This window comes from Candidatus Synechococcus spongiarum, from assembly GCF_900047545.1.
In the GTDB taxonomy this organism is placed as follows: Bacteria; Cyanobacteriota; Cyanobacteriia; order PCC-6307; family Cyanobiaceae; genus Synechococcus_B; species Synechococcus_B spongiarum_C.
Window position 1 is genome coordinate 1 of sequence record NZ_FITM01000092.1, and the last position, 49,556, is coordinate 49,556.

General features: G+C 61.9%; 54 protein-coding genes, 3 tRNA genes and 2 riboswitches. Of the genes, 24 read left to right on the plus strand and 33 right to left on the minus strand.

Features of this window, described 5'->3' with window-relative positions; genetic code table 11:
- Positions 1–193: 193 nt before the first annotated feature.
- Genes FLM9_RS03690 through FLM9_RS03705 form a run of 4 tightly spaced genes read left to right on the plus strand, consistent with a single transcriptional unit; the run spans position 194 to position 3,890 of the window.
- Positions 194–1,387 (plus strand): quinone-dependent dihydroorotate dehydrogenase, encoded by a 1,194-nt coding sequence (locus FLM9_RS03690; protein WP_074457357.1) that lies wholly within the window; start codon positions 194–196, stop codon positions 1,385–1,387.
- Between the two features lie 36 nt (positions 1,388–1,423).
- Positions 1,424–2,476 carry a type IV pilus biogenesis protein PilM gene (locus FLM9_RS03695; protein WP_074457319.1) on the plus strand — a complete coding sequence of 351 codons (1,053 nt, stop codon included), beginning with the start codon at positions 1,424–1,426 and terminating at the stop codon, positions 2,474–2,476.
- A gap of 3 nt (positions 2,477–2,479) precedes the next feature.
- Positions 2,480–3,205, plus strand: coding sequence for a PilN domain-containing protein (locus FLM9_RS03700; protein WP_074457320.1), 726 nt, complete (start codon positions 2,480–2,482; stop codon positions 3,203–3,205).
- The gene (locus FLM9_RS03705) at positions 3,189–3,890 is read left to right on the plus strand and encodes a hypothetical protein (protein ID WP_074457321.1); all 702 of its coding nucleotides are present in this window, start codon (positions 3,189–3,191) and stop codon (positions 3,888–3,890) included. The genes FLM9_RS03700 and FLM9_RS03705 overlap by 17 nt, the downstream gene beginning before the upstream one ends.
- Positions 3,891–3,966: 76 nt before the next feature.
- Here FLM9_RS03705 and FLM9_RS03710 read toward each other — a convergent pair whose 3' ends face one another.
- From FLM9_RS03710 to FLM9_RS03720, 3 genes are read right to left on the minus strand one after another with little or no spacing between them, the layout of a single operon-like run.
- Entirely contained in the window at positions 3,967–4,482 is a 516-nt protein-coding gene (locus tag FLM9_RS03710; RefSeq protein ID WP_074457322.1) for a phosphoribosyltransferase, read from the minus strand.
- Positions 4,466–5,158, minus strand: coding sequence for a uracil-DNA glycosylase (locus tag FLM9_RS03715; protein WP_074457323.1), 693 nt, complete (start codon positions 5,156–5,158; stop codon positions 4,466–4,468). Before FLM9_RS03715 ends, FLM9_RS03710 begins: the two co-directional genes overlap by 17 nt.
- Before the next feature lie 9 nt (positions 5,159–5,167).
- The gene (locus tag FLM9_RS03720) at positions 5,168–5,575 is read right to left on the minus strand and encodes a VOC family protein (protein WP_074457324.1); all 408 of its coding nucleotides are present in this window, start codon (positions 5,573–5,575) and stop codon (positions 5,168–5,170) included.
- Positions 5,576–5,720: 145 nt separating this feature from the next.
- Here FLM9_RS03720 and FLM9_RS08625 point away from each other — a divergent pair, with 145 nt between their 5' ends.
- From FLM9_RS08625 to FLM9_RS03730, 3 genes are all read left to right on the plus strand, one after another.
- Complete coding sequence (locus tag FLM9_RS08625) at positions 5,721–6,305, plus strand: aminotransferase class I/II-fold pyridoxal phosphate-dependent enzyme (protein WP_306806785.1); 585 nt, start codon at positions 5,721–5,723, stop codon at positions 6,303–6,305.
- Between the two features lie 39 nt (positions 6,306–6,344).
- Complete coding sequence (locus tag FLM9_RS08630) at positions 6,345–6,680, plus strand: hypothetical protein (RefSeq protein ID WP_306806784.1); 336 nt, start codon at positions 6,345–6,347, stop codon at positions 6,678–6,680.
- A 69-nt stretch (positions 6,681–6,749) separates the two neighbouring features.
- Entirely contained in the window at positions 6,750–7,613 is an 864-nt protein-coding gene (locus FLM9_RS03730; RefSeq protein WP_180365285.1) for a sigma-70 family RNA polymerase sigma factor, read from the plus strand.
- On the opposite strand, the gene FLM9_RS03735 is transcribed toward FLM9_RS03730, so the two are convergent.
- Positions 7,572–8,330 carry a DUF92 domain-containing protein gene (locus FLM9_RS03735; protein ID WP_074457326.1) on the minus strand — a complete coding sequence of 253 codons (759 nt, stop codon included), beginning with the start codon at positions 8,328–8,330 and terminating at the stop codon, positions 7,572–7,574. The genes FLM9_RS03730 and FLM9_RS03735 overlap by 42 nt on opposite strands.
- 139 nt (positions 8,331–8,469) lie before the next feature.
- On the opposite strand from FLM9_RS03735, the gene FLM9_RS03740 reads away from it, so the two are divergent.
- Positions 8,470–12,012 carry a DNA polymerase III subunit alpha gene (locus FLM9_RS03740; protein ID WP_074457358.1) on the plus strand — a complete coding sequence of 1,181 codons (3,543 nt, stop codon included), beginning with the start codon at positions 8,470–8,472 and terminating at the stop codon, positions 12,010–12,012.
- Positions 12,013–12,131: 119 nt separating this feature from the next.
- Positions 12,132–12,266 carry a hypothetical protein gene (locus FLM9_RS08535; RefSeq protein ID WP_257242996.1) on the plus strand — a complete coding sequence of 45 codons (135 nt, stop codon included), beginning with the start codon at positions 12,132–12,134 and terminating at the stop codon, positions 12,264–12,266.
- 34 nt (positions 12,267–12,300) lie between these two features.
- Here FLM9_RS08535 and FLM9_RS03745 read toward each other — a convergent pair whose 3' ends face one another.
- The 7 genes from FLM9_RS03745 to FLM9_RS03775 form a co-directional block, all read right to left on the minus strand.
- A complete protein-coding gene (locus FLM9_RS03745; RefSeq protein WP_081340175.1) occupies positions 12,301–12,741 on the minus strand; it encodes a PAM68 family protein in 441 nt (146 codons plus the stop codon).
- 4 nt (positions 12,742–12,745) lie between these two features.
- A complete protein-coding gene (gene rpsO, locus FLM9_RS03750; RefSeq protein WP_074457327.1) occupies positions 12,746–13,015 on the minus strand; it encodes a 30S ribosomal protein S15 in 270 nt (89 codons plus the stop codon).
- 47 nt (positions 13,016–13,062) lie between these two features.
- Positions 13,063–13,731 (minus strand): Holliday junction branch migration protein RuvA, encoded by a 669-nt coding sequence (ruvA, locus tag FLM9_RS03755; RefSeq protein ID WP_074457328.1) that lies wholly within the window; start codon positions 13,729–13,731, stop codon positions 13,063–13,065.
- A 24-nt stretch (positions 13,732–13,755) separates the two neighbouring features.
- Positions 13,756–14,763, minus strand: a complete 1,008-nt coding sequence (locus tag FLM9_RS03760; protein WP_143324587.1) for a hypothetical protein — start codon at positions 14,761–14,763, stop codon at positions 13,756–13,758.
- A 133-nt stretch (positions 14,764–14,896) separates the two neighbouring features.
- Positions 14,897–14,968: transfer RNA gene (locus FLM9_RS03765), tRNA-Val, on the minus strand.
- Between the two features lie 86 nt (positions 14,969–15,054).
- Positions 15,055–15,801, minus strand: coding sequence for a photosystem II electron transport protein, Sll1252 family (locus FLM9_RS03770; RefSeq protein ID WP_074457330.1), 747 nt, complete (start codon positions 15,799–15,801; stop codon positions 15,055–15,057).
- Entirely contained in the window at positions 15,798–16,292 is a 495-nt protein-coding gene (locus FLM9_RS03775; protein ID WP_074457331.1) for a hypothetical protein, read from the minus strand. Before FLM9_RS03775 ends, FLM9_RS03770 begins: the two co-directional genes overlap by 4 nt.
- A 57-nt stretch (positions 16,293–16,349) precedes the next feature.
- On the opposite strand from FLM9_RS03775, the gene serA reads away from it, so the two are divergent.
- The 3 genes from serA (at position 16,350) to FLM9_RS03790 (ending at position 18,857) form a co-directional block, all read left to right on the plus strand.
- Positions 16,350–17,936, plus strand: coding sequence for a phosphoglycerate dehydrogenase (serA, locus tag FLM9_RS03780; protein WP_074457332.1), 1,587 nt, complete (start codon positions 16,350–16,352; stop codon positions 17,934–17,936).
- 160 nt (positions 17,937–18,096) lie between these two features.
- Positions 18,097–18,396, plus strand: a complete 300-nt coding sequence (locus FLM9_RS03785; protein ID WP_025781311.1) for a ferredoxin — start codon at positions 18,097–18,099, stop codon at positions 18,394–18,396.
- Positions 18,397–18,464: 68 nt separating this feature from the next.
- Entirely contained in the window at positions 18,465–18,857 is a 393-nt protein-coding gene (locus tag FLM9_RS03790; RefSeq protein ID WP_074457359.1) for a DUF8632 family protein, read from the plus strand.
- Here the strand turns inward: FLM9_RS03790 and psbV are convergent.
- Together psbV and FLM9_RS03800 are read right to left on the minus strand one after the other, a co-directional pair.
- Positions 18,848–19,342 carry a photosystem II cytochrome c-550 gene (gene psbV, locus FLM9_RS03795; RefSeq protein ID WP_102135470.1) on the minus strand — a complete coding sequence of 165 codons (495 nt, stop codon included), beginning with the start codon at positions 19,340–19,342 and terminating at the stop codon, positions 18,848–18,850. The two genes, FLM9_RS03790 and psbV, sit on opposite strands and share 10 nt — an antisense overlap.
- A gap of 163 nt (positions 19,343–19,505) precedes the next feature.
- A complete protein-coding gene (locus FLM9_RS03800; RefSeq protein ID WP_074457334.1) occupies positions 19,506–20,453 on the minus strand; it encodes a ribonuclease Z in 948 nt (315 codons plus the stop codon).
- Between the two features lie 53 nt (positions 20,454–20,506).
- Between FLM9_RS03800 and FLM9_RS03805 the strand changes: the two genes are divergently transcribed.
- From FLM9_RS03805 to thiC, 4 genes are all read left to right on the plus strand, one after another.
- Positions 20,507–20,728, plus strand: coding sequence for a DNA-directed RNA polymerase subunit omega (locus FLM9_RS03805; RefSeq protein WP_074457335.1), 222 nt, complete (start codon positions 20,507–20,509; stop codon positions 20,726–20,728).
- Complete coding sequence (locus FLM9_RS03810) at positions 20,685–21,113, plus strand: DUF1818 family protein (protein ID WP_074457336.1); 429 nt, start codon at positions 20,685–20,687, stop codon at positions 21,111–21,113. Before FLM9_RS03805 ends, FLM9_RS03810 begins: the two co-directional genes overlap by 44 nt.
- Before the next feature lie 98 nt (positions 21,114–21,211).
- Entirely contained in the window at positions 21,212–21,907 is a 696-nt protein-coding gene (locus FLM9_RS03815) for a HEAT repeat domain-containing protein (protein ID WP_074457360.1), read from the plus strand.
- A gap of 5 nt (positions 21,908–21,912) precedes the next feature.
- A riboswitch (TPP riboswitch) is annotated at positions 21,913–22,011 on the plus strand.
- Positions 22,012–22,045: 34 nt separating this feature from the next.
- Entirely contained in the window at positions 22,046–23,413 is a 1,368-nt protein-coding gene (thiC, locus tag FLM9_RS03820; protein ID WP_074457337.1) for a phosphomethylpyrimidine synthase ThiC, read from the plus strand.
- A 219-nt stretch (positions 23,414–23,632) separates the two neighbouring features.
- Positions 23,633–23,688: riboswitch (Glutamine riboswitch) on the minus strand.
- Positions 23,689–24,069: 381 nt separating this feature from the next.
- On the opposite strand, the gene recF is transcribed toward thiC, so the two are convergent.
- On the minus strand, positions 24,070–25,236 hold the full coding sequence (gene recF / locus FLM9_RS03830) for a DNA replication/repair protein RecF (protein ID WP_074457339.1): 1,167 nt from the start codon (positions 25,234–25,236) through the stop codon (positions 24,070–24,072).
- Positions 25,237–25,258: 22 nt separating this feature from the next.
- Between recF and FLM9_RS03835 the strand changes: the two genes are divergently transcribed.
- Positions 25,259–25,332: transfer RNA gene (locus tag FLM9_RS03835), tRNA-Arg, on the plus strand.
- 39 nt (positions 25,333–25,371) lie between these two features.
- Here the strand turns inward: FLM9_RS03835 and FLM9_RS03840 are convergent.
- From FLM9_RS03840 to FLM9_RS03875, 8 genes are all read right to left on the minus strand, one after another.
- Entirely contained in the window at positions 25,372–25,845 is a 474-nt protein-coding gene (locus FLM9_RS03840; protein ID WP_074457361.1) for a hypothetical protein, read from the minus strand.
- A 12-nt stretch (positions 25,846–25,857) separates the two neighbouring features.
- Entirely contained in the window at positions 25,858–28,842 is a 2,985-nt protein-coding gene (gene ppc / locus FLM9_RS03845; RefSeq protein WP_074457340.1) for a phosphoenolpyruvate carboxylase, read from the minus strand.
- Positions 28,839–30,026, minus strand: coding sequence for a glutamate--cysteine ligase (gene gshA, locus FLM9_RS03850; RefSeq protein WP_074457341.1), 1,188 nt, complete (start codon positions 30,024–30,026; stop codon positions 28,839–28,841). The genes ppc and gshA overlap by 4 nt, the downstream gene beginning before the upstream one ends.
- Entirely contained in the window at positions 30,023–31,552 is a 1,530-nt protein-coding gene (locus FLM9_RS03855; RefSeq protein ID WP_074457342.1) for an anthranilate synthase component I family protein, read from the minus strand. Before FLM9_RS03855 ends, gshA begins: the two co-directional genes overlap by 4 nt.
- 35 nt (positions 31,553–31,587) lie before the next feature.
- Positions 31,588–32,010, minus strand: a complete 423-nt coding sequence (locus FLM9_RS03860; RefSeq protein WP_074457343.1) for a photosystem I reaction center subunit II PsaD — start codon at positions 32,008–32,010, stop codon at positions 31,588–31,590.
- 113 nt (positions 32,011–32,123) lie between these two features.
- Positions 32,124–33,491 (minus strand): sensor histidine kinase, encoded by a 1,368-nt coding sequence (locus FLM9_RS03865; RefSeq protein WP_074457344.1) that lies wholly within the window; start codon positions 33,489–33,491, stop codon positions 32,124–32,126.
- Complete coding sequence (locus FLM9_RS03870) at positions 33,491–35,113, minus strand: FtsW/RodA/SpoVE family cell cycle protein (protein ID WP_074457345.1); 1,623 nt, start codon at positions 35,111–35,113, stop codon at positions 33,491–33,493. Before FLM9_RS03870 ends, FLM9_RS03865 begins: the two co-directional genes overlap by 1 nt.
- A gap of 4 nt (positions 35,114–35,117) precedes the next feature.
- Positions 35,118–36,161: an Mrp/NBP35 family ATP-binding protein gene (locus tag FLM9_RS03875; RefSeq protein ID WP_074457346.1), complete on the minus strand. Its 1,044-nt coding sequence runs from the start codon at positions 36,159–36,161 to the stop codon at positions 35,118–35,120.
- Between the two features lie 55 nt (positions 36,162–36,216).
- On the opposite strand from FLM9_RS03875, the gene hemF reads away from it, so the two are divergent.
- Positions 36,217–37,290, plus strand: a complete 1,074-nt coding sequence (gene hemF / locus FLM9_RS03880; RefSeq protein WP_074457362.1) for an oxygen-dependent coproporphyrinogen oxidase — start codon at positions 36,217–36,219, stop codon at positions 37,288–37,290.
- On the opposite strand, the gene FLM9_RS03885 is transcribed toward hemF, so the two are convergent.
- Genes FLM9_RS03885 through FLM9_RS03895 form a run of 3 tightly spaced genes read right to left on the minus strand, consistent with a single transcriptional unit; the run spans position 37,252 to position 39,347 of the window.
- Entirely contained in the window at positions 37,252–38,205 is a 954-nt protein-coding gene (locus FLM9_RS03885) for an N-acetylmuramoyl-L-alanine amidase (protein ID WP_143324589.1), read from the minus strand. The two genes, hemF and FLM9_RS03885, sit on opposite strands and share 39 nt — an antisense overlap.
- A 27-nt stretch (positions 38,206–38,232) precedes the next feature.
- Positions 38,233–38,799 (minus strand): cofactor assembly of complex C subunit B, encoded by a 567-nt coding sequence (locus FLM9_RS03890; RefSeq protein ID WP_074457363.1) that lies wholly within the window; start codon positions 38,797–38,799, stop codon positions 38,233–38,235.
- A 47-nt stretch (positions 38,800–38,846) separates the two neighbouring features.
- Positions 38,847–39,347 (minus strand): helix-turn-helix transcriptional regulator, encoded by a 501-nt coding sequence (locus FLM9_RS03895; protein ID WP_074457348.1) that lies wholly within the window; start codon positions 39,345–39,347, stop codon positions 38,847–38,849.
- Positions 39,348–39,459: 112 nt separating this feature from the next.
- Here FLM9_RS03895 and FLM9_RS03900 point away from each other — a divergent pair, with 112 nt between their 5' ends.
- A complete protein-coding gene (locus tag FLM9_RS03900; protein WP_074457364.1) occupies positions 39,460–40,107 on the plus strand; it encodes a ribonuclease D in 648 nt (215 codons plus the stop codon).
- A gap of 7 nt (positions 40,108–40,114) precedes the next feature.
- Entirely contained in the window at positions 40,115–41,131 is a 1,017-nt protein-coding gene (locus FLM9_RS03905; protein WP_081340177.1) for a sirohydrochlorin chelatase, read from the plus strand.
- A 3-nt stretch (positions 41,132–41,134) separates the two neighbouring features.
- Here FLM9_RS03905 and FLM9_RS03910 read toward each other — a convergent pair whose 3' ends face one another.
- The 4 genes from FLM9_RS03910 to FLM9_RS03925 form a co-directional block, all read right to left on the minus strand.
- Positions 41,135–41,497 carry a type II toxin-antitoxin system PemK/MazF family toxin gene (locus FLM9_RS03910; RefSeq protein WP_218969733.1) on the minus strand — a complete coding sequence of 121 codons (363 nt, stop codon included), beginning with the start codon at positions 41,495–41,497 and terminating at the stop codon, positions 41,135–41,137.
- Positions 41,487–41,870, minus strand: coding sequence for a hypothetical protein (locus FLM9_RS03915; protein WP_143324590.1), 384 nt, complete (start codon positions 41,868–41,870; stop codon positions 41,487–41,489). Before FLM9_RS03915 ends, FLM9_RS03910 begins: the two co-directional genes overlap by 11 nt.
- A gap of 145 nt (positions 41,871–42,015) precedes the next feature.
- Positions 42,016–42,282, minus strand: a complete 267-nt coding sequence (locus tag FLM9_RS03920) for a DUF8658 family protein (protein WP_074457351.1) — start codon at positions 42,280–42,282, stop codon at positions 42,016–42,018.
- Positions 42,249–43,556, minus strand: a complete 1,308-nt coding sequence (locus FLM9_RS03925) for a lipid-A-disaccharide synthase-related protein (RefSeq protein WP_180365286.1) — start codon at positions 43,554–43,556, stop codon at positions 42,249–42,251. The genes FLM9_RS03920 and FLM9_RS03925 overlap by 34 nt, the downstream gene beginning before the upstream one ends.
- A gap of 22 nt (positions 43,557–43,578) precedes the next feature.
- Here FLM9_RS03925 and FLM9_RS03930 point away from each other — a divergent pair.
- Positions 43,579–43,649: transfer RNA gene (locus FLM9_RS03930), tRNA-Cys, on the plus strand.
- Positions 43,650–43,706: 57 nt separating this feature from the next.
- Here the strand turns inward: FLM9_RS03930 and FLM9_RS03935 are convergent.
- On the minus strand, positions 43,707–44,411 hold the full coding sequence (locus FLM9_RS03935; RefSeq protein ID WP_074457352.1) for a metallophosphoesterase: 705 nt from the start codon (positions 44,409–44,411) through the stop codon (positions 43,707–43,709).
- 130 nt (positions 44,412–44,541) lie between these two features.
- Between FLM9_RS03935 and FLM9_RS08120 the strand changes: the two genes are divergently transcribed.
- Positions 44,542–44,697, plus strand: coding sequence for a hypothetical protein (locus tag FLM9_RS08120; protein ID WP_180365287.1), 156 nt, complete (start codon positions 44,542–44,544; stop codon positions 44,695–44,697).
- 104 nt (positions 44,698–44,801) lie between these two features.
- On the opposite strand, the gene groL is transcribed toward FLM9_RS08120, so the two are convergent.
- Together groL and groES are read right to left on the minus strand one after the other, a co-directional pair.
- Positions 44,802–46,439 carry a chaperonin GroEL gene (groL, locus tag FLM9_RS03940; RefSeq protein WP_074457353.1) on the minus strand — a complete coding sequence of 546 codons (1,638 nt, stop codon included), beginning with the start codon at positions 46,437–46,439 and terminating at the stop codon, positions 44,802–44,804.
- A 48-nt stretch (positions 46,440–46,487) separates the two neighbouring features.
- Positions 46,488–46,799 (minus strand): co-chaperone GroES, encoded by a 312-nt coding sequence (groES, locus tag FLM9_RS03945; RefSeq protein ID WP_074457354.1) that lies wholly within the window; start codon positions 46,797–46,799, stop codon positions 46,488–46,490.
- Positions 46,800–47,077: 278 nt separating this feature from the next.
- Between groES and atpD the strand changes: the two genes are divergently transcribed.
- On the plus strand, positions 47,078–48,541 hold the full coding sequence (atpD, locus tag FLM9_RS03950) for a F0F1 ATP synthase subunit beta (RefSeq protein WP_074457355.1): 1,464 nt from the start codon (positions 47,078–47,080) through the stop codon (positions 48,539–48,541).
- A 75-nt stretch (positions 48,542–48,616) separates the two neighbouring features.
- On the plus strand, positions 48,617–49,030 hold the full coding sequence (atpC, locus tag FLM9_RS03955; protein ID WP_074457356.1) for an ATP synthase F1 subunit epsilon: 414 nt from the start codon (positions 48,617–48,619) through the stop codon (positions 49,028–49,030).
- A 157-nt stretch (positions 49,031–49,187) separates the two neighbouring features.
- On the opposite strand, the gene FLM9_RS08540 is transcribed toward atpC, so the two are convergent.
- Positions 49,188–49,313 (minus strand): hypothetical protein, encoded by a 126-nt coding sequence (locus tag FLM9_RS08540; protein WP_257242997.1) that lies wholly within the window; start codon positions 49,311–49,313, stop codon positions 49,188–49,190.
- Positions 49,314–49,556: the final 243 nt, after the last annotated feature.

Genomic DNA, 49,556 nt, shown 5'->3' on the forward strand with positions numbered 1-49,556 from the left:
CCCAGCCCCGTACCCAACCTCACAACCCTCTCCTGACCTTATCCAGAATTGGGGTTGGAAGTGGTACCCACACCATGGCATCGGTCTTGCCGGTGAGGGTGAGGCAGATACTGAGCTGCACAACCCGGGTTGGGGCCGCTGCACGGGGAGAGGTGTTCTCGCCCTTGGACCTCTACGATCCGTGAAACCGGTCCTGGTCACTCCCGTGATTGGCGGTCATCATCCCCATCCCTACCAACGGTTCATCGGACCCCTGTTGGCCAGGGACGATGGGCCGGATCCCGAACTCATGAGTCAACTGAGCCTGCAGGTCCTGGCCTGGGCGGCGCGGGGACGGCGGTGGCCCCCATGGCGGGGGCTGCTGGCCAGCACCACAGCCGTGCTGCAGCGGCGGGATCCGCGGCTGCAACAGCACTGTCTGGGGCTCACCTTCCCCAATCTCCTGGGACTGGCGGCAGGGTTTGACAAGAACGGGGTGGCGGCCGCCATCTGGCACTGTTTCGGTTTTGGATTTGCCGAGCTGGGCACCATGACGGCCTTGCCCCAACGGGGCAATCCGCGCCCGCGCCTCTTTCGTCTGGCGGCGGAACAGGCCGCCCTCAACCGCATGGGGTTCAATAACCAGGGTTCACTGCGGGCCGCCACTGGGTTGAGGGAGCAGCAGTTGCCGCCGCCGGGCCAGAGGCCGGCCTTGCTGGGGCTCAACATCGGCAAATCCCGGGCCACACCCATGGCGGCGGCAGTGGAGGACTACGCCGTCAGCTACGGCCGCCTGGCGCCCCTTGCCGACTACGTGGTGATCAACGTGTCTTCCCCCAACACCCCTGGCCTGCGAGAGTTGCAAAGTGTGGAGGCCTTGCGCCAGTTGATCGGCCGCCTCCAGGCCACGCCGCTGCCTACACCGCGCCCACCCCTGTTGGTGAAACTTGCCCCCGACTTGACCGACGACCAGTTGCTGGAGTTGGCGGAGTTGGCCCTGGACCTGCATCGGCAGGGTTGGTTGGCGGGGATAATAGCCAACAACACCAGCCTGGATCGCCATGGCCTGGGGGCGCGGCGGCTGATGACGGGCCGCACCCTGGCGGAGGAGGCCGGTGGCCTCAGCGGAGCGCCGATTCGCGCCCGTTCCCTGGCGGTGCTGCGCCAGCTTTGGCGCCGTGTTGGCGGCCGTGTGCCCCTGGTGGGGGTGGGGGGCATCGACTCTCCCCAGGCCGCCTGGGAGCGGCTGGCCGCGGGCGCCAGCCTGCTGCAGCTCTACACCGGCTGGATCTACCAGGGTCCCCAGTTGGTGCCGGTGGTGCTGGAGGGGTTGCTCAAACAACTGGATGCCCACGGCCTCAACTCCGTGGCGGACGGGGTGGGCACGGAACTGCCCTGGTTGTCGTAACGAGGGAACCCTTGTGGTAACCCCGATCGGGCAGCCATGGTTTTGGATCACCTTGCCGACAGGTTTCAGCGGACCCGCCGTTGGTTGACGGCCACCACCGTGGCCATGGAGGCCAATGACCAGGGGGTGATTGCGCTACGCATGGTCCCTTCCGGGACGGGACAGGCTCCCCAGATCACGGACTGCGCCGTCGCTGCCCTGCCGGAGGGGTTCATCACGGCAGGGGTTCCCCAGGAGCCCCAAGCCCTGGGCCATTTCATCCGTGACCTATTGGATGAAGGCGACATTCCAGTGCGGGATGTGGCTTTGGATCTACCGCCCCCCTGTTGCCAGGCCCGGCTCCTGCGGCTGCCGGAGACCATCCCGGCTACGGCGCTGCCCCAACTGGTGCGCAAGCTGGGCACGGAGGAGGGATTACCCACAGCCTTGCGCCAAGCGCAAATTGCCACCCTGCCCTTTTCCCCACAGGCTGCCACTGGGGAACAATCCGTGCTGCTGATTGGCTGTGAGCGCGCCACGGTGGCGGCCTGGATCCAGACCATGGCGGCGGCTGGGCTGAGCCTGCGGCGACTGGGCTGGGCCCAGACCACGCTGCTGCGGGCCTTGCAAGGGCTCCAATCCCTGTTTGGCAAACTGGAACTGGTGGGGCTGCTAGATCTTCAGCCCGGGACCAGTTGGCTCACCCTGGTGCTGGATGGGGTGCCCTACACCATGACCTCCCTGCCCGGCCTGCCGGATGGCGGGTTTCATGGGCGCCTCCAACAACACCTGGAAGGAGAGGAGCCTGACCCGGAGGAGACCTTGCTCCCCCTCAACCTGCAAGCCTCCCACACCTTGGTGTGGGCCTTGATCGATGCGGTAGAGACGGCGCAACAGCGCCATGGCCAGGCCCACATGGCGCAGCTTTACCTGGTGGGGCCCGGCAGCGCCTATCCCCGCATTGCCCAGCAGATTGCGGAGCAGTCGGGTTGGCCCACAGCCCTACTGGATCCCATGGCGCTGCTAAACGTCCACCACCCTCTCCCCCCGGAGGTGGTGGTGGGCTCCGCCATGGCCCGGCTGGTGACCACCGCCATGGAGGACCTCTAAGCCATGGCCAAGGCATCAACAACCCGCTGGCCTGCGGTGGACCTACTGGCGGAACAGCGTCGGGCATTGGGGCTCAAGCCGCCCCGACGGCTGGCTGCCACGCTGGTGTTGTGGCGGGGCGCAGCAGCCGGGCTGGCCCTGCTGGCGGTGGTGGCGGCGCTGGGGATGGCCGCCACCCGGGAGCGGCTGGCCTGGACCCGGCGGGTGGAGGCCCTGGCACCGGAGGCAGGCAAGCATGAGCAGTTGCATGAGCAGTTGCAGCAGAGCCACCATCACCTGACCCGGTTGCGGCAGAGCAACGGGGCGCTGGTGCAGGCCCTGAGCGCTCAACGTCCCCACTCCCTGCTGTTGATGGAGCTGGCGGCCCAAACCCCGCCTGGTGTCCAGTTGCTGGAACTCAGCGGCGCACCGGACGGCATCACCCTCAAGGGGCAAGCGGAGAACTGGCCTCTGGTGAACCTATTACAACTGCACTTACAGGCATCCCCCCTGTTCCAGCCGGGGGACGGGGTACAGGTGAAGGGGCTCAGTCCAACGGCGACCCCAGGGACACCCAACTGGGTGACTTTCCAACTCACGGCCCGCTTCCAGCCGCAACCCTTGCACGAGCCGGGATCCCGTCTTCAGCAGCGGGGGACCCGTGGCCTGGCGCAGCGGCTCCAGCTTTTGGAGGCCCATGGGCTGTTATCCCCTGTGCAATCTCACCCCACCAATGACCAACTTCAGTGACCCCTCGCCCGCAAAGCGGCAGTTGACCCAGGAACAGGTTTTGCTGGCCTTCCCCCTGGCAGTGGCAGCGCTGGCGGCCATGACGCTGCTCCTGGTGTGGGTGTGGCCCCAATGGCAGCAGCGCCAAGCTCTCATCCAGCGTCGGGATGCTGTTCTGCAACAACAGCAGCAGTTGGGCCAGCAGCGCCACGCCCTTGCCGAGGCACGGCAGCAGGTGCAGCAGGCGGTGAACCATCAGGCCCAGATCCTGGCGCTCATCGCCCCGACCCGGCAACTGGACACCCTGCTCACCACCGTGGCCGAAGCCGCCCAGGCCCGGCAGGTGCAGCTTGTGCGCTACGAACCCCGCCAGAGCGTTGGGGGCACCCCATCCACCCCTGCTGCTGCCACCGGGGAGGACACACCAGCTAACAGCGACGCAGAGCAGGAGCCCACGGCATCCCCAGGAGATCCTCTGCTGGCCCCAGGCCTACAGAAACAGGAGATTTTGCTCACCTTCGAAGGGGACTACGGCAACATCCTGGCGGTCCTGCAAAGCCTGGAGTCGTTGCAGCCCCTGGTGGTGGCCCACGACTTAAAACTGGAAGGACGCCCCCCTTCAGCGGACCAGCCCCCATCAACCCAGGCCGCGACCACCCGCATGAACCTGAGGCTGACGGTTTATGCCCAGGCGCAAGACACGTGACACTTGACCAAGGAGGGGGAACCGCCCCAGCCGCGAGCGTCACCATTGCCGCTCACCCAGGCGAACCTGTCACCTGCTACATCAAGGCCGCGGGGGTGAGTTGCTCGTAGCGCTCGAAAGGTTGGAGGATCCAGGGGCTGGCCGGTAACTCCATGGCCCAGAGATGGGGGCGCACAGCGCTGTGGCCTTTCAGCCAAAGCACGGCGGTGGAGAGGGAGTCCGGGTTGATGGACTGGCGCAGCCACGTGGTTGCGGCCCTCAGGGTGGCACCCGAATCAGTCAGGTCGTCCACCAGCAGCAGGTGAGACCCAAGACGGGGACAGGTGTGGGCCAGGCTCTGCCCCACCCGCACACTGCCCTGCTCCCGACCGTTGGCGCCCCCATAGCTGCTGATGGCCATCACCACCAGGGGTCGGTTAAAGATTCGCGAGAGGGTGTCCCCCACCCGCAGACCCCCTCGGGACAGGGCCACCACCTGGTCGAAGGGGCAGCCGTGGTGGTGAACCAGCAGGGCCAGATGCTCAATCAATGCATGGTACTGGTCCCAACTCACCACCAGTTGCCCGGCGGTGGGATCAACGAGGGGTTTCACGGTTCCGAGCACTTGACGCCAGCTTATCCAGGCGGGCGCGGACGGCTTTGAAATCTTCCCAGGTGAGCCATTTGGGTTGCCCCTTTTGCCGCGATGCATTGCGCAGCAGAAACGACGGATGGAAGACGGGCATATAAGCTCTACCGTCCCGTTCAATCCACTGTCCCCGCATCCTGGTGATGCCGGTTTTGATGCCCAGCACCCCCGTCATGGCGGTAGATCCCGCCAGCAGCACCACGGCCGGATTCACCAGTTGAATCTGCCGTTGAAGCCATGGGCGACAGTGGGCCGTTTCTTCAGGCGTGGGTTTGCGGTTGCCGGGGGGGCGGCACTTGACCACGTTGCAGATGTAGATGTCCTGCTCCTGATCAAGGCCCACGCTGGCCAGGATTTGATCCAGCAACCGACCCGCCCGCCCCACGAAGGGGAGGCCGGTTTCGTCTTCATGCTGGCCGGGGCCCTCCCCGATGAGCATGAGCTGCGCCAGGGGATTGCCCCGACTGATGACCACGTGGGTGCGGGTGGCAGCCAGAGCGCAACGCTGGCAGCCCACACACTCCCTGGTCAAGGCCTCCAGGCTGTCTTCCTGCTCCGGTGCCGGGGTGGTGGCTACCGCGGCAGGGGGTGCATCCTCCTCCCCCGAGAACAGATCAAGCTGGCTGCGCTGGGTGCCCATGGACCCAGTTTAGGCTGGGCGGTCCGTGGGCGCTTCCCACAACAGCACGGGGTTGCCCTCGAGATCCAGCAGCCATTGCTCCCGACCGAAGGACGCCTCACGGATGGGCTCCAGCACCTGGCCCCCCAGGGCCGTGGCCCGTTGGCGTATGGACTCCAAATCGGCGCAACGCAGACAGAGGGCCAGGCCACCGTTCTGCCGGGGTTGGGGGCGCCGGCGTGAAGGGCGATACAACACCATGTCCATCCCTGTGGGGAGACGGACGGTGACGGCGCCTCCCGGAACAAACGGGACGACAGCGGCGGATTCGCCACCCATAAGGTCCGCGTAAAAGCCGGCCAGGCGCCGGGGATTCCGGCTGCCCAGCACCAGGCAGCAGTGTGGCGCTACGCCGTCGGGACGGGCTGGCTCAACCATGGGGGAGTTCCGTAGCGGTGGGGAATCTGGATTACACTCGCAAAGGGTGTCACGAGATGCGGTCGCGAAAACACATGAAGCTTGCTGAGAGGGGCCCAGCGACCCCAGCCTTCCCTCACTCTGGCCATCAGCGCCAGGCCCGTGACTGACAGCAGTAGGGGAAGACGCTTGTAGCCTCAGCACCGGTGAGCCGGATTTTGCGACGCCGCCCTTCCTCTGCAGGGCCGCTGAAGGGGCCACGAAGGCTGGCCACACCCGCTACGGCCCAGCAGCGGGGGAACCTGCCCTGAGGGAGGCCATCGCCAACAAGCTTCAACAGGACAACAAGCTGACCTGCGGCCCTGATAAAATCATGGTCAGCAATGGGGCCAAGCAGACGCTGTACACCCTGTTCCAGGTGCTGCTGGATACCGGTGACAAGGTGATTCTTCCGGCGCCCTACTGGCTCAGCTATCCCCCATGGTTCACCTGGCCGGGTGGCCGCAGCGTGATTGTTCCCACCCGTCAGGACGAGAACCACCAACTCGACGTGAGTTTTGGCGCTGTGGCCCTGGACCTAGCGGAGCGCACCTTTGTGGTCAAAGGCTTTTCCAAGAATTGGGCCATGACGGGCTGGCGGCTGGGTTATCTGGCGGGTCCTGAGTCATCTTGGGCAAAGCCGTGGCGCTCCAGAGCCAAAGCACCAGCAACGTGTGCAGCTTTGTGCAATATGGGGGCCTGGCGGTGCTGAACGGCTCACGGGAGTGCATCCACACCATGGTGGCGGCCTTTGCCCAGCGGCGGCGCCTGGATGCTCCAGGCCCTGGAATCCATGGAGCACGTCCATGGCCTGGCGCCACAGGGCGCCTTCTACGCCTTGCTCAACATTGCCGACACCAACCTGGGTTCCGTGGTGTTTTGCGAGCGGCTTCTGGCGGCGGCCGGCATGGCCATCGTGCCCGGCGCCACTTTTGGAGACGACCACACCCGTCCGCCTCTCTTTCGCAACGGACATCACCACCTTGCAACACGGGCTGGAACGGTTGCAGACGTTTCTGGCTGGGCTCTAGGGAGAACATCCAAGGTTGGGAATCCACCTTTTGGAGGACGAATTTTCAGTACTTAGGAGGATGCTGTTGATCTTGAATTCGTAGAGCGTAAATGGGCTTGCACAATTTTAATGCCATTCCACGAGATGTCTGACATTGTCACGGAAACGCGTCAACTGTTTACCGCATTAATTCAAAGCCGTCGCCAGGATTATGATACATCTGATCTAACTGCTCTACGCAACCGCATTGTTGAAATGAATAGCCCCCTGGTCCGTCAGGTGGCTAGTCGCATGGTGCATCGTTGCAGTCTGGACTTTGATGAGTTGGTCCAGATTGGCCATCTGGGGTTAATCAAAGCCGTGGAGCGCTTTGATCCCGGCACTGGCTATGCCTTCAGTTCCTTTGCCATTCCACTGATCCGTGGCGAGATTCTTCATCACCTCAGGGATCACGTGAGTCTCGTTCGCGTCTCCCGCCGCTTGCTGGAACTCCATGCCCGGGGCGTCAAACTCCAGAGTGCCATGGCCAATGCCTCGGGCCGGTATCCCACGGAGTCGGAGCTTTGTGCAGCGCTGGAGACCACCCCCAGGCGATGGCAGCAGGCCTGTCAGGCGAAGCGCAGTCTGCGGATCTACAGCCTGGATCAACAGGTGGGCACACTGGAGGACGAGCGGGAAGCCCTGCGGCTGGTGGAGACGCTGTCTGCACCGTCCCAGGAGGAAGACGCCGCTGAACTCTATGCCCATCTGCACGACTTCGTTGCCCGCCTGGGGGCTGATGCACAACGGCTCCTCAGATGGCGTGTTTTTGACGGGCTCAGCCATCGGGAACTGGCCCATCGGGAAGGGGTCAGCATACGGGTGATCAGCCGACGGCTCCACACCACCCTGCAGCAGCTTCACCATCAACTCAAGCCCATGGTGGTTGAACCTGCCTACCCGCCACCACCGCAGCAGCACTGCTCTTCAACGCCAGCCCATCCCCAGCGCCGCGCCCATGGCCAGTAGGGCCGCCACCACGGTGAGGGCAGCGTTGACCAGCTCATTGGTGAGCCAGCCCACGCGCCCCTGCCATGTGGCCCCAATCCAGCTTTCCGCCATGGTGGCCATGGTGGCCGTAGCAGCCAGGAGCACAAACTGCGCCAGGGGACCGGGGCCAATGGACGGCTTCAGCAGGGCCATGGCCAGGGCCGTATACAGGCTAATGGCCACCACGCCGGCAACCGTACCGGTGACGCTGACGGCCCCCTCCGTCCCTGCCGGCACCGGCCGGAGGTTGGTGATCAGCAGGGTGCGTCCCCCCCAGCGCTTGCCAATTTCACTGCTGCATGTATCCCCCAGCTTGGCGGCAAAACTGGCCACAAAGCCCAGAATCAGCAGGGGGCTTGCCCCCGGCGCCAGGGCCGTGAGCACGGCCAGGCCCAAGCCTGTTGCCGCGGATCCCCAAAGATTGCCGGGCCCACGACGCCCCCCACGGGCCTCGGCAAGCTGGAGAGCCTGCTTGCGCTTGAGGCCGAGGCGGGTCACCGCTGAACCCAATGCCAGATAAAGAACAACGCTGAGCCAGCCGGGCCAGCCCATGGTTCCCCAGAGCATGGTGCCCAACACTCCCCCATGGATCCAGCCCCGGGCGGTGAGAACCGGCAGACGGTGAACCAGAAGGATGAGCACCCCGTTCACCAGCAGCCCCACCCACCAGGGATTGAGAGATGCAACCCAGACCATGGGGTCAATGTACAGGAACCCGTGGGGTGAACTGACGCCCCGTCAGCCCATGGCATTGGGGACAGTTTTACGGCTGGCAGCCCATGGCGCCCGCCCCTGTGATTGGCCCTACGATTCCTGGACCTATGCAGCGCCTGGTGTGAGTTTCGTTGCACTGCACAACCACAGTGACTACAGCCTCCTGGATGGAGCCTCCCAACTGCCCCAGTTGGTGGCCCGTGCCAAGGCGTTGCAGATGCCCGCCCTGGCCCTCACCGACCATGGGGTGATGTATGGCGCCATTGAGTTGCTCAAACTTTGCCGCCAAGAGGGCATCAAACCGATTATCGGCAACGAGATGTATATTATGAACGGCTCTATTACAGCACCACAGCAGAAACGAGAGCGACGTTACCATCTGGTAGTTTTGGCAAAGAATGATCAAGGCTATCGTAATTTAGTAAAATTAACCAGTATCAGTCATTTACAAGGAATGCGTGGTAGAGGAATTTTTAGCCGACCTTGCATTGATAAAGATCTGTTGAGAAAGCATAAGGAAGGACTGATCATTGCTACGGCATGTCTTGGTGGTGAAATTCCGCAGGCGATCTTGCGGGGGCGACTGGACGTGGCCCGCCAAGTGGCCACCTGGTACCGGGATTGCTTTGGCAAGGATTTCTACTTGGAAATCCAGGACCATGGTTCCCACGAAGATCGAACCGTAAACACACAGATTGTCAAAATTGCCCAGGAGCTTGGCGTTGAAATCATTGCCACAAACGATGCCCATTATCTCAGTAATCAACACGTGGAAGCCCATGACACCTTACTCTGCATTCTCACCGGCAAGATGGTGACAGATGAGAAACGGCTCCGTTATACAGGAACAGAATATCTCAAATCGCCGCAGGAGATGGCGTGCCTGTTTCAGGATCACCTGGAACCGGAGGTGATTGAACGGGCTCTGGCCAACACCCTGGCTGTGGCCGACAAGGTGGAAGATTACGATATTCTTGGCAAATGCCGGATGCCTGATTTTCCGGGTTTACCGGAACAGACCACCCCCATTGACCATCTGCGCCAAGTGAGCCGTGATGGGCTTCAAAAGCGGCTTCAGCAGCCCAACTGGGATGCCGTTGTCTCCCAGCACAGCACCTACGCGGAGCGGCTGGGGCGTGAGCTGGACATCATTGAACGCATGGGATTTCCCACCTACTTCCTGGTGGTGTGGGACTACGTTCGCTTCGCACGCCTTCGGGGAATTTCCGTGGGTCCTGGCCGAGGCTCGGCAGCTGGATCCCTCGTGGCTTTTGCCCTGGGAATCACCAACATTGATCCAGTGCATCACGGCCTTCTCTTTGAACGCTTTCTGAATCCTGAACGTAAATCCATGCCTGATATTGATACGGATTTCTGTATTGAACGCCGCAGCGAGGTGATTGACTACGTCACCAGGCTGTACGGAAATGATCGTGTGGCGCAAATCATCACGTTCAACCGCATGACGTCCAAAGCCGTCCTCAAGGATGTGGCCCGGGTTCTGGACATACCCTACGGGGAAGCAGACCGACTCGCGAAGTTGATCCCTGTGGTTCGCGGAAAACCCGCAAAGCTTAAAGCCATGATCGGCGCTGAGAGTCCGGCGCCGGAGTTTCGGGAGAAATATAAGAGAGATGAAAAAATTCGCCGTTGGATTGATCTGGCTCTCCGCATTGAGGGCACCAACAAAACCTATGGCGTCCATGCCGCTGGCGTGGTGATTGGTGCGGATCCCCTTGATGAACTTGTGCCCCTGCAGCGCAGCAACGAAGGTCAGGTGATTACCCAATACCCCATGGATGACGTGGAATCCATGGGACTTCTCAAGATGGATTTTCTGGGCCTGAAAACCCTCACCATGATCGACAAAGCTTTGGAATTAATTCAACAAACCCAAGGCGACAAATTGGATCTCTATAATCTTCCCCAGAAAGACAAGACCACCTATGATTTGTTGTCCAAAGGGGACCTGGAAGGCATTTTCCAACTGGAATCCGGCGGCATGCGCCAGGTTGTGCGTGATCTACACCCCTCCTCGCTGGAGGATGTCTCCTCCATCCTGGCCCTCTATCGACCTGGCCCGTTGGATGCGGGGCTGATTCCCAAATTCATCAACCGCAAGCATGGGCGCGAAGGCGTCCATGTTGCCCATGGCAAGCTTCAGCCCATCCTGGAGGAGACCTATGGCATCATGGTCTATCAGGAGCAGATCATGCGCATTGCCCAGGACCTGGCGGGGTACTCCCTGGGACAGGCGGACCTGCTGCGCCGGGCCATGGGCAAAAAGAAAATCGCCGAGATGGAAAAACACCGCACCATCTTCATCAGTGGCGCCAAAGATCATGGCGTGGACAAACGAATTGCCAGTGAATTATTTGATCAAATGGTTCTATTCGCTGAGTATTGCTTTAACAAGAGTCATTCGGCCGCCTATGGTGCCGTTACCTATCAGACAGCATATCTTAAGGCTAACTATCCTGTTGCCTACATGGCAGCCCTGCTGACAGTTAATTCCGGAAGTAGTGACAAGGTACAGCGTTACATTGCCAACTGTACTGCAATGGCCATTGAAGTCTTGCGGCCTGACATCAATGAATCGGGCCTGGACTTCACGCCTGTGGGGCGACGCATCCGCTTTGGCCTGGGGGCCGTGAAAAACCTGGGAGAAGGGGCCATCAAGCAAATCCTGAACAGCCGTGGCCAGGATGGCCCCTTCCATTCCCTGGCGGACCTTTGTGACCGGTTGCCCATGGGTTTACTCAACAAGCGGGCCCTGGAAGCCCTGATCCACAGTGGCGCCCTTGACAACCTTGAGCCCCAGGGCAATCGGGCCCAGTTGGCGGCCGACATGGAGTTGGTGGTCAGTTGGGCCAGTGATCGGGCCAAGGATCGGGCTAGAGGCCAGGGCAGCATCTTTGATCTTGCTTCCAGCACCAGTTCTCCTGCCGCCAACTCTTCCACCGCCCACCTGGAGAGCGCACCCAAAGCCGCGGCTACCGACGAATACGACCTGCGTCGGAAACTGCGGCTGGAAAAGGAGATTGTGGGCTTCTACCTCTCGGATCATCCCCTGAAGCCACTGCTGGAGCCCGCCCGCCTGCTGGCCCCCATCAGCCTTGCCGAGTTGGACCAGTTGCCGGACAAGCGCAAGGTGAGCGCCATTGTCATGGTGTCTGCACTCAAGGTGGTCACCACCCGCAAAGGAGACCCCATGGGGGTGTTGACAGTGGAGGATCTAAGCGGAAGCTGCGAGGCGGTGGTGTTCCCCAAAACCTACGCCCAGCTTAGCCAACACCTGAACGAGGACACCCGCTTGTTGCTGTGGGCCACCGTGGACCGCCGTGACGAGCAGGTACAACTCATTATTGACGACTGCTCCGTTGTGGAGGACCTCAACCTGGTTTTGGTGACGTTGGAGGCCCAACAGGCCGGTGATCTTGCCTACCAGACCAAGCTGCGCACATGCCTGCAAAGCCAGAACAGCCAAGGCAAAGTTCCGGCCAAAAGCCCGGTGGTTCTTGAACTGTGTGACAAGAGTTCTCGACGCCGCTATGTGCGTGTTGGCCAGCAGTTTCGTGTCTGTGATTCCGAGGCAACGGTCAAGGCATTGAACCAGGCCCACTTTGCGGCCCGCCACCGCCCCCTCATGAAGTCCTTGACCTAGGGGGAGAGTCGCCAGCGGACTCTGAAACGATGAATCAAGAAAGCTACTAAGGGTTGCTCCGGCCCTTTGATCAGGCCAGGACAAGGCAAAATGGGAACGAACCTGCATAACCATTTCCCATGTATACAGACTTCACCGCAGCCATCCTGCTCCTGCTCACCGCAGTTCCCTTGGCGGCCGTGGTCGTTGCCGCTGGCTACTGGGCCTACCGGCAGAGGAAGCTGGGCAACGAGCAAGTCTCGGAGCAGCGCTGAGGGGGTCTTTTGGCGCCAGAATGGCGCCAGGCCGTTAGCGATCTCCTTTCATGGTGCGCAGCGAGGCACGCAACCGTTGAAGGTTTTTGCCGAAATGCTCCAACCCCAAGAGGGAGCCTGGCCCATCGTCCCAACTGGCGGATAGCATCCCGTAGCTGAGGCCCAACAGACCCAGCACAAAAAACACGCCCGACACCCCAACGGTGACAATGGGCTCAATCCGCATGGTGCCCTGGCTCATCAGCAAGTAGCTGAGCACGAACACTCCCATGGCCAACAGGGTGGGCGCCCCGCTCAGCAGCAGAACACGCCGCACCATCCGTCTGGAGACATGGTCGGGAATGGCAGAACGACGGGGCGTTGCCTTGCGCGCCGAGTTCTGCGGGGGGTGTGTCTTCTCAACCTTCCTCTTGCGAGCTTGCCCCCCAGCATCCTCCGATCCGCCAAATCCCTTGGCTGGTTCAGCCGTTGCCATGGCGCTAGCCCCTGAGCTTCAGGCGTTGGATCAACTCCCGATAGGTTCCATTATCCCGTTGCCGGATGTAGCTGAGCAGTCGTTTGCGGCGCCCAATCATCTTGAGCAGACCTCGGCGGGAGGCGTAATCCTGGTTGTTGCGCTGCAGGTGTCGGCTCAACTGGCTGATGCGCTCGCTCAGCATGGCCACCTGTACCGGCGCTGAGCCGGTGTCCGTGCCATGGATCTGGTAGTCGTTAATCAGGGCCTGCTTCGTGGCCACCGTGAGGGCCATGGAAATCCTTGTGTGAAACGAGGTTGAGGCAAAATCATAGCTCACCCTCACCCATGGCCTTGCTGGCGGCAGGCCAGCCAGCGCAAACAGCCACGGATCCAGTCCTCCGGTCTGGCCTCCGGGCTCTCGGCATCCTGGTCTACCGCCACAGCTGCCAGTGCCTGATGCACCTCTCCAGGTTCATAGCCCAAAGCCGTCAGGGTCAATTCCACGTCCTGCCGCAGCGCCCCTGTGGGCAAGGGGGCGGCATCCATCAGCGCCACCTCCTCCACTGAGCCAAAGCGCTCCGCCAGCTTGCGACGCAACTCCACCGCCAACCGTTCCGCGCTGCGGCGCCCCACCCCCGGCGCCTGGCTCAGGCGTTTCAAGTCAGCCTGCACCAGGGCCTGCACCAGTTCAGGCAAGGGGAAAAACCCCAGCAACCCCAGTGCCAGTTGGGGGCCAATACCACTGACACTGATCAGTTCCCGAAACAACTCCCGCTCCGCATCGGTCTCAAAGCCAAAGAGCAGCCAGCCATCCTCCCGCACCTGCAAGTGGGTGAACAGGGCCAGTTGCCGGGGGCCATCCGACCGCTGCGGCAACCCTCTCACATGGCCGTGCAAGCGCTGGTGCAGCACCACCTCGTAGCCAACGCCATGGCACACCAGCAGCACGCCCTGGCGGGCACCCCGCTGCCAAAGCTGGCGCACCTCCCCTTCCAGCCAGCCAATCATGGCAGATTTCAACCTGGGCTCAGCCTACCTTGACGGATCGCAAACAGGGACCGGTTCGAGCCACCCTTTCAGTTGTCGAATAGCGTCCTTCTCCTGTTGCGTTGGATTGTTGACCACTGATGTGATCAGGCGAATCCCCAGGCCTGCCGCTCCGATCATTCCCAATGCCCCCATCACCACCGTCAAGGACGGGATTAGCATCAAGGCAATGGCCAGAAATATTGAGATGGGAAGGGCGCCAGCAGCCGATAGACCACTGGTCTTCACAATGCCCAGCAAGGTTGCTTTACGTTGCTCATGGCTCCCGTTCACCAGGTCGTCACGGTGGATCAAGAGTTGGTCCACAGCAGAGATTGCCGCAGCATACACACTGGCTTCAAGGGCGTTACCAAATGTCCGTTGCCAGAATTCGGGTGTCTGGGCAGCAGCAAACAGTCCATCAACGTGATTGTCAAAACTAGCATGGGCGCGCTCCTGCCAGGTCATGTCCTGGGCTCCGCGGCTCATGTTCGTTGATCCGTCCTCCCAGATGGCGTTTGCAGCCTTGTCCGCCAGTTCTGGATGATGTTTCTGGCTTTGAATGTGGGACCAATGCTTTCCAGAGGCATCTCTATGCCCCTTGTTCAGAAAGTTGTTGACGGCATCTGTTCCATAGCGTTCAAGTTCCCCGGGCAGCTTGTTAATGAGATCAGCAACTGCAACGCCATGGTGATGGTGAGCCGAGGTGATCCGGGTGACAAGGTGAGGGTCGAGCGCAAGATCATTGAACTTACTCAACGAGGCCGCAATCGCCCCACTCACCGTTGCCCATGCCTGAGAGGCTGGAATCGCTCCACCCGCTGCTGCCACTACCCCACTGGCTGTCTTCATGGCATGACCGGCAGCCGTTGCAGCACCTTTCCCGGCTGATGTCACTGCGCCACCCACAGCACCACTAGCCGTTGCCATGGTCTCACCGGCCGTCTTCATGGCATGACCGGCAGCCTTGATTTTGGCTTTGAGATCAAGGTTGGCGAGATTCCGAGAAGCCATGGAAAACAGTCCAATGAGAGCAAAAGATAGGCCCATAGATGCACCGGAGCCTTACCCATAAAGATGGAACACCTTACAAAAACGACGGACTGCTCAGCCAACGGACCAGCAATCCGGGCCAGGCCTGAAGGAATGGGCGATACTGGATTTGAACCAGTGACTCCACCGATGTCAACGGTGTGCTCTACCCCTGAGCTAATCGCCCCTTGAATCGGCAACAGGAGGGAGTGTAGCAGTTCCCGGCCGGGGCGTTGACTGAACCAAGTGGCTCTCAGCCCTCAACCTCGGTTCTCAGCGGCGCAGAAGTTGCAGGCGCCAGCGCTGGCGGCGGGTAAGTACACGGCTTTGCAGGTGCAGTTCGCCCCGCCCCCTCAACACCACCACGTCCCCTACCTGCAGCTCGGTGTGGGGACGCAATACGGTGCGGCCATTGAGGCGCACCCGGCCGGCGCTGATAGCTGCCGCCATGCGGGCTCGGGACAGGCCCAGACCTGCCGAAGCAACGGCATCCAGGCGACAGGAGGCTTCCACGGTGGTGACGGTGCGGGGCTGGCGCGGTTGATGACGCAGGTGGTCCCAGGGCACGGCGGTGGCCTCCACCACCACTGTGCGCACCTGCAGGGAACGGCCGCCCAGGGCCGCGGCGCAGGCTGGTGTGGTGATGAGCTGGGCACCGTTGTCTCCCAGGAGAATCACGTCCCCCCAACCCCGTGGATCAACGTCTGTTGTCAGCAGGGCCGCCTCAAAGTCCTCCAGCTCAGCGGGGTCAAACAGGAAGTTGCCCTGCAACGCCACCAGAGCAAAGTCCAGGGGCACGTCCATGAGGGGCAACTCCTCCCGGGCCAGGAGCAGCCGCTGCCGCTCGGCGGGGATGATGCCGCCAAAGCAACGCCAGTGCAGGCCACTGCGCCGCTGAAGCACCGGCTCCACGGCGAGGCGCTCCCCCGGATCGAGAAACCCTGTTGGCTCCGGCTGCCAACTGCGCAGGGTCACCTCGGCCACCGCCAGCACGTGGTCCAGGGCCTCGACTGGGGTCATGACAGGGCCACCACGGCCTGGGGGCGCACCCGCTGCAGTTCCTTCCACGGCATGTCCTGTCCCGAGGCGGATTCCACCACCAGCAGCCAGAAGCCCTCCTCGCTGCGGTTGCGCAGTTGGCGCAGACGGTCTTCATTGCTGCTGTCCACGTCGGAGCGAGCGGCAAAACTGCCCAGCAGACCGGCCACCAGCCCCAGCAGACCACCGATCAGGCGATTACCCCAGGCTCCAGCAAAGGCAAACGTGTCCAAATTGGTCATGACGGTGAACGTCACCCCGGCAAAGAAACCGAAGGGCGCCAACCAGAAGGCCATGGTCCGCTGCAACCGTTGTTGGCGCAGTTGAGGGTTGAGCACCTCCACCTGGTCAAACGGAATCTCCCCCGGTCCCACCGACTGAAGGCGGGCCAGGGGCGTGGAGCGTTGCGCCAGATGGTGGCGGAGGGTACACAGGTCCTGATGGTGGTCAAGCACCACAACAGCAACGGCCATGGGTGGAGGAGGGGCAACCAGTCACTACACTGCACCAACGGCACTACCACAGGGCGCATGACAAAAGTTTTGGTCTCCGATCCCATTGACCAAGCCGGAATTGACATCCTCTCCCAGGTGGCCCACGTGGACGTGTGCATAGGGCTGCCGGAGCAGGAGCTGGTGGGTGCCATGGCGGATTACGACGCCTTGATGGTCCGCTCCGGAACCCAGGTGACCGCTGCGGTCATTGATGCTGCTCCCCAACTCAAAATTATTGGTCGGGCCGGCGTCGGTGTGGACAACGTTGACGTGACCGCCGCCACACGTCGCGGTGTGCTGGTGGTCAACTCTCCCGAGGGCAACACCATTGCCGCCGCTGAACATGCCCTGGCCATGATGTTGGCACTCACCCGCAACATTCCCCAGGCCCATACCAGCACCATGGCCGGCCGCTGGGACCGCAAACGGTACCTGGGCAACGAGTTGTACAAAAAGACCCTGGGGGTGGTGGGCCTGGGCAAAATTGGCGCCCACGTGGCCAAAATTGCCCAGGCCCTGGGCATGGTGGTGTTGGCCCACGACCCCTTTATCTCCAACGAGCGGGCACAAAAGCTGCAAGTGCGCCTGGTGGAATTGGCCGCTCTTTTTGAAGAGGCGGACTACATCACCCTGCACATCCCTCGCACCAACGAGACAGCGAACTTGGTGGGAGACAGGCTGTTGAAGCGCATGAAGCCCACGGCACGCCTCATCAACTGTGCCCGGGGCGGCGTTGTGAACGAGGAGGCCCTGGCGGATGCACTGCGCAACCACACCATTGCCGGGGCCGCCCTTGATGTTTATTCCAGTGAACCCCTCGCTGACGGGAGCCCCCTCCGTTCCCTGAGGGACAACGTCATTCTCACCCCCCATCTAGGCGCCTCCACCGCCGAGGCCCAGGCCAACGTGGCCATTGACGTGGCCGAACAGATTCGTGATGTTCTGCTGGGACTTCCCGCCCGCAGTGCGGTCAACATTCCCGGTCTGAGTCCCGATCTGATGGAGGAGTTGCGGGCCCATCTGAGCCTGGCCGAGCACCTGGGCCATTGCGTCAGCCAACTGGCGGGAGGCAATGTGCAAGAACTGGAAGTGCGCATGCAGGGAGAATTGGCCGCTCAACCCAGCCAGCCTTTGGTCACGGCTTCCCTCAAAGGGTTGTTGAGTTCAGCCTTGGGGGAGCGGATCAATTACGTCAACGCCGGCCTGGAGGCCAAAAGTCGCGGCATCAAGGTGCTGGAGGTGAAGGATGAAGCCTCCCGGGACTACAGCGGGGGCTCTCTTCAGCTCACCTGTCGCAGCAGTTCGGGCCTCCACACGCTCACCGGGGCCGTATTTTCAGGGGATGAGCTGCGGATCACTAGCGTGGATTCCTTCCCCATCAGCGTGCCCCCCAGCAACCACATGCTCTTTACCCGTCACCGGGATATGCCCGGCATCATTGGCAGGCTGGGTTCCCTGTTAGGACAGCACAACGTGAACATTGCCAGCATGCAGGTGGGGCGGCGCATCATGCGGGGGGATGCGGTGATGGTGTTGAGCGTGGACGATCCAATCCCGGAGAGCCTGTTGGAGGACATCACCAGCATTGACGGCATTCGCGAAGCCCATACCGTCAGCCTCTGACCAGCCGGGGACAATAAGGAGGACTTATCAGCCATGAATCCATCGATTGATCTTGTTGGAAATTTGCCCCTGAAGACGTGAGATTGGTAACAGATGGGGGTAAAAGTGTGTCGTCCCGCAGGACCCGGTTCTGCCAGGCTCTGCTCTACAAGCTGAATTCATGGCTTCCTACAAGGTCACCTTCATTAACGAAAGCGAAGGTCTGAACGAGACCATTGACGTCTCGGATGACCAATACATCCTTGATGCAGCAGAGGAAGCAGGACTTGACCTGCCCTACTCCTGCCGGGCTGGCGCCTGCTCCACCTGTGCTGGCAAGCTCACCAGCGGCACCGTTGACCAATCCGACCAGAGCTTTCTGGATGACGACCAGATTGAGGCAGGCTTTGTGCTCACCTGCGTGGCCTATCCAACGTCGGATTGCGTCATCACCACCCACGCTGAGGAAGACCTCTACTAAGGGTCCCTTTGGTCAGGGCCGGGCGGTTCATGGACACTGACCAACTGCTCGTTCTCCGAATCACTGCGATGGGACCAACTTGTGCCTTGCTACCCCACCGCAGCCAGCACCCCAGTCCTGGTGGCCAGTACAGCTTCCAGGTTCTGGGGCCTTGCTGTCGCTTGTTTGACCGGGAAGAACTGCCCTGGCCCTGCTGCCGACTGCAATGGCGCAGCAAAGAGCCCAGTTGGCGGCGCATTGGTCGCCGCTTTGTGCCGGATTTGGCCTGCAAGTGCAGCCCCAGCTATGCCGTTGAGCTGCTCCAGCCTGACCTGCGACCCACGGACACCGTTCTCACCCTGTTTGCGGAGCGGCTCAGCCCAGAGTTGCAGGAGTGGTGGTACAGCAGGCCATCCCTTCGTTGCCCTGGGGGGGGCTCTATACACCCCCCCCAGGGAAAGACCGGGAGAGGTCAGAAGTAGATCTTGCCGCCGCCCCAGGAATCTCCCTGGATCTTGGGGGCCACCAGGATGTAGCCGGCAATCAAACGCAGGTCATCATCGGAGAGATCCCGCATCTTCGGGAAGATATCGCTGCTGCGAAGGCTGGGGTGCAGGTCGGCAATGGAGTACTCCCCGTCGTAGGAAGTGGGGTCGTTGAGGTAGTCCACCAAACTCTCAATGGAGTTGCGTGGCGGTGTGGCAAGGGCAAGGGTCTCCGGATCCAGGCCGACGTTGTGGTTTGTCTTCGTGATTCCGCTGGCGTGGCAGCTTCCACAGCTTTGGTTGAACGTGGCCCTCCCCGACTTGACCTCGGCTTCTGTCAGAAGGGCGGTGGCGCCTTGGGCATTCTGAGGGACGGTCAACGTGTCCGTGTCCCAGTTGGCCCCATAGGCCGCAGAGGGATTGACCAGCATTGCCAGGGGCAGCAAGAACACCGCCAAGAGCGCACCGCAGCGCCTGGTCATGGAGCCCAGTCCAGTGATGAGGCGGTGCAAAAAGCTGTTCATCGGTGGGTGATGCTGATAGACCACAATCTCTTGTATCACGCAATTCAGACTCCTTGTCGTCATCGGGTTCAACTCGTCAGAGAGTGTTTCAGAGAGGGGGCAGCGGGGATGGTTCAGGTCGTCACTCGTCCGGTTTGGAGGTGAGTTCCAGGGTGAGAAAGTCCCTGGCCATGATGGTGGCGGGGAAAATGGCCCGGGCCTCTGCCAGCAGGTCATCGGGGCCAACGGCCCGTCCAGGCATATAACGGGGGCTGAAGTGGGTTAACGCCAACTTGCTCACCCCGGCGGCCAGGGCCACCTGCGCGGCCATGGTGGTGGTGGAATGGAGCCGTTGCAGGGCCATCTCCCCATCCCTGTGGGCAAACGTGGCCTCGTGAATCAATAGGTCTGCCCCACGGGCCAGGTCCACAGCCCCGTCACAGAACACCGTATCGGTGGCATACACCAGACTCACGCCCGGCCGGGGCGGGCCGCAAAGACTGGTGCCCTCGATGGTGCGCCCCCCCACGGCAATGGTTTCACCTGTCTTGAGGCGGCCATAGAGGGGACCGGGGGGAAGACCCAAGGACTTGGCCTTCTCCACGTCAAACCGCCCCGGCCGAGGCTTTTGCACAATGCGGAACCCACTGGCCGGGATACGGTGCCAGAGGGGGCGAGACTCCACCATCAGATCGTCATCCTCAAAGAGCACGTGGCCTTCGCCGGGAGGGACGTTGGCATGAAAGTGCAGGGGATAGCTCAGGCGGGTGGAGGAGAACTGCAGGGCCGACTCCACAAAGCTTTGCAACGGGGGTGGACCGTACAGGTCCAGGCCCGCCGCCATGCCCGCCATGCCCAGGCTGGCCAGCAGCCCCGGCAAGCCAAAGACGTGATCCCCATGCATGTGGGTAATGAAGATGCGCCGCAGTTGGGACACCCGCAGGGGACTGCACAGCAGTTGATGCTGGGTGGCCTCGCCACAATCCAGCAACCAGATCTCACTGCGCTGGGGAAGACGAACAGCCAGGGAGGACACGTTGCGCTGGCGGGTTGGAACGCCAGAACTGGTGCCCAGGAAGGTGACCTGCAACGACGTGGAATGGGAGGCGAACCCATTGTGCGCTGGCCGGCTAAACTGGTTCCATGACCAGACAGCCTTCGACCAAGGACCTCTCCCGGCGCATGGAGTCACTGATCTCCAACGCCCACAACCGCTACCTCACCACGGTGCGGATTGCCTTTCGTGCCAAGCAGCGCCACTTTGATGATTTTGAAGGCCTGCTGGAGGAGAGCAACATCAAACCCGTGCAGCGGGCCATCAATGAACTCTACGACGAGCAACACACCCCGGAGCTGTTGCCCTAGTCTCTCCCCCCTCCAACGGGAAGGGGACGGCTGGCGCCTGGCGGTGGATCCTGCCAAGCCCTTTGTAGCCATGGTTGGTGGCGAGGGCTGGGCCTGCGAATTGCGGGCCGCCGAGCTCCGGGCGCTGTGCCAGGGCGTGGCTGTGGTGGTGTGTCAACACAGTGCCGTTGCCGGGCAGCTCATGGCAGAAGAGTCCATCACCATCAACCATGAATCCGGTGGTCTATGGCTGGAGTTGCAGGGGACCGCCACGTCCTGGTCCCTGCGCTTTCTCCTGGAGCCGGACACGGATCGTGGCTGTGAAGGGGTCTGGTCGGCCCAGGCCAGTCCCCAGTTGGCCATGGCGCTGCAGAAATTGGAGTGCTCCGGGACACTGCCTGTCTGACCCACCCGCCACCTGGGACCACCAGTCCCCACGAAAACCGAACCCTCGCGGTGGGTCCGGTTCGGCAAGAAGATGGAGACTCTATGCGTTGTGTCGCTGTGGACCTTCCCACCATCCGTGCCGCCCTTTGTAGCTATGACCACAGCCAGCGGTTACAAGCCCTGGTGGCGCTGCGGCATCACAGCACGGCCGATGCAGAGCCCATCTTGCTGGCGGCGTTGGAGAGCGACGCGTTTATCATTCGCTCCTTTGCCTGCATGGGCCTGGGGCAAAAGCGGACGGAAGCCGGTTTTCAGGCCCTCCTGGAGCGGGCACGGCATGACAAGGATCCCAACGTGCGGGCGGAAGCCGCCAGTGCCCTAAGCTGGTTTGGCTTCGAGCGCTGTACGTCCCTGTTGCTCAGGCTGTTTTCCCAGGACGATCACTGGCTGGTGCGCCAGAGCATCATTGCGGCATTGTCCGAATGCGGAAATCCCGGCTCCCAGTTGCAAGTGGCGCGTCAGGGTCTTGTGGGTGAGGACGACACGGTACGCTACAGCGCGTTGGAGTTATTGGGTGTGCTGGTGGGGTCCCACCTGGAGGGGGAGGCGGAAACCCTGCTGCTGGCCGCCAGCCATGATGAGAATCCCTGGATCCGCCGCATCGCGACCCGCACCATGGGCAACTTCCCTGGGGAGGCGGCACGCCAACGCTGCCTTGAGTTGCGCCGGGACCCCGACCATCGGGTTGTGGCTGCCAGCCTGGAGTCCACGCTCAAATTGGAGAGTGGCCCACGGTCAGAATTTTCCATCTAGATTTTGATCATCACTAGGGGTGCCGCTATCCTTTGGCGGCTGAGATCACACCCTCCGAACCTGACACGGTTTGCACCGCCGCAGGGAAGTGAGCATGTCGTGATCCTGGCTTCTGGTGGACTCTTTGCAGGATGTCCGATGCGCAGCACATGGGTGGCCCCCCGCCGAGGCCAAGGCAACGTGACCCAGATGCACCATGCCCGTCAGGGGCTGCTGACGGAAGAAATGGACCACGTGGCCAAACGGGAGGACCTGCCCCCTTCCCTGGTCATGGAAGAAGTGGCTCGGGGGCGAATGATCATTCCCGCCAATATCAACCACGTCAACCTGGAGCCCATGGGCATTGGCATTGCGGCCCGCTGCAAGGTTAATGCCAACATTGGCGCCTCTCCCACCACCTCGGACGTGCAGCAGGAGGTGGAGAAGCTGAACCTAGCGGTTCGTTACGGGGCCGACACCGTGATGGATCTCTCCACCGGCGGCGTCAATCTGGACGAGGCGCGCACAGCCATCATCCAGGCATCGCCCGTGCCCATTGGCACCGTGCCCGTGTACCAAGCGCTGGAGAGTGTCCACGGATCGGTCCGGAAGCTGGACGAGGACGATTTTCTCCACATCATTGAAAAGCACTGCCAGCAGGGGGTGGATTATCAGACCATCCATGCCGGCCTCCTCATTGAGCACCTGCCCAAGGTGCGGGGACGCATTACAGGGATTGTGAGCCGTGGGGGCGGAGTTTTGGCCCAGTGGATGCTGTATCACCACCGTCAAAACCCTCTCTACACACGCTTTGACGACATTTGCGAGATTTTCAAGCGCTACGACTGCAGTTTTTCCCTGGGGGATTCCCTGCGCCCCGGCTGCCAACACGACGCTTCCGATGCAGCCCAGTTGGCGGAACTCCACACCTTGGGAGAGTTGACCCGTCGCGCCTGGGAGCACGACGTTCAAGTGATGGTGGAGGGTCCAGGCCATGTGCCCATGGACCAGATTGAATTCAACGTGCGCAAGCAGATGGAAGAGTGCTCCGAAGCACCCTTCTACGTGCTGGGTCCCCTAGTGACCGACATTGCTCCCGGCTATGACCACATCACCTCAGCCATTGGCGCCGCATTGGCGGGTTGGCATGGAACAGCCATGCTGTGCTACGTGACCCCCAAGGAGCACTTGGGGCTCCCCAATGCCGAAGACGTGCGGGAAGGCCTGATTGCCTATAAAATTGCTGCCCACGCCGCAGACATTGCCCGCCATCGTCCCGGAGCCCGGGATCGTGATGATGAGTTAAGTCGGGCTCGCTACGCGTTTGACTGGAATCGCCAGTTTGAACTCTCCCTGGATCCGGAGCGGGCTAGGTCCTACCACGATGAAACCCTGCCGGCCGATATCTATAAACAGGCGGAGTTCTGTTCCATGTGCGGTCCCAAGCACTGCCCCATGCAAACCAAGATCACTGATGAGGACGTGGCCGCCTTGGAGCAGGTGCTGGCCAAGGATCAGGTCAACTGACCAAGGCAACAAAAAAGCTCCCCTGTTGGGGAGCTTCGGGCCATGGTCCATGGCGGAGGTCAACAGCGGATCAGCGGAGGCAGACTGACTTCTCGTGCAGATCAACCCGGCGACGGTAGGCCATTTCCTTGGCACGACGGGTGGCTTCTTGGCGATGCCGCTGCAGATAGTGAACGGTGATGATGGACATGGGATGCACCTCCGGATTGTGTGGGACAGGGTGCGTTGCTTCGGGCCGAGGGGCCTTACTTCCACCTGAGCATCAGGTCAACGAGGAACAAATAATAGCAGTTGCTACCAAATTCCGGCAAGTGGGATGGCCTCTTCGTTAAGAAATGGGGCTTGTCTTGGGGTGATGGGCTGGTTTAGCGTTATGGCTTGCCTTTGCATCCCATGACTGGGCAGGCTGTAGGCAACAGTGACCGCCGTCTTCACCCTGATGCACATTCCTCTAGCCTCTTCCAATCGCCGTTCTTCACACAACCTCGTTGCGCCTTCTCTGCGGGAACAAGGCTTGACCGTGGGGGAACTGGTGTTGATTGTGCTGGTCATTCTGGTTGCCGCGGGAGGCGCATGGCTCTTTCTGGGCAGCCAACAGCCAACCCCCTCCAACGAAACCACGGTCCAGCCCCCAGCTCTCAATCCCCAGCCCTAAATCAGGCCCCTGACAGGGGACTCAACACTGAGCCTTCCTCGTCCTGGCGGACGCTGATGCACTGGGCATCACGTCGCCACGGCCCAATACAACGTTCCAGGTGGGTTGTACTCAGCAGACATTGATGCTGCTGGCCAATGGCCTCCAAAAGCAGGAGTTGGCGGTCCGGGTCCAACTCCGCCAGCACGTCGTCCAGCAGCAGCACCGGCGCCTCGCCACTCACCTGGGTCACCAGTTCCACCTCGGCCATCTTCAAGGCTAGCACCATGCAGCGCTGTTGACCGGCGGATCCATAGCGGCGGGCTGCCTGCCCATTGAGTTGCAGCGCTACTTCATCCCGCTGGGGTCCGACGCGGCAGCATCCCACCTGCAGTTCCACCTTCCGCTGGCGAGCCAACTGCTGCCGCAAAGCCCCTTGCCACACCACCAGCCCCTGGTTCCCCTGGTCCCCGTCAGAGATTGGGAGAAGCTCGGTGCCAGGGCGGTAGAGGAGGCCAAGGATTTCCTGCTCGCCACTCAGCGTCCTCTGCCACTGCTGGGCCAAGGGATTGAGCCGCAGCAGCGCCCGTTGACGGCGACGGTGTAGCCGTGCCCCCAGGTTGGCCATCTGCTGGTCATAGGCATCCAAAAGCACCGTCAGGTGATGATTGAGGGATTTTCCCCCATGGTGTCGCAGCAGGCTGGAGCGCTGCCGCAGCAGCTTGCCGTACCGGGAAAGCAACTCCCCGTAGACGGGCTCCAATTGCAGCACCACCCGGTCGAGCCACTGACGCCGGACCATAGGCTCACCGCGAATCAGGGCCAGATCCAGGGAGCTGAAGCACACACAACGGAGGGAGCCCAGCAGGTCCACTTGGCGGGACAGAGGTTGTTGATTCCGCCACCCCTGCCGTCCCCCACCCCGGTGCAGATGCAGGCCAATGTGGTCCAGCCCGTCAGTCCCGATCCATCCATGGATCCAGCCACAGGCCTGTCCCAACTGGATCAGGTCCCCATCGCTGGTGGTCCGATGGGAGCGCAGGCTGGCCAGCAACTCCACAGCTTCAAGAATGTTGGACTTGCCGGCTCCGTTGGGTCCCACAACAATGACCCGATTGGCCTTCACCTGCAGTGCCGCCGTCCGATAGCTGCGAAAATGCTGGAGTTCCAGCCTGGATAGGGAGGGCATGGTGGACTAGGATGATGCCCATGGGCATGTAGCTCAGTTGGATAGAGCGTCAGATTCCGGTTCTGAAAGCCGAGGGTTCGAATCCTTCCATGCCCGCTTCCTCAGGCAGGTTTCCTGCACCCCCATGGCCTGAACTCACAGCCTGAGTTGAAGCGCCATGGCGCGAATTCCGTTGGGGGATTCCAGGAAGCCAAAGCGCTCCAGTTCCGGCACGTCTTCCGCCGTGGTCATCATGGAAATGCTGCACCCGGCCAGATCACGGCGCAGCCTCAGCAGCATGGATTGCATGAGCAAGTGGATGTAGCGGGCCCTGGGCTGAACATCGTCGAGAACGCACAGGTCCCAAAGGTTCACGTTCAAGGATCGGTCACTGGTGGCCCGCACCAGACCCACCAACTCGTGGCCCGCACCACCAGGTGCAGGGCGCCAAAGACTGACCAGAAGATCACTGCGCTGCAGTGCCAGGGCCACCCGCTCGATGCTGCGCTCCGGTTGACCACAGGACTGAAGCAACTGGTTGACGGCAGCAGCATCCGGTCGATCTGGATCCTCCAACATCAGCCAGCCTGTTGGCAGGGTCGCTGCCGTTCCGGGTGCTGGCTTGGGCATGGTCATCTCTCCTCAGCCTGTGTTGCGCATCCCCGCAGCGATGCCGTTGATGGTGAGCAAGGCGCCCCGCAGCAATTCGCTGCGGCTGTAGGTGCGCTCTTCCTCCTCCTCCCGCAGGGGGGGGCGGCGCACCTGTTCCCGCAGCCGACGCAGGAGCGCCACCTGGATGAAGCCCAGCGGCACGATAGTGCAGTTTCTCAACTCCACCGACAGCTTAAGGCCCGGATCTTCCGCCAGCAGCTCCCGATGGCCGCTGATTTTCAGCACCAGGGAGCGGGTGAGTTCATACTCCTGGCGGATGCGGGCAAAAATGCTCCCAAAGGCTTCCCGATACTTGTCGCTGCTGAGGGAATTCATATAGTGTTCCGCCAGTTGCAGGTCCACCTTGGCCAGGGTCATCTCCACGTTGGAGATGAGGGTGCGCAGGAAGGGCCAGCGGCCATAGAGCTCACGGAGCACCTCCAACTGCTCGGGGTGAGCTTGCAACTCCTGGTTCAAGGCAAAACCCACCCCGTACCAACTGGGCAGCAGGAAGCGGCTTTGGGTCCAGCCAAACACCCAGGGAATCGCCCGCAGGCCGGAGAGATCCTTGGCGCCGCCACGGCGCCGAGCGGGACGGGAAGAAATCTGTAGCATGGAAATCTCTTCGATGGGCGTCACCTGCTGGAAAAAAAGCACCAAGTGGGGATCGTCATGGACCAGGGCCCGGTAGTGGCTGCGAGAGCGCTGGGCCAGACGGCTCATCAATTCACTCCACTGGCGATGTTCCCCCAGACGGGACCCCAGCAGGCTGTTCTGGATGACGGCAGAGGTGACGGTTTCCAGGTTGTAGAGCGCCAACTCCGGCAAGGCGTACTTGGACGCCAACACCTCCCCCTGCTCAGTGATCTTGATGCGTCCCTCCAGGGTGCCTCCAGGCTGGGCCAGAATGGCCTGGTAGGCCGGTCCGCCACCCCGTCCCACGGAACCGCCACGGCCGTGGAAGAGCCGCAGATGAATGCCCTGGCCTCGAGCCAGGGCCGCCAGAGCTTGCTGAGCGCGATAAATTTCCCAGTTGCTGGAAAGGAATCCGGAGTCTTTATTGCTATCGGAATAGCCCAGCATGATTTCCTGCAACAGGCCGTCTTTTTCTGCCCTTTGGCCACAGCAGGACAACAATCCTCGGTAGGTGGCCATGCTGAAGAGATCCTCCATCACCCGTGGGGCTCGTTGCAGGTCTTCGACGGTCTCGAACAGGGGAATCACCAGGAGCGACGCCTGATCATCCGGGGCGCTCACCAGCCCGGCCTCCTTGGCCAGCACCAGCACTTCCAGCACATCGGAGACGCTTTCGCACATGGAGATGATGTAGGTGCGACACGTGCGCTCACCAAACTCCAACTGAAGACGTTTAAGCATGCGGAACACGTCAAGGGTCTCGCGGGTGCTGTCCTTCCAGACCACTGCGGCAGGCACCAAGGGGCGCCTGGTCTGCAACTCCGCTAGCAACCATTGCACCCGGGCCTCTTCATCCGTGGTTCCGTAGGCCGGCATTTGTAAAAAGCGCGTGATCTCGTCAAGGGCATCGCTGTGGCGACTACTCTCCTGCCGCAGATCCAGAGCCGCAAGGGAGAAGCCAAAACTGCTCACCTGGGTCAGCAGGGACTCCAGGCCCGTGTTGCTCAAGCCCGTGTGAAGAAGGCTGTTCTGCAGAAGTTCCAGGTCTTGGCGGAAATCCACATAGGATCCATAGTGAAGCGGGCCGGCCAGGTCCTGGCCCAGGGGGGCGATGCTGGAAATGTTTTTGGACCGTGGCTGGGGCAAGGGAGAGTCCCAACCCGCTTCATTCAGCGCCTTGTTGCGGGCATGGGTGCGGTGCAACCGCTCCAGGATGTAACTGAGTTTGAGCCGATAGGGCTCCAGACGGTACCGGGCTGCCAGCCGTTCATAGACGGAGGGGAAACACAGCCGGTCCAGTTCCAGGGACTCCAGCAGATCGGTGCCCACCTGGCTCCATTGCATGGAGAGGGACAGTTCCGTGCGCAGGGTCTCCACCACACCGATATAGCGCTCCAGCATGAGCTGGCGCTGGTAGCAGGCGGTTCTCCAGGTCACGTCCGGTGTGACGGAGGGGTTGCCGTCCCGATCAGCCCCCACCCAGGAGCCAAAGGTGATGACAGCTTCGCTGTGCAGTTGCACATCCGGATAGCTGCGTTGTAAGACCCGCCGCAGGCGCCCGTTAAGCTGGGGCAGGACGTCAAAGAGAACCTCCTGAAAATAGAGGAGGGCATAGTCCACCTCGTCCAGCACGGACGGCTTGAACTGGTGGAGTTCATCGGTACACCACCACAGACGGATTTCCTGCTCCAACTGACGACGGATCAACTCCTGATCCTCCCCATGACCGGCACTGTCCAGTTGCGCGTGTCGCGTCAGAAGATCCGCAACCCGACGCTGCTTATGGCGCACGGTGTGACGCACGATTTCCGTGGGATGGGCTGTAAACACCAGACGGATATCCATCCTGTTGAGCAGGGTCTCCAATTGGCCCGGCGGCACGTTGAGGCAGCGGAGACGGCCAAACAGCGTGCGCAGAGGGATGGGCGCCGAACTGAGAGACAAGGGTGGGGCAAAGGGATTCTCCACAATCGGACCCTTGGCGTAGGCGGCCTGGATGGAGGAGCGATAGCGGTCTTCTTCAATTTGCTGCTCAATGATGTTGACCAACTGGAAATACAAGGAGAAGGCCCGGGCAGCAACGATGGCCTCCCTCAAGTCCATGGTGCGCACCAACTCAACGATGGCGTCTGCGCTGCCGGCCTTGAAGCACAGTTGCTTGAGGTGGGTCAGGCGGGATGCCACTGCCTGGTCACATTCATAGTTGAGCACGCTGTGCCACAGTTCCTCAATGAGGCCCAGCCGTTCCTGGAGCAACCGCGGTGCGTCAAGCCTCGCTGCCGCCGCTGGCTGATTTGCAGCGGGGAGGTCAACGCGAGATGTACGAGGCGCCAGGATCATGGTGCGGCAAGGGAAGTGGTCGGCGCAACGCAGGCTGTTGTGGGCGTCTCCTCGCACAGATGCTGGCGTAGCTCACGCTCACGGCTCTCCAGGGACGCAGCCTCTCGCCTGAGAATGGCGCGGATGGGTTCTCCGTCTCCATGGAAGCGAAGCCAACGCATGGAGCGGTTCCCTTCCCTCAGGATACTGTGCAGCGGCTGGAGCCAGCTTTCCAGACCCAAGGATTTCGCCGTCTCCTGTACATGGTCGAGAGACTGGTGCAGCCACTGGGCGGCCGTCAGGGCATGGCCATCCCGCCAGTGGTGCAGGCGGGCCGCGAGGGATTGATGCGATGCAGCCTGGTCATTGCGGTCCGCCAAGACTGCGAGGGTATCGGCGTCCATGGTGCTGGCCCGGAGTGGATCCTGGCGCTCAGGGTCCGCCAACAACTGCAGCAGGCGCAACTCACAAAAGCTGGCAACAGCCAGCAACTCCAGAGGGTCGTCCAGCAAGTCGCAGATGCGTACCTCCACGCGATCAATCTCGTAGGGTCGACGCCTGCCGTTGGGACGCACTGAACACCACAGGTGGCGCACGTTGTGCATGGTGCCAAGGCGCAATTGCTCCTCCATCCACTGGATGTAGTGGCTGTGGTGGTGGAAGAGGGGAACCCAGGCGGGCGTGATGGGGAACTGACGCCAGCGCTGGGAGTGGGCGCCTGTCACCCGACCGTCCAGAAAAGGGGAGCAGGCACTGAGGGCAAGCAGCAGGGCCCCCTCGCAACGCATGAGCCGACAGGCAGCCATGAGCTGTTCCGGGTCGGCAATGCCGAAGTTCAGATGAACGCTGGCCGTGGCCACGCGGGTGCCGTAGGTGCGCTCAATCAAGCCGTGGTAGGCATTGGTGGAGTCGGAGCGCTCAAAGCTGCGACTATCCCCCAGGCTGAGGCAACTGCCAGGCAGGAGGGTGAGATCCCGTTGCCGCAGCCAGGCACGCAAGACGCGTCGGGGTTTCAGCAAGTGGTGCAACTGCTGGCGGTAGTCCGCCTCAGGGGGCGTGGCGTATTCCAGGTTGCGGCGATCAGGCTCCACCATGAAGCCAGGCAGCGCCCGGGCCACCTCATCGGCACACCCCATAACGGTGCCATCGGGGCGTCCCGTGAACATCTCCACCTCAAAGCCCTTCAGCAGCAGGGGGGTGGTCACGGATGGTCCACCTCCAGACAATTGATGGCCCGCAGCATGCCACGGGCCTTGTTCAGGGTCTCCTCGTATTCTAGAGCGGGCTGAGATTCATAGACAATCCCCGCGCCCGCTTGAACAGAGACGTGCCACTGACCTGGCGCCTGGGGCCTGGCCAGGATGGTGCGGATGGTGATGGCCAGATTGATGGTGCCTTGCAGATCCATGGAGCCATAGACACCGGAATAGGGTCCACGGCGGGCCGGCTCCAACTCGTGAATCAACTGCATGGCGCGAACTTTTGGGGCGCCACTGACAGTTCCCGCAGGGAAGCAAGCCACCAGCACGTCCAGGGGATCACAGGTCTCCCGCAACTGGCCATGGACTTCCGAGACAAGGTGCATCACGTGGGAATAGCGTTCAATCACCATCAGGTCTTTGAGTTGCACGCTGCCCGGTTGGCAAACTCGACCCAAATCGTTGCGGGCCAAGTCCACCAGCATCACGTGTTCAGCCCGTTCCTTGGGGTCCGCCAGCAACTCCTCGGCCAGTGCCGCATCCGTTGCAGGATCCGGGCTACGGCGCCGGGTACCGGCAATGGGCCGCAAGACGGCCAGTCGCTTCCCGTCATGGGTGCCATCTTCCTGGCGCTCCACCTTGACCATGACCTCGGGACTGGAGCCAATAAGCTGCCAGTTGCCGAAATTGAAATAGGCCATATAGGGGCTGGGATTCACCAGCCGGAGACTGCGGTAGATGGAAAAGGGCTCATGGGGAAGCTGGGCCTCCAGGCGCTGGCTGAGCACCAGTTGGAACACGTCTCCAGCCATGATGTGCTCTCGCGCCTGATCAACGGCTGCTTCAAAGTCGGCACGGCTGCGATTGGCTGTTGTGGGTGTCTGTCGAGGCGCTGTGGGCTGCCAGGCCAAGGATTGGTGGGCTTGGCTGGGCGTCAAGATGCAGTCCCGCAGCCGCTGGAGACGGAGTTGGGCGTCCGAGCGGGCCAACTGGGGATCCGGCTGATCCTGCAAGTTGATGTAGGAAACTGCCGTCAGCAGCCGACGGGCCTGGTCAAACAGGAGCAAGTGGTCACAGAGCATCCACAGGCCATCGGGACAATCCCCCTCAGCTGCTGCATGGACAGGGACAGTGGGTTCAATCCAGCGGATCAGTTCATAGCTCCACATGCCGAAGAGTTGACCCAGGGCAGGGCAGCCGGGAACCGGGCTGGCGCGGTAGGGCTCCATCCGGCGCCGCAACTGCGCCAAAGGATTGCCGGAGTAGACGTCACAACGGCCGTCCCGCCAGCGCCGCACACTCTGGTCACCGCGGCTTTCAAACACCCATAGGGGATAGGTGGCCACCACACTCCAGCGGCCAACATGAACACCACCATCCACGGACTCCAGGAGCACCCCATAGGGGCTGCCCGGGCTGATGCGCAGCCATGTGGAAACGGGAGTATCTAGATCAGCGGACCACGTGGTCCAGATGGGGAGAAAGGTTTCCCCCTGGCTGGCCCGCTGTCTGATGTCTTCAAGGCTAATCACGCGCCCTGGACTCTCCGGAAGAGCCGGGCGGCAGTTCAGTCGTAGGACTTCTGCCCAGTGAACTTGATGGTGGCAGGGTTGACATTGCTGCCGATGGAGCGAGCGTTGTGGTTGACCATAGGACGGCCTTCATTCACCTTCTCGGGGAAGACCCCATCCTTGGGATGAAGGTATTCCGTATCCCCGTCAGGGAAGATGCGGTAGATCTTGTAGTCGTTGATTCTGGGCTTGAAGGTGCGCAAGCTGGCGCCCAGGGCCAGACACTGCTCCTTGCGGGCAAAGTACATGATGTTCTCCCCATTGTGCATGAGGGCAGCGCCGCCAGTGGGCAACTCGAACGCCTGGTCCTTTTTACTGGTCCAGGTGATGGCGTACTTCTCTTCAGTTTCAGCGGCATCCAGCAGGCCGCCTGTGCTACCCACATAGGCCGGAAGCTGGCCTTTGAGCACCTCTGACATGGGAATTGGGGAGAGACGTGAGGGAACCCTAGCAACAGCCCCTCCAGTGTTCCTTCCACTGTGAATGCCTCTTTACAGCTTGATGCCGTGGAAAGAAGGGCCGGGAACTCTGGTCACAGACCCTGGGCCAGGGGAAAAAACAGGGTCAACTGCTGGGGGCCACGCTCAGCCATGCGTCCCCCCAAACTGCTGAAGAGTTGCCGAATGGCTGAACGACTGAGGTGGAGGCGCCCTGTCTCCGGCTCCCAGGTGAGAACAGCACCGAGATGAGTCTCGCCAGGCTTGTCCCGACCATGTTGGCTATCCCCCCGGAGTTGCAAGCGCAATTTCCCGCCGGCACGGCTCAGGATCACGTGAAGGGTGGTTCCCGAACGCAGGCCCTGACCAAAGCGCTCCACCACGCCAGCCAGCACGGGTGCCAACAGCAGGGGATCGCTCATGACGTCCGGGAGATTCTGCTCCAGCTCCAACTGAATCTGAAGACCATCGTGTTCAAGCTGTTGCTGCCACCGACTGTGTTGCTGCTCCACAAGACTGGCCAGGTCCGTGCGGGACAGCAACTGTTGCGCCTTGGGCTGCCGCTGCAATTCCGCGGTATGAAAAATGAGCCCGAAGCGATCAATCTGGGCAGTGCATTCGGCGTCAATTTGCGCCAGTTGACGTTGCACGTCCTCCCCCAGGTCGGCGCGGCGGCTCAAAACACGGCTCAAAACACGGATGGTGGCCAGGGGCGTGCGAATGCCGTGGGACAGAGCTTCCAGAAACTCCAACTCCGTGGTGGTTCCGTTGGGCTCCAGTGCATCCTGGTCCGCCCCCCCCGGGGAGGAGGCCACGGGGGATGCCGTCACCGTGAGGCTGGGGGGCATGGATGCGAGACGGCAGGCCAACGCGGACCAGAAGCGCCGCTCACTGACCAGGTTATCCGTCATGGTCACTGGACCCAGTCGCTCCAAAACCCCCCGCAGTCTCCGGCCATGACGGGGATTCTCCTGGAGCAGTCGCCGCCTTAACAGTTCCAGTGCCTGGAATACCACAGCCCCGTCAAAACAAACCAGAAGCGCCCATTGGTCAGCCACAGGCCGCAGGGAGATGGCCAGTTGCAGATGACGGGTCACCAGCACAAGAAAGGGGTCACGGCCATCGTCCGGTTGCAGTGTCAGCGGGGACCAGGGGTCCGCTTCATCCGTGGCCTGTCCCGGCAGGAGGGGCAGGTTCAAGACCCATGGAGAGAAGCGCTCCGGCACCCACACCCATCCCTGGAGTGCTGGTAGCAGGTTGGGCTCATGGAGCGCTGGCAGGGGCGCCGCCAGCCAGACCCCTTCCTGTCCCGACGGGGCCTCCCCCAGTTGGGCAGACAAGTCCTCCTGGATCACCTGCAAGGCTGCCCACCATTGACGACGGGCGCCATCCTCCGTCGTGGTCTCGCCGCTCCAGTGCCGCCAGAGCAGTTGATGGAGCGCTCTCAAGCCGGGCTGCGCCATCAGGAGAACGGCCGCGTCTGTCGGCCGCGTCGCTCCACTGCGGCCACCAAGCCGATCCCCAGACAGTTCATCAGTAGCGCAGAACGTCCATAGCTCATGAACGGCAACGGAATACCGGTCACGGGCCCCAACCCAGTTGTCATGAACACGTTCACCACCACTTGAAACATCACCATGGCCAGGATGCCAATGACCAGGAATGATTCAAAGTCTGTTTTGGCCACTGTGGCGATCTTGAGCAGTCGCCAACACCAGGCGGCAAACCCTGACACCACCAGAAAACACCCCACAAACCCCATTTCCTCTCCCAGGGCGCTGAAGATGAAATCCGTGTGCTGCTCCGGAATGAATTGAAGTCGGGTCAGTTGCCCCTGGAGCAGGCCGGTGCCTACAAAGCCGCCGGAACCAATGCCGATGATGCTTTGAATGATGTGGTAGCCCCCCCCCAGCGGATCCATGGAGGGATTCAGAAACAGGGTCAGGCGATCCCGCTGATAGTCCTTCAGCCCATGCTCCCAGAGCCAGGGTGTGGACAAGGATGTTGCCATCAACGTCACTGCCGTCAGCGCAGCACCGCTCCAACGCCAAGGCAGATGGCGCCAAGCCATGATTCCCATGGCGGCAATCCAGATCACCTGAACCACGAGGATGCCCGGCAATCCCGTGTGTCGAAGACCACCCAGGAGCGCTGTGGGCAGGGGGGATAACAGCAACAGCAGCCATTGCCAAGGCATGGCGGACCAATACAGCATCCCCAACAACACGGCCCCGAACACCAGAGACGTGCCCAAATCCGGCTGGACCAGCACCAGGGCCCACGGCACCAGAATCACGCCAAAAGGGAGGAGCAGGTCCATGGGTTTCTGGATGGGGAACCGATCCAGAATGGCGGCCACAAGAACAATGGTGGCAAGCTTGGCGAACTCCGATGGCTGCACCTGGAATGGACCCAGGGCCAGCCAACGCTGAGCGCCGAGGGCCTTGGTGCCCACCAGGTTGACCGCCAATAGCGCCGCAACAGTGCCCAGCAGCAGCAGTGCCAGCAGGGCGAGCGATACCCAACCGCCCCCCCTGGACCAGTCCCCCTGGGGACCAGAGCCGTGGGGGGCCTCCTGCCAGTGTCGAGATCTGCGCAATGACAACAGCTCAGGGGAAAGACGGGATATACACAACGCCAGCACAAGGCCCACAACCCCCGTAGTCCAGTGGTCCAGCCAGAGGCCATCCACACCCGTCAGCTTGCAGACAATGAGCGTGGCACTCACGACACTGAAGAACAGTGGGGGAAACGTGAGAAGGCTGGCCGCTCTGCTATTGAGCCGCGGGGCATGCAGTTGGAGGCCAAGCCAGTGGTTGCAGATGGCCAACAACGCAGTGTGGAGAACCGTGGTGCGGGAGACGACGAGAAATAGGGCCACCAGCAGCGCCATGGCGGCGGCGCCATGGCTGAGCCAGGGCACGTCACCGCTCACCTGACGCTGGGTGCTGGCAATGAGCAGGCCGGAGACACCGATCAAGGCCACGGGCACACCCCAAAGCACCAAGTCAAACTGGGGACCCAAGTCCCGCTCCTGATAACGGCTGGAAAACCGGCTGGATCTGTGGTGCGTGAACAGATCCATGGCGTCAGCAAGGAGTCACCAGGCGCCGGCGGAGTTGTTGCGCCAATCCCTGCAGGGCCACGCCAGCGGGAGAGTCCGGCTGGGACAGCACCAGGGGTTGGTCCTCCTCCGGCGGCAGTTGCAGGGGCAGTTGGGCCAGCAGGGGCACACGGGTCTCGGCCGCCAGTTGGGAGCCGCCCCCTTCACCAAACAGGGCATAGCGTTTCCCGGGTTGATCCGGCGGTGCAAACCAGCTCATGTTCTCCACCACCCCCAGGATGGGTACTCCCAACTGCTGAAACATGGCCAGGCCGCGGCGGGAATCAGCCAGGGCCACCTGCTGCGGCGTCGTGACGATCACCACCCCCTCCATGGGCACCGCCTGGGCTAGGGACAACTGGGCATCCCCTGTGCCCGGCGGCAGGTCCACCACCAGCACGTCACGCTCGCCCCATTTCACTTGATAGAGGAATTGGCGGATGACACCGTTGAGCATGGGACCCCGCCAGATCACCGGTTGCCCGGGATTGATCAACAACCCCATGGAGACCATGGCAATCCCGCAGCTCTCCAGGGGCACGAGCAGTTGCTGACCATCCTCTTCCACTGTCTCCGGGGCCACCTCGCCCAACCCCAGCATGATGGGGGTGTTGGGTCCGTAGAGATCCGCATCCAGCAGACCAACCCGCAGACCTGTGGCCGCCAGGGCACAGGCCAGATTCACGGCAACGGTGCTCTTCCCCACGCCCCCCTTGCCGCTGCTCACGGCCACCACCGTCTTGACGCCCGCAATGGGACGGGTCTGGGGGGCAGTGGTCGCTAGGTCCGGGGAAGCCGCCAGTTCAATCTGCACGTCCTCAACGCCGTCAAGACTCAACAGGGCGGCGCGCAGTTCCTTGGCGATACGGTCCCGCTGGGGATTGGCATGGGCCGGCAGGGCCAGTTCGATGACGGCCCGTGATCCCTGCAGCCGTGGATTGCGAATCCACTCCAGGTCCAGCAGGCTTTTCCCACTGCCCGCATCCGTCAGGGGGCGCAGACAGGCAAGAGCGTCACTAATGGTGGTCATGGAGTGGGAGAAGGTTGGGGAAGTGTCAAGATCTTGCCTGAACCACGCTCATCCCATGGTGCAGCATTCTCTGCAAGAGACCCCGTGCCGTTCCCCGTCCTCGTCTGCAGAGCCCCCGGCCGATGCACGGGAGCGTTTCCGGACCTTTGCCTGCGGTCTGCAGGATCGGATCTGTGCAGCCCTGGAGAAGATAGATGGCGCCGGCAGCTTTGAGGAAGAACGCTGGCTGCGACCGGAAGGGGGTGGCGGCTGCTCACGGGTGCTGAGGAACGGCGCCCTGCTGGAGCAGGGGGGCGTCAACTTTTCCGAGGTGGAAGGCAGCCATCTGCCGCCTGCCATTGTGAAGCAGCGTCCCGAGGCGGCAGGGCAGCGGTGGTTTGCCCTGGGCACCTCCATGGTGCTTCATCCCCGCAACCCCTACGTCCCCACCGTCCACCTCAACTACCGCTACTTCCAGGCGGGGCCCGTGTGGTGGTTTGGCGGTGGCGCCGATCTCACGCCCTACTACCCCTTTCTCCAGGACGCCCGCCACTTTCACCGCACCCTGCAAACGGCCTGTGATGGTGTGGACCCCTGCTACTTCCCCGTCTTCAAGCACTGGTGCGATGAGTACTTCTATCTCAAGCACCGCCAGGAAACCCGCGGCGTGGGGGGCATTTTCTTCGACTATCAGGACCCCAGCGGTGTGCTCTACCGGGGTGAGAACAGGCAGGGGGAGGCAGCCCAGCGCAGTGGTGACACTGGCCCGATTCAGCACGACTGGGAGCAGTTGTTCCAACTGGCCCAGGCCTGTGGCCATGCCTTCCTGCCCAGCTATTTACCCATCGTGGAGGCGCGGCACGCCATGAAGCACAGGGAGCGGGAGCGTCAATTCCAGCTTTACCGCCGCGGCCGCTATGTGGAGTTCAATCTGGTGTTTGACCGGGGCACCATCTTCGGCCTGCAAACCAGGGGGCGCACCGAATCCATCCTCATGTCTCTCCCCCCCCTAGTGCGTTGGGAGTATGGCTATCAACCGGAAGCCAACAGTTGGGAAGCACTCCTGTACGAGGAATTTCTGCGGCCCCGTGATTGGCATGGGGATGGGGAACTAGAGGGGCGTTGCCGCGCCCGTGGCGCCCTGGGTTGAACCCTGCCCCTGGGTGGACGGTGTTGAACGCTGGATGGGTGGTGGTGCTGACGCATGGGACGGGAGCAGTGACTGCTGCGTGGCCATGGTTGTGCCTGGGCTGGGGGGCAAGGCGGGCAGCGACGGTATCTGGAAAAAGGACTGGGGCACGCCAAGGGCCTTGGCCATGGTGGTCACCACTCGATCAGCAATGGTGTTGAGGGCAGCATCCCGGGTGTCGGGATTCCGCAGCTTGTTCTCCAGGTCTCCTTCCAGCTTGCCCACCTCCAATATGGTGATGCCCCGCTTGGGGGCACCCAGCACCCCACGAAAATCCCAGGGGAAGGAGCCAAATTCCCGCGCCAGGTGCTCATCAATGGTCGTTTGCCCCCCATACACCCGGGGGATGACACCGGAGCCAAGGCCGTCACGGCCGTAGGCATCGTAATGAATCTCCAGTGCATAGCCCCCTGCCTGCGCATGGCGCTTGCCCTGGCTCCAATTGGTGCGGGGGTCGTCACCGTTGTGGATAGTGCGGACGCCGGGGTCGTAGAAGCGGATATTGAGCCCCCGCTGCCTGCCCAGCTTGGCAATGCGCTGGGCTGTTTTCAAGTTCCAAAAGGTCTCGTCGGTCATGCCGGGCTGCATGGGGCGCGCACCGTTAACAGCCACCGCATAGCCTCTGGTGCCAGGGCTGATGCGTTGGGAGTCCGCATGGCCCGCCAGCACAAGGATGGGCACGGCTTGAGTTGGGCGCCGCTTGCCCAGCCAATTCTTCTTCACCGTGAGCCGTGAGCGTTCTCCGGTGTTCACTGCCACCTTGCGGAACTGCCCATAGGGTGCCTCGGGCAAGGCCTCCTGGGCCAGCAACGGCTGCGCCAGGGGCACCGGGCTGATCAGCAGCAGAATGAACGCCAGGAAGGAGTGGGGGGGCACGGGTGTCAGCAACGGGCCTGGGCTGAATTATTCAAACGAGACTGCGGTTGTGCAAGGGGTGAGCTGCAACTGCAGGGTCTTGCCCAGCTCGGCTTCCATGGCCAGTAACTCATCGCGATGGACCCGCATCACCAAGCGACTGGGCACCACCTGATCGGGGGTGAGCAAGCGAAGATCCAGTTGCTCCTGCCGTTGAGCACGGCGCAAATAGACGGGTGCGGCCGTCACCCCCACTAAGCCCAGAGCAAGGGGCCACGACGGGCCACTGTTGGGCAACATCTGGACCATCACCAGTCCCAGCGCGGCACCACCGGAACAGCCCAGGAACGCCAGCAACAGGGCCAGGGGAACACTGGCGGCAACATGACCTTCATAGACTAGGTGACGTCGTTCCGGGTGGGTAAGCACCACATGCCAGCCCCGCGCCGCCAACCAGTGGTCCAAATCACGCAACACCTGTAACGAGGGGCGGTAGCTACTGACGACCATGGCCATGGTCCGATCCTTGCTGGAGGCCCGCAAAAAGAACACCAACCCGGTGGCCAGCAACAGGGTCAGTAGCAGGGTGGAGGGCAGGACAACGGAAGGAGTCATGGGGCCAGGCTGTGGCATCAGTAGGCCATAGCCTGGCGGATTTTCCCCTAGGCAGAGGGTGCGGGATTCAACTGACCACGTTCCACTTGCAACTCGTCGGCCAGTCGCTGATCCTCTGTGGTGAGGCTCGTTGTCATATTGCTGCCGGCCATCAGCCCGGCTCCCGACAATGGATTCAGGGTAGGCTCCTTGAGCCAGCGTTGCCACGAGGTCACCAGAGACCGGGCCTCCTGATGGACAGCCTCCGACAAGTGCAACATGCGCCGTGGGCGTCCGCGGCTGGGGCAGCGTTTGGCATAGCTGGTGATGGCCCCTTGGCGATCCAAGAACTCGATGGCCTGCTGCAGTATGGTCTCGGAGATGCGCAGATGGGGGTGCAATTCCACCAGTTGGCTGGTCAGGGCCGTGGGGTAGTCGTCTTTCTGGAGGAGGCACTCCAGAATCCAGCAGACCGACAATTCAAGACCCAGGTATTGAACGGGTGGCTCGGCAAAAAAGCGCTGGATGTCAGGGAGGCCCATGGTGGCCAGTTGACGTCGGGAAGCCATGTGGTCCTATACGGCTATCCATGGCCTAGTCCCGATCATTTTGATTTTCAAGGTGGATTTGTGAAGGAATTGGCAAGCTTGGGATAGCTTCTGCATCATGCCCGCCTGTTCCATGCCCAGTCAAATGCCTAGCCAAGCTGCCCGGTTCGCTGTCTTTGACGGTGATCTCAGCCGGGAGTGGGCCTCCTTCTACAGCGACGGTGACGCCCTGGCCGTAGATACGGAAGCCATGGGACTCTGCCATGGTCGCGACCGTCTCTGCCTAGTGCAGATCGCCGATCAGGAGGATCGGGTCTGCTGTGTGCGCATTGCCCGTGGCCAGACCCGGGCCCCGCACCTGCAGCAGGTGCTGGAGTCCGGCCATATCGTGAAGGTGTTTCACTACGCCCGCTTCGACGTGGCTGCTCTCCGCCAGGGCCTTGGCATTGCGGTGCAGCCCATTTTTTGCACCAAGATCGGCAGCCGTCTGGCCCGCACCTATTCCCCCCGCCACGGCCTCAAGGACATGGTCCAGGAGTTGTGCGGCGTGGAGCTGGACAAGCAGACCCAGAGCAGTGACTGGGGGCGGGCGGACCAACTCACTGAACAGCAGTTGGCCTATGCCGCCAACGACGTGCGCTTCCTCCTGGGCGCCATGGATCGCTTGCGGCAGATGCTGGCCCGCGAGGAGCGTCTGGAGTTGGCCCAGCGATGCTTCACCTGTGTGCCCACGCTGGCGGAACTGGATCGCCAGCACTTTGGCAACATCTTTGAGCACTGAATTAACCATGGGGCAAGGAGAGGCGATGCAGTTGCGTTGGGACGGGGGAAGCGACCCCGCCAAGCTGGGCATCATGGTGTGCGGTCATGGCAGTCGGAATCGCAAGGCCGTGGCGGAGTTTGCCCAACTCACCACGGGCTTGGCGCGTCTCCTGCCCTACCATCCCCTGGCCCACGGCTACCTGGAATTTGCCCATCCCGTCATTCCCGCTGGTCTGGATAGGCTGCGCTCAGCCGGTGTGGACCAGGTGGTGGCGGTGCCGGGAATGCTCTTCGCCGCAGGCCACGTCAAGAACGACATTCCCACCCTACTGAACCGCTATAGCGCCGCCACCGGCCTGCCCATCCGCTATGGCCGTGAGTTGGGCATGGATGCCCGCATGGTCCGCGCCGCAGCAGCCCGCATTACCGTGGCCTTGCCGCTGGAGGCCAGGGGTGAGCAAGGGGGTGCCCTGCGCCAGGACACCCTGCTGCTGGTGGTGGGCCGTGGCTCACGGGATCCCGATGCCAACGGCAACGTGGCCAAGATCACCCGCATGCTGGTGGAGGGCCTGGGCCTGGGCTGGGGAGAAACCTGCTACGCCGGCGTCACCTTCCCCCAGGTGGAGGACGGCCTGCGGCGGGTGGTGGGTCTGGGCTACCGCCGCATTGTGGTTTTTCCCTACTTCCTGTTTTCCGGGGTGCTGGTGAGCCGCATTCACCGGGCGGTGGACTGCGTGGTGGCCGACCATCCCCAACTGGACATCCGCAAAGCCACCTACCTCAGCGACCATCCCCTGGTGCTGGACACCTTCTGCACCCGCGCCCAGGAGGCTCTGGAGGGAGACAACGCCATGAACTGCGCCCTGTGCAAGTACCGCACCCAGGTGCTGGGTTTTGAGAGCGAGCATGGTGCTCCCCAGCAAAGCCATCACCACCACCATGAAGGATTGGGCGAGGCCTGTACCCTCTGTGATGGGGACTGCACCGGAGCCTGCGAGGAGGACGTGAAGGCCAAGGCCCATTACCATGTCCACCACCACTGAGCCTTACTCCTCCTCCTCCGGCGCATAGAGGTCACGGATGATGGTGCGGAGTTTCCTTGCATCATCATCGGAAAGACTGTCAATGCGTCGCACAAAACGCTCCTTGTTGAGGGTACGGATCTGATCCACGACAACTTCGCTGGGCCTGCCTGCACAGTCAATCTGAAGACGGCTGGGCCAAGTCCTATGAAGCTTTGACGTCAAGGGGCAGATGACAACCGTTTCCAGGTGCTGGTTCATGGAGTCTGGGCTCACGATGGCCACAGGCCGTGTTTTCTGCATTTCAGACCCTGCTGCCCCGCCCAGAGAGGCAACCCGTATCTCGTATCTCGTATTGGTTGAACATATGTCACGTCTACCAAACAACTGCTGTTTCTAAGATCTCTTCTTCCGCAACAAGACCCGCAAATCCATCACACGTGGCCGCATCCAAGTCACTCCAATCTTCGAACTCAATAGCCATCTCCTTAAAAGAGTCTTCCCAGGAGAGGCAAGTAGGCCCTTTCGCAGTCTTGACGAGTGTGTCGTCTAGTGGCAGGGAACGAGAGGTATCAAGGCCGGCTAGAGCGGCTGGAGCCCCAAGGGAGAGGGCAAAGGCAGCACCCACACTGAGCATTGTCGTGTTCAATGCACTGAAACAGCCCGTGGTCAAGCTTGAATCTTTCATTTTCAGAAGCCTGTGAGACAGGTGAGACAGGATTTTTTTGGCAGAGCCAAACCTGCGATAATCATTTTTCAACGGTTTGTCAATGTCCAGGCAGGACTTGACCCTCCGTCACGAGGGCTTGGGCGAGTCCTGCACCCTGTGTGACGAGGAGTGAATCGGAGCCTGCGAGGAGGACGTGAAGGCCAAAGCCCACTACCACGTCCACCACCGTTGCGCCCTACTCCTCCTCCGGCAGGGGGCTGGGGTTGGCGACGGTCTCGTCCAGCAGTTGGGCCATGGGTGGCCGCTCGCCATGGTGGCCGTATCGCTCCTGCAACGTTGCCAACTGGGCCTGGGCAAACTCCAGCCGCTGCGCCACGGTGCGCACCCCTTCCTGGGCGGCCCGTCGATCCAGCCACTGGCGGGCAGCGCCGAGGGAGATGTGCAGAAGTGAGGCGATGCGGGCGCAGGTCACCGCGTATTCGCCTTGCTGGGAGAGGGCCATGACAACGGGGCAGTGGGGTTGATGGTCCCATGGGGCAGGAGCAAACGCTGGCGCACCAGTTGGGCAATGGCCCCACTGCCGCCCCGCTGCCCCATGCGTCTCTGGCCACGGCGCCCCAGCATCCGGCCAGATTGGGAATCCGCCAGCAAGCGCGCCAACTCCTGCCGGAACTGTCGGGGGGACAAGCAGGGAATCACGGCCCCCCCCAACAGGCGGCTCTGGCGGCGGGCAAATCCTGGCGTGAACTGGGGACCCGGACCCGGCAACGACAGGGCCGGCGCACCACGGCCCACCAGTTGCTCCGTGGCGGTCCCCGCCGTGGCCAGGCCCAATTCTGCCCAGGGCAACCAGGCCTCGAAGCAGCCCGGTCCCCAGAGCAGCAGCAGGTGCTCCCGCTGCCAGGCCAGACGGCTCCCCGTATCCGCAGGGGGAGAACAGGGGGAGAAGCCCTGGCTCGTTGCCACAGTGCTGAGGGTCTGGGGGTCAAGCTGGTGTCCTGTGGCCAGCAGCAGCACGGCCGCCAGTTGATGGGGCAGCGCCGCCAACAGGCGTTTGAGGTTGATCAGACACTCGGGCAAGCGACTGCCCGGCAACACCAGCAACCGCCTCTGCCGGCCCAGGCAGGCAGGCAGGGGCATCTCCGCCACCGGTTCATCCACCATGGGATTCCCTGGAGCCAGGGCGTCAATGCCATGGCGCCGCAATCCCCGCGCCGTGAGGCCATCGCGCACCACCACAAGGCGACAGCGCCGGTGGCCCATCAGCCACCACTCCCACGGGTCCCATTCACTGCCCTTGCAGCGGTGCCAGGTATCCGCCACGGGTGTGGTTCCCCAGTTGGTCCACCAGGTCCAGTCGCTCTTGGGGGTGCCGATGAAGCCGTAGGGCAGACCACTGCCCCAGGCCAGTACCAGGGGGAACAGATCACCAACCGCCAAGACCACCCCCTGGGGATGGGCACCACGCCACTGCCGAATACAGCGCCACTGGCCCATGGCCAGACCTGCCAATCCCGCCCACAGGTCCTGCAACAGCCCCGTAAGGCTTTGATTACTAAATCCACCGCTGGGAAGTTGTTGCTGTGGCCCAACGGCCCGGAACCCTGGCACGGACGCCAGCCCAGCCCCCAGCCCCACCAGGGCCATGCCTTCCATCAGACCGTCATACTCCTGCTGCCGCAGGGCGGTGAGCACCCGGGCGGCAATCAGGTCTTCCCCATGACCATTGCTAAGCACCAACAGGGGAGGGGCAGGGAGCTTGCTAGAGTGCTGCATGGAGGGAGTACGGCTCCGTTCTGGCGGCATGGCCAAGTGGTAAGGCAGAGGATTGCAAATCCTTTATCCCCAGTTCGAATCTGGGTGCCGCCTTTGTCGATCCGGGGAGGGGAAGTGCAGAAACACCTTTCCTGACATGGGGACGCTTCATCAACTACAAACTTCATCAAAGCTCGCACCTGTCACGATCCCCGTTTTCACCGACCCTGTATCAATCAGCAACACAGGTCCTGTCGGCGTGTTCCGCAGGAAGGGCACACCCCCTGATTGGGGAGTGTGTCCATGGACACACAGGGTGTCACGGCGGTAGCCGGAAACCTCTCGCCGCCAGAGGAGGTCCTGCTCTTTTTGGTCCTCCAGGTTGTACTGGCGGTTCACACTGGCATGGGAGACAACCAGACGATGGGGTTTCCCTCGAAACAAGATGTCCTTGGGATGTTGATACAGAAGGGGCAGGCTCGCCAACCAATCCCAGCCTTGATGCTCACAGAGCCAGCGCCAATCTTCGGTGCGTCCTCCGCTGGTTTGCCAGCACGCAAGCCATTGGGAGCTATTGCGGGCGCGCAGGATCATGTCTTCATGGTTCCCACGCAGAGCGACCACCTGCCCATAACCGTGGGCAGACGGATTGGTGGTCAGGCCGTGAATACTGTGAAGAACCTGATCCCCATCGCAGCCACGATCAATGTAGTCCCCAACGAAAACAAGTGTGCAGCCGGTGAAACAGGTTTGATCGATGATGTCCTTCAGGGCTCCGGCCAGCCCGTGAAGATCACCGACCACCACCACAGAATGGTTGCTGGGTGGCGCGCCCCATAGCACACCCCGTTGGACGTTGACAGCATGGGGATTCACGGATTGGCTGATGCTGCGCCAAGGCCAGGGTAGTGCTGTGTCCCTACAACCTTGAAGCCAGTGGGCACAAGAAGCCCTGCCACCCCCATGGCACCATGGGCTACCTGTACAACCCATGACAACCATGCCCATGAGACGCTGGACAATCCGCTACCGCATCGGCGCTTCCCAGTACTACTCCCGGATTGTTGAGGCCCCCTCCCAGGCGGATGCCAACAGGATCTTTGATGCCGAGATGCCCGGCGCCCAGCGCTGTGGTTCCGCCCAGCCCCTCAGGAACCGGTAGGTGGAGGCCAGGCTGTCACCACACGCTGGGGCAGGCACAAAAAAGCGCCCCCCGCAGGAGGCGCCGGTAGAGATCCCGGGACAGGACCCGAACCACTGGGGCAATCAGTAGTCGAAGTCTCCACCCATGCCGCCACCGGGAGCAGCGGGAGCGGCTTCCTTCTTCTCGGGCAGATCCGCCACGATGCACTCGGTGGTGAGCACCATGCCGGCGATGGAGGCGGCATTTTGCAAGGCTGAGCGGGTCACCTTGGCCGGGTCCACAATGCCGGCGGCCAGCAGATCCTCGTAGGCGTCCTTGGCGGCATTGTAGCCCTCGTTGAAGGGGCGACCCTTCACGTTTTCCGCCACCACGGCGCCGTTGATGCCGGCGTTGTCCGCAATGCGGCAGAGGGGAGCGGTCAAGGCCGAGGCCATGATCATGGCGCCGGTCTGCTCTTCACCGGAGAGGTTCTCCTCGGCCCAGGACTGAAGCTGGGGCATCAGATGCACCAGGGTGGTGCCGCCACCGGGAACAATGCCCTCTTCCACCGCAGCTTTAGTGGCGTTGATGGCGTCCTCCAGGCGCAGCTTCTTGTCCTTCATCTCGGTTTCCGTGGCGGCGCCCACCTTCACCACGGCCACGCCACCGGCCAGCTTGGCCAGGCGCTCTTGCAGCTTCTCCTTGTCGTAGGAGGACTCCGTCTCGTCGATCTGACGGCGAATCTGCTCGCAGCGCTCCTTCACCTGGGCCTCATGGCCATCGGCCACGATGGTGGTGGTGTCCTTGTTGATGGTCACCCGACGGGCGGTGCCCATCATGTCCAGCTTGGCGTTGTCCAGCTTGAGGCCGGCGTCCTCGGTGATCATCTGACCACCGGTGAGCACAGCCATGTCCTCCAGCATGGCCTTGCGGCGGTCGCCGAAGCCCGGCGCCTTGACGGCGGCCACGTTCAGCACACCCCGCAGACGGTTGACCACCAGGGTGGCCAGGGCTTCTTTCTCGATGTCCTCGGCAATGATCAGCAGGGGCTTGCCGGTGCGAGCGATCTGCTCCAGCACGGGCACCAGATCCTGCACCAGGGTAATCTTCTTGTCGGTGAGCAGGATGTAGGGCTCCTCCAGCACCGCCTCCATGCGCTCGTTGTCGGTGGCGAAGTAGGGGGAGATGTAGCCCTTGTCAAAGCGCATGCCCTCGGTCACCTCTAGTTCGGTGCTCATGGACTTGCCTTCTTCCAGGGAGATGACCCCCTCCTTGCCCACCTTGTCCATGGCGTCGGCAATTTTCTGACCCACGTCGGCATCGTTGCCGGCAGCAATGGCGCCCACCTGGGCAATGGCATTGTTGTCCGTTACGGGTACGGCGTGCTTCTCAATCTCGCTCACCAGGAAATCGGCAGCCTTATCGATGCCCCGTTTCAGGGAAATGGCGTTGGCGCCAGCGGCCACGTTGCGCAGGCCGGCCTTCACCATGGCGTGGGCCAGCACTGTGGCGGTGGTGGTGCCGTCACCAGCGGCATCATTGGTTTTGGAGGCCGCTTGGCGGATCAGGGCCACGCCGGTGTTTTCAATGTGATCTTCCAGTTCGATCTCTTTGGCGATGGTGATGCCGTCGTTGATGATCTGGGGTGCACCGAATTTCTTTTCCAGCACCACGTTGCGGCCCTTGGGACCCAGGGTCACGGCAACGGCTTCGTTAAGGGTGTCAATGCCTTTTTCCAGAGCGCGGCGGGCGCTTTCGCTGTAGATGATGCGCTTGGCCATGGGAAGTGTCGTTCGGAGAAGTTGAAAGGGAAAAAGAGATAGAAAAAATCAGCCGACAATAGCGAGGATGTCCTTCTCGCTGAGCAGGACGTACTCATCGGCGCCCAGCTTGATGTCCGTACCTGCGTACTTGCTGTAGAGCACACGATCGCCAACGCTCACTTCCGGAGTTTGTCGGGTGCCGTCGTCGTTGCGCTTGCCAGGCCCCACCTGGGCTATTTCGCCCACTTGGGGTTTCTCCTTGGCGGTATCGGGAAGGAGGATGCCACCGGCGGTCTTCTCCTCGGACTCAGAGACCTTCACGAAGACGCGGTCACCAAGAGGCTTGACGGTGGAAACGCTGAGATTGACTGCTGCCATGGGGAAAGGAAATTAGAGACTTTCAGCATCTGAAGACCAAGGTGGTTGCCGGGTTGGGTTGACCTTGGGCTGGCCAGCCCTGACCAGGCAAGCCACGGGTTGACGCCACGAGTTAGCACTCTCGGCGCTTGACTGCCAAGCTAGGGCGTAGAGGCTGGCCCAACAAGGGCTGGCCAGTGCGGTTGACCGAACTCTCCCCACAACCCGATCCACAACCCATATGAGTGCGGTGGTAAAGTGCCCATGCATTCTCTACTCCACCCGCGAGTCCCTTCTTTATGACCGCCACCGCCGCTGCGTCCACAACCCAAGGAACCATCCGCCAGGTCATTGGACCTGTTGTTGATGTGGAGTTTGCCTCTGGTGATTTGCCCAGCATCTATGATGCCCTGAACATCGAAGCCACCAACCCGGCGGGCCAGGGCATGGCGGTCACCTGCGAGGTGCAGCAGCTTTTGGGGGACCGCACCGTGCGGGCGGTGGCCATGAGCAGCACCGACGGCCTGGTGCGGGGCATGGAGGTGACGGCTACGGGGCAACCCATTTCCGTCCCTGTGGGTGAATGCACCCTGGGGCGCATTTTCAACGTGCTGGGGGCGCCCGTGGACGAGCGTGGTCCGGTGGACCAGACCCGGACCGCCCCCATCCACCGCGCTGCCCCCAGCCTCACGGACCTGGAAACCAAGCCCCGCGTCTTTGAGACGGGCATCAAGGTGATCGACTTGTTGGCCCCTTACCGCCAAGGGGGCAAGGTGGGCCTCTTCGGCGGCGCCGGGGTGGGCAAAACTGTGCTCATTCAGGAGTTGATCAACAACATCGCCAAGGAACACGGTGGTGTGTCCGTGTTCGGTGGCGTGGGTGAGCGCACCCGAGAAGGGAATGATCTCTATGAGGAATTCAAGGAGTCCGGCGTCATCAATGCCGATGACCTGAGCCAATCCAAGGTGGCCCTCTGCTACGGGCAGATGAACGAACCCCCCGGCGCCAGGATGCGGGTGGGCCTCTCCGCCTTGACCATGGCGGAGCACTTCCGGGACGTGAACAAGCAGGACGTACTGCTGTTCATCGACAACATCTTCCGCTTCGTGCAGGCCGGCTCCGAAGTATCGGCTCTACTGGGGCGGCTGCCGTCCGCCGTGGGCTACCAACCCACCCTGGGCACCGACGTGGGTGAGTTGCAGGAGCGCATCACCTCCACTCTGGAAGGCTCCATCACCTCGATCCAGGCTGTCTACGTGCCGGCGGACGACCTGACGGATCCAGCCCCCGCTACCACCTTTGCCCACCTGGACGCCACCACGGTGCTTTCCCGCGCCCTGGCATCCAAAGGCATCTATCCGGCCGTGGATCCACTGGATTCCACCAGCACCATGCTCCAGCCCTCCGTGGTGGGTGACGAGCATTACGCCACCGCCCGGGCCGTGCAGTCCACCCTGCAGCGCTACAAGGAACTGCAAGACATCATCGCCATTCTCGGTCTGGACGAGCTCTCGGAGGAGGATCGCAAAACCGTAGATCGGGCCCGCAAGATCGAGAAGTTCCTCTCCCAGCCGTTTTTTGTGGCTGAGGTGTTCACGGGTCAGTCCGGGGAGTACGTCAAGCTGGAAGACACCATCAAGGGCTTCCAGGAAATCCTCTCCGGCCAACTGGATGACTTGCCGGAGGCAGCGTTCTACCTGGTGGGAAGCATTGCCCAGGTGAAAGCCAAGGCGGAGAAGATCAAGGCGGAAACCACGGCCTGAATCCCGCCCATGCCCTTGGGGGCCAGGCCATGGTCAAGGGCTGACCCTCTTTTGTTCCTGCTGCTTTGTATTGCCATGAGCCTCACCGTTCGGGTTCTTGCCCCAGACACCAAAATCTTTGATGGGACGGCTGACGAAGTCATCCTGCCCAGCACCACTGGTCAAATGGGGGTGCTCAAGGGCCATGTTTCCCTGCTCACCGCCCTGGATGTGGGTGTGCTGAGGCTACGGGAGGGGTACACGTGGAGTTCCATTGCCCTGATGGGGGGCTTTGCCGAGGTGATTGACGATGAAGTCACCGTGCTGGTCAATGGGGCCGAGTTGGGCGCCGATATTGATCGGGCCGAAGCCGAGCAGGCCTTGGCCGCCGCACGGAACGAATTGGCCCATGTTGCAGAACAAATCAACACTCCGGAAAAACTTCAGGCCCAGGAGAATGCCAGCCGGGCCCGGGCCCGGGCCCAGGCCGCTGGCGGCACTGTGGATTGAGCGGGTTCCCCGTGCCATCAACAAGTACGTACAGATGTGTTGACGTCCCCCCGCGCCCTGAGAGGGCAGGGATTCCTTCTCAGATTCGGCATGTTGCCTCCTCCTTCAGGTGGGTTTCCACTTCGCGGGGGATGCTCGCCCGGCCCAGGGTCAGGATTCATAACGAGAAGATGAGTGTGGCGCCCAGGAGGACGGCAGAGGGCAAGAGATGGGCACAGCGGTCATGGCGGGTGGCAATGCGGCGGCAGTCCTTGGACTTGGCAAACAGGTTCTCAACCTCCAATCCATACGTTCGCTTCTGGAAGATTCCTCAGCAGGAGGTCAGCATCGGTCAAGCCTCTGCATTGCCCTTCCCTGAGCAGAAGGCGGACAGGTCGTCCTTTCGCTCGCACACCACAGGTCGCTTGCTGGTGAGGACCCCTGTGGTACGACCAATCAAGCGAGGTTCGGCAACCCCTTTTTAAGTCTGAAGGCAGTGCGATGGGCTTTGACGCAGGTGGCATCGATCATCAGCACCCCTTCTGGC

What these genes read in the sequence shown, in the direction of transcription:
- FLM9_RS03695 (WP_074457319.1), top strand. Translation starts at nt 1,424, where the DNA reads ATGGTTTTGGATCACCTTGCCGACAGGTTTCAGCGGACCCGCCGTTGG.
- FLM9_RS03700 (WP_074457320.1), top strand. Translation starts at nt 2,480, where the DNA reads ATGGCCAAGGCATCAACAACCCGCTGGCCTGCGGTGGACCTACTGGCG.
- FLM9_RS03705 (WP_074457321.1), top strand. Translation starts at nt 3,189, where the DNA reads ATGACCAACTTCAGTGACCCCTCGCCCGCAAAGCGGCAGTTGACCCAG.
- FLM9_RS03715 (WP_074457323.1), bottom strand. Translation starts at nt 5,158, where the DNA reads ATGGGCACCCAGCGCAGCCAGCTTGATCTGTTCTCGGGGGAGGAGGAT.
- FLM9_RS03720 (WP_074457324.1), bottom strand. Translation starts at nt 5,575, where the DNA reads ATGGTTGAGCCAGCCCGTCCCGACGGCGTAGCGCCACACTGCTGCCTG.
- FLM9_RS03730 (WP_180365285.1), top strand. Translation starts at nt 6,750, where the DNA reads ATGTCTGACATTGTCACGGAAACGCGTCAACTGTTTACCGCATTAATT.
- FLM9_RS03735 (WP_074457326.1), bottom strand. Translation starts at nt 8,330, where the DNA reads ATGGTCTGGGTTGCATCTCTCAATCCCTGGTGGGTGGGGCTGCTGGTG.
- FLM9_RS08535 (WP_257242996.1), top strand. Translation starts at nt 12,132, where the DNA reads ATGTATACAGACTTCACCGCAGCCATCCTGCTCCTGCTCACCGCAGTT.
- FLM9_RS03745 (WP_081340175.1), bottom strand. Translation starts at nt 12,741, where the DNA reads ATGGCAACGGCTGAACCAGCCAAGGGATTTGGCGGATCGGAGGATGCT.
- rpsO (WP_074457327.1), bottom strand. Translation starts at nt 13,015, where the DNA reads ATGGCCCTCACGGTGGCCACGAAGCAGGCCCTGATTAACGACTACCAG.
- ruvA (WP_074457328.1), bottom strand. Translation starts at nt 13,731, where the DNA reads ATGATTGGCTGGCTGGAAGGGGAGGTGCGCCAGCTTTGGCAGCGGGGT.
- FLM9_RS03760 (WP_143324587.1), bottom strand. Translation starts at nt 14,763, where the DNA reads ATGGCTTCTCGGAATCTCGCCAACCTTGATCTCAAAGCCAAAATCAAG.
- FLM9_RS03770 (WP_074457330.1), bottom strand. Translation starts at nt 15,801, where the DNA reads ATGACCCCAGTCGAGGCCCTGGACCACGTGCTGGCGGTGGCCGAGGTG.
- FLM9_RS03775 (WP_074457331.1), bottom strand. Translation starts at nt 16,292, where the DNA reads ATGGCCGTTGCTGTTGTGGTGCTTGACCACCATCAGGACCTGTGTACC.
- serA (WP_074457332.1), top strand. Translation starts at nt 16,350, where the DNA reads ATGACAAAAGTTTTGGTCTCCGATCCCATTGACCAAGCCGGAATTGAC.
- FLM9_RS03785 (WP_025781311.1), top strand. Translation starts at nt 18,097, where the DNA reads ATGGCTTCCTACAAGGTCACCTTCATTAACGAAAGCGAAGGTCTGAAC.
- FLM9_RS03790 (WP_074457359.1), top strand. Translation starts at nt 18,465, where the DNA reads ATGGGACCAACTTGTGCCTTGCTACCCCACCGCAGCCAGCACCCCAGT.
- psbV (WP_102135470.1), bottom strand. Translation starts at nt 19,342, where the DNA reads ATGACCAGGCGCTGCGGTGCGCTCTTGGCGGTGTTCTTGCTGCCCCTG.
- FLM9_RS03805 (WP_074457335.1), top strand. Translation starts at nt 20,507, where the DNA reads ATGACCAGACAGCCTTCGACCAAGGACCTCTCCCGGCGCATGGAGTCA.
- FLM9_RS03810 (WP_074457336.1), top strand. Translation starts at nt 20,685, where the DNA reads ATGAACTCTACGACGAGCAACACACCCCGGAGCTGTTGCCCTAGTCTC.
- thiC (WP_074457337.1), top strand. Translation starts at nt 22,046, where the DNA reads ATGCGCAGCACATGGGTGGCCCCCCGCCGAGGCCAAGGCAACGTGACC.
- recF (WP_074457339.1), bottom strand. Translation starts at nt 25,236, where the DNA reads ATGCCCTCCCTATCCAGGCTGGAACTCCAGCATTTTCGCAGCTATCGG.
- FLM9_RS03840 (WP_074457361.1), bottom strand. Translation starts at nt 25,845, where the DNA reads ATGCCCAAGCCAGCACCCGGAACGGCAGCGACCCTGCCAACAGGCTGG.
- ppc (WP_074457340.1), bottom strand. Translation starts at nt 28,842, where the DNA reads ATGATCCTGGCGCCTCGTACATCTCGCGTTGACCTCCCCGCTGCAAAT.
- FLM9_RS03860 (WP_074457343.1), bottom strand. Translation starts at nt 32,010, where the DNA reads ATGTCAGAGGTGCTCAAAGGCCAGCTTCCGGCCTATGTGGGTAGCACA.
- FLM9_RS03865 (WP_074457344.1), bottom strand. Translation starts at nt 33,491, where the DNA reads ATGGCGCAGCCCGGCTTGAGAGCGCTCCATCAACTGCTCTGGCGGCAC.
- FLM9_RS03870 (WP_074457345.1), bottom strand. Translation starts at nt 35,113, where the DNA reads ATGGATCTGTTCACGCACCACAGATCCAGCCGGTTTTCCAGCCGTTAT.
- FLM9_RS03875 (WP_074457346.1), bottom strand. Translation starts at nt 36,161, where the DNA reads ATGACCACCATTAGTGACGCTCTTGCCTGTCTGCGCCCCCTGACGGAT.
- hemF (WP_074457362.1), top strand. Translation starts at nt 36,217, where the DNA reads ATGGTGCAGCATTCTCTGCAAGAGACCCCGTGCCGTTCCCCGTCCTCG.
- FLM9_RS03890 (WP_074457363.1), bottom strand. Translation starts at nt 38,799, where the DNA reads ATGACTCCTTCCGTTGTCCTGCCCTCCACCCTGCTACTGACCCTGTTG.
- FLM9_RS03895 (WP_074457348.1), bottom strand. Translation starts at nt 39,347, where the DNA reads ATGGCTTCCCGACGTCAACTGGCCACCATGGGCCTCCCTGACATCCAG.
- FLM9_RS03900 (WP_074457364.1), top strand. Translation starts at nt 39,460, where the DNA reads ATGCCCAGTCAAATGCCTAGCCAAGCTGCCCGGTTCGCTGTCTTTGAC.
- FLM9_RS03905 (WP_081340177.1), top strand. Translation starts at nt 40,115, where the DNA reads ATGGGGCAAGGAGAGGCGATGCAGTTGCGTTGGGACGGGGGAAGCGAC.
- FLM9_RS03920 (WP_074457351.1), bottom strand. Translation starts at nt 42,282, where the DNA reads ATGGCCCTCTCCCAGCAAGGCGAATACGCGGTGACCTGCGCCCGCATC.
- FLM9_RS03925 (WP_180365286.1), bottom strand. Translation starts at nt 43,556, where the DNA reads ATGCAGCACTCTAGCAAGCTCCCTGCCCCTCCCCTGTTGGTGCTTAGC.
- FLM9_RS08120 (WP_180365287.1), top strand. Translation starts at nt 44,542, where the DNA reads ATGAGACGCTGGACAATCCGCTACCGCATCGGCGCTTCCCAGTACTAC.
- groL (WP_074457353.1), bottom strand. Translation starts at nt 46,439, where the DNA reads ATGGCCAAGCGCATCATCTACAGCGAAAGCGCCCGCCGCGCTCTGGAA.
- groES (WP_074457354.1), bottom strand. Translation starts at nt 46,799, where the DNA reads ATGGCAGCAGTCAATCTCAGCGTTTCCACCGTCAAGCCTCTTGGTGAC.
- atpD (WP_074457355.1), top strand. Translation starts at nt 47,078, where the DNA reads ATGACCGCCACCGCCGCTGCGTCCACAACCCAAGGAACCATCCGCCAG.
- atpC (WP_074457356.1), top strand. Translation starts at nt 48,617, where the DNA reads ATGAGCCTCACCGTTCGGGTTCTTGCCCCAGACACCAAAATCTTTGAT.